Origin of the sequence: Ammoniphilus oxalaticus (assembly GCF_003609605.1) — a bacterium.
GTDB lineage: Bacteria > Bacillota > Bacilli > Aneurinibacillales > RAOX-1 > Ammoniphilus > Ammoniphilus oxalaticus.
In genome coordinates this window covers 115,343-173,013 of record NZ_MCHY01000008.1, presented here as the reverse complement: position 1 = coordinate 173,013, position 57,671 = coordinate 115,343, and the positions used below count along the sequence as shown (strand labels likewise).

Below are 57,671 nucleotides of genomic sequence, written 5' to 3'. Positions count from 1 at the left end.
GATCATTTTGAAATAACCCGGATTCGAATTTATCTGTATTGATTTGGAAAAAAGTTTGAATCACTTTTTGTTCTTGTGGCGGTCCTTCAAACAATGTCAAAACTTCCCCATCCGTTAAACCGAAATAGCCATGTTCCTTGCACATAGGCGCCAAATCATGTTCTAACTTCTTAAATACATAACGATTGTCTTGTTTGGAAACGAGTTCCCAATCACTATATTCCTTAAACAATTGATCAGATGAAGAAACCGTTTTGGTTACCTTTTCCTCTTCCTCTACACCGCAAACGTACGTTTTTTGCAATGTAACCATTACTTGCTCTTGAGCAAGCGCGGGTTTAGCCCATTTCGCTTGTTCGTTCACTTTTGTACTGCTATTCAAGTTCAGTGTGTCCATCATCAGCCATGCCGATCCCACAAGTATAGCTAGCACGAGAGCGCTAATTAAACCAAGGAAAAAACCATGGGGTTTCAGACTTTTTCTATTATTACGCATAAATACCCCTTCTTCGCTTTTAACTCCATTTATCCCCATTCGAAGAAGGTTTTATACACGTTTATGAAATTTTATAAATCTTAGTCGCCCGACTATTGTACTGGTTAAAATTTAGGAGGTGATGGCGGCGTTTGACGCTTATGTTCCGAAATCCGTCGCAATCGCTCCACAATTTGTAGGTCCTTATCGGGGATTTCTTTCCCGTCTAACCAAGCATCTATCTGCTCATAGGTTGTCCCGAGTTCATCTTCATCGGTTTGATCTTCCCACAAACCGGCGCTCGGTTGTTTATCGATAATCTCTGAAGGAACACCTAACACACGTCCCCATTCATAGACTTCCCTTTTTTTCAAATGGAGCAAGGGCAATAAATCAACCCCGCCGTCGCCATATTTCGTGAAATAACCTGTATAATATTCCGCGGCATTGTCTGTGCCAACGACTAAATAACGATAATGGGCCGCTATCGCGTAAAGCGTTGCCATTCTCATACGGGCTCTTAAGTTCCCGTCATTCACCTTGCTGACTTCCTCGCGATAAGCCTTTTTATATTTTAATTGTTGATCGATCACTTTCAATAATAGGTGATGTGACTGTGTAAGGTCGACTTGAGTATAGTCTAGCCCGAAAGCTTGTACGACTCGCAACGCGTCTTCCCCATCCTTCGGATTTGAATCACATGGCATGATCACTCCTAATGATTGATCAGGAAAGGCTCTTTTGATTAACCCCGCAACAACGGCGCTGTCAATCCCTCCGCTTACACCTACAAGTAGACCAGCAGTAGCGCTTTGTTGGACTTGGTCACGCAACCAATTTACGACTAAATTGATTTTATCCTCTATTTTACTCATTATGAATCGACCTCCCAATCTAAGACTTCACCTTAAGACAAGTGGAATGACTGTCGCTGCTAAGTTTAGAGACAACAGCCATTCTCCCTCATTTTATCATACCACAATCGTTGATTCGCTTTGCTGTTCTTCGTATAAAAAGTGTTGACTGCCTCTAAAAAAGTTCATCCGTTGCGACCATTGTTTTATGATCATCGTCAAATACGCATCAATTTTTTTAGAAACAAAGCGACGCTTCCCCTCATAAAGACCGATCACTTCCCGCATGAAATTATCCGGATAGCGCAGCAATAAATAAACGAGCGCATATTGTTGTTCAGTTAAGGGGACGCTCAATTGATATTGTTCCATCATTCTATAAAAACAATCGAACTGCCATTTCTGTTGATCTAGCGTCCGATCAATCATTTGGATTAAATCAATTAGTGGCGTGTCATACATTGCCGTATCGTAATCAATCAAGAATGTCTTATCACCGATCAAAAAATTATGACTTGCCAAATCGCGATGGGCTACCGCTCTCGATGCGAGCGCTGCTTGGTACTCTTCAACAATCGGAGAACGACGAGCCATATCTAACGCTGCTCGAGCTTCAGCCAGGATATAAGGAGAGATTCGAATAATCCGCTTTTCAAGATTTCCGACCGATCGGCTACTCTGCAATTTTTGCGTCACGAGCAAGAACCGTTCCAATCGATTTTCCCATTTCTCAATAATAGGGGCCGCCTTCGTTTCCAAACTTGGTCCCCCCTCAATCCCCTTCGCATGCCGATGATACTCACCTAAACAATGAACGGTCCGCATCACATCATACACATCATCGTATTTGGCGTCACGCCCCATAATTGGCCGAATCGCAACAAAATAGCTCCCATTGAATGGAACGACCGAACGACCCTCTTTTGTATCGTAATAACGTAATGTTTCTGAAAACCCTTTTTGGAGCAGCTGCCGGGAAAGAGAAACAACCCAATCCGCTTTTTCTTTTGAAGAATAGCTCTTCACATAAAGCAGCCCTTTATTTGTGTCCGCTACAATTGCTTTCCTCTTGTCCCGAATCGCGTACACCTGACGCCCCCAGTGACGTTGAATCATTTGAGTCAACTGAACCTGCATCGTCAACAGCTCCTTTTATTTCTATCGATCAAAAAGGCCGCGCGAACGCAGCCCTCTTGATGTAGAACTTTTAGACTGATGATGACTCATCTTCGCGATCGATTGGCTCCAAATCCGGGCTACCCGACGCATAATCTAGATCGGATTGAAACGGAGCTCCCGCTTCTCTCATGTAATGACCTTCATGATAAAGCGTTGGGTAATAGGGACGCGTAAAAAAGTCTGAATCATACGGACCATGCGCCAAAGATTGCGTTTGGGATGGAAATGGAACACCGCCTCCATATGCGTGTGTCTGCCATGGCGTCAAGTATCCCGCGTCCGAACCGAAAGTTGTTCCGGGATAGGTATGTTCATAATAACCGCTCGGCCCGTATGGCATCGGTGGTTGACAACTGTTACATCCGTATTCATACGGCGGATAGAAGGAGTATGGAGCTTGATAGGACGGTTGAAAACCAGAACCGAACGCGTAGGGCGAATAGGGCGCGTCAGCAGGTTGCATCGTTACACCGCTAGTGTAGGGTCCATATCCTTGCCACGCTTGCGGAGGATATAAATAAGGGTCGAACATCGTCGGAACCCCTTGATATGGATAGCCTACAGTTGGGTTAAATTGACGGGTTCCATCATCTGAACTACTAAAATCGAATGATGACTGCGCCTCAGGCATCAACGGTTGCTCCATGACACTCGGAGTTATCGGTCTTACCGAAGATGATTCTAATGGATCCATTGACTCGAATGACTGCTGAACATTGACCAACTCCACATCTTGCTTCGCTTGTTTGGAAACAGGAACCACTTGCTTTGTCTTTAAACGAATTCCTGCTGTGGGCACCTTTACTTTAGCTCCAGCCGTCAATTTCTCTGGATCCTTCAGATGTTGATTGATTTCACGTAAACGCTCTAAGGGAACATTGTATCTCTTTGCTATTTTAGCTAACGTTTCTCCTCTTTTTACAATATGGATTCTCAACGCTAAGACCCTCCTCTAACATAAGTCCATACATCATATGCAAAGGTGGGCCAATTGCTCATTTTGATTCAAAAAGAATAATTTGAAAACGTTGCGACACAAAAAAGGATTGCTCCATTGCGGAACAATCCTTTGCATTCGTCGTCAGGCGGCCAAGCTTCGACCCGCTACAAGCAACGATTAGGTTTACTGTTGAACGACATCGAATACTTGCTTCCCATCTACTTCCACGATGCTCTTAAATTTTTCAAGTAACGTATTAGTAATCGGTCCAGGACGGCCATCCCCAATCTTTCTGCCATCTACTTCGTTAACAGCAATGACCTCCACCGCTGTTCCTGTTAAAAACACTTCATCGGCAATATAAACATCATGTCGCGTAAATGGTTCCTCTTTCACCGTATAACCCGCTTCAATCGCTAGTTTCATGATAGAATTGCGTGTGATCCCTTCTAGGGCGCCGAGGTAACTTGGCGGTGTATAGATAATATTATCTTTAATGACAAAAATGTTATCGCCCGACCCCTCGCACACATAACCTTGCGCGTTCAACATCAGCGCTTCACTAACTCCCGCCAAGTTTGCTTCAATCTTAACAAGAACGTTGTTCAAATAATTCAGCGACTTGATCTTTGGATTCAAAGCGTCGGGTGTATTTCTTCGGGTCGGCACCGTAATAATTCGAATCCCTGTCTCATAATGGTCCTTAGGAAAAATAGCTAATTCCTCAACGATAATAATCACCGTTGCTTTCGGACATTTCCGTGGATCTAACCCTAAATCCCCGACACCCCTAGAAACGACTAATCGGATATAAGCGTCCTTCATCCCGTTGCGGCGCACCGTTTCCAGCATCACTTCTGTTAATTCCGACTTCGTTAAACCGATCTCCAACAAAATTGAGTTAGCTGAATCATAGAGTCGGTCGATATGTTCTTTACATTTAAATACATTCCCATTATAAACGCGGATGCCTTCAAAGATCCCATCTCCATACAATAATCCATGGTCAAATACAGATATTTTAGCATCTTCTTTTTTAACAAATTCTCCATTTAAGTAGATCCATCTGTCCACGCCTGACACCCCACAACCTTATAAAGATTTTGTCAATTATATCTGAAAAAGAAAAGTCTCCTGAACGAGACTTTTTACACGTTTCATCATTATTAATTATTGTCATTATAGTGTTCACGTAATTTGTTTGTCAATCAACAAATTCAGGAGCCGACCGTGACCTGTTTGACGTAGCACGGATAGGAACCTAAGTTCCTTACTTGGCAACCGAGCGCTTCCATTTCCGCAAAGGCCCCTGGCAATAATATATCGTCCATTTTTTGTTCGATATCAATAATAAAATGATAGTTCCCAAGGCCCGTCTTAGTTGGACGAGATTCGATTCTTGATAAGTTAATTTTCCTCCATGCAAAAGCAGCTAATACTTGATGGAGCGCGCCAGGGAAATCGGACGGCAACGTCACAAGCACGGTCGTTTTCTCGCGATCTGTCGCCTTGCCTTCTAGCTTTTCGGAACTCACTAACAAAAAGCGGGTATAGTTATTCGATTGCTCTTGAATCGACTCGCGTAAAAAATGAACCGGATAGATTTGTTGGGAAAGGCGGTTTCCGATCGCAGCCCAACGTTTATCCGGGTTCTCGCTCACGAGCTGAACGGCCTCCGCCGTGCTTTTCGTATACTCGATTTCCACATTTGGCAGATGTTCTTGCAAGAATAGTCTTGATTGAGCAATCGCTTGCGGATGAGACAGGACCTTTTCGATTTGTTCTAGCTCTATTTGCTGCGCGCCCATTAAATGCTGGGAAATCGGATAGGCTAATTCGCCGCGAATCGGCACATCAATTCGATGAACCAACCAGTCCATCGCTAAATTAACCGTTCCTTCTATTGAATTTTCAATCGGAACGACTGCAAATTCAACGTCGCCACGCGCTAACGATTCCAACACATTCGGAATGCTGGAAAAGGGAATGAAGCTGGCCGATCGATCTTCAAAGAAAAAGCGAGCCGCTTCCTCGGAAAACGTCCCGATCGGACCTAAAAAAGCTACTTTTCTGTCCATCTTGCTCATTCTCCAATCTTTTCTTTCCACTCTACTCGGTCTCAAAAGGGGTGTCAACAACTTCAACCCTGGCGCCTAGACGGTCAGGCAATAGACGCAATACTTTCGATTGGATCTCGTGCTTCAGCAATGTTTCTTGCATAAATTTTCCAAGTTCGTCGTCCTCACCATGCAGCAAGGCAATCACGGTCGGACCGGCTCCGCTCAATGCGGCTCCCAAAGCGCCATACTCATACACACCTTGCAATAGTTCTTCCATACCAGGCACAAGACTCATCCGATAAGGTTGGTGCAACTTATCTTGCATTGCCGAAGCTAACACATGATACTGACCACTCGCTAAGCCAGCCGCTAGCAAACTAGCGCGCCCCACCGAAAATACGGTATCTTGTTTGGAATATTGTTGCGGCAACACATTGCGCGCCTTCTCTGTTGAAAGCTGAAAATCAGGAATAACGGCTAAAGCTTTTAATTGAGGATCTGGGCTAATTTTCAAATACGGAACTCGCTCTTCTTCCATGACGGCGACAACAATTCCGCCGAACAAAGCGGCTCCAACATTATCCGGGTGCCCTTCCAGCTCGGCGGCAATTGACAAGATCTCTTCTTTAGAAAGCGGTTCGCCCGCAAGAAAGTTTGCCGCGACTAATCCGCCGACGATCGCGGTGGCGCTGCTGCCCAAACCGCGCGTTAAAGGAATATCGCTTTTCATTTCGATACGCAACGGCGGAAGCTCTCGAGTAATTTTGTTAAAAATGAGTTCTGCCATTTGGTAAACAAGATTCGTTTGGTCTGTCGGCAATTCATGTAATTGATCACCATGCATAATGACCTCAGGACGATCCGAAACAGTCATTCGGATCGTCGTATATAACTGAAATGCCATTCCTATCGTATCAAAGCCCGGTCCTAGATTAGCTGTACTGGCCGGCACTGTAACTTGAACTGTATTTCTCATGACTGTACCTCTTTCATCCCCGCGCCTCTTGTTCGCATTCGACTAGCCATTATTTATCCTCTAGACCCTCTACGCGGTAGTAACTTTTGATTTCTTTAACAGCTTCAATCGTTGTCAGCTCCGTTAAAATTTGATCCATGCCTTTTTTGGATGCCATGTGTGTGATTAAAATAATCTCGGCTTCCGCATGATCGCGGTTTGGTTGCTGAATAATCTGTTCAATGCTAATATCATAACTCGCTAATCTTGTCGTAATTTCCGCCAACACGCCTGGTTGATCGGACACTAACAAGCGCAGGAAAAATTTCGATTCGATCTGCTCGGGCGTCTTTAAGATCGTTTCACGATAAGGGGCGACCACGCTTTTACCGCTGATACCGAGCTTCATGTTTTTAACAACAGTGACTAAGTCAGATGTTACCGCCGTCGCTGTCGGCAATTCACCCGCTCCAGGGCCGTAAAACATCGTTTCGCCTACCGCTGCGCCATACACATAAACAGCATTAAACACTCCGTTAACAGAAGCCAACGGATGTTTGCGATGTATCATCGTTGGCTGCACACTTACTTCAATACAGCCTTCATCTCGCTGCGCGATCCCGAGTAGCTTGATGACGTATCCTAACTTTTTGCCGTAAGCGATGTCTTCAGCCGTTACGTTCGACATGCCGCGCACATCGACATGATTTAAATCAAAATCAACTTTAAATCCTAGGTTGCTTAAGATCGCCATTTTTCGAGCCGCGTCAAATCCTTCGACATCCGCTGTCGGATCCGCTTCCGCGTAGCCTAGCTCTTGCGCTTCTTTTAACACGTCTTCGTATTGAGCGCCTTCCTGGCTCATCTTCGTCAATATGTAATTCGTCGTTCCATTGACGATTCCAATCATTTTATGAATACGATCGGAGGAAAAGCCATCGACTAACGCTCTTAAAATTGGAATTCCACCAGCTACACTCGCCTCATAGTAAACATCGCATCCTTTTTCAGCCGCTTTCGCTAAAATTTCGGTACCATGCAACGCCATCAAATCCTTATTTGCTGTGATGACATGTTTACCGCGATCTAACGCATCCAAAATATATTGTTTCGTCGGTTCAATTCCGCCAATTAATTCAATCACAATGTCGATTTCTGGATCTTCGATAATATCTGCGGCAGATAACGTAAATAAGTCCGCGTCAAGTTCGATGCTTCTCTTTTTCTGTAAATCACTCACAAGCACTTTCGCTATTTTAATTTCTACTGAAGTCTGTTTAAGAAGATCGTCCTGATGCATTTCCAAAATACGCGCAACCCCTGTACCTACTGTACCGAGTCCTAATAATCCAACTTTTACTTGTTTTTTTTCCATGATGCATTCCCCTTTACCTAATTAAAATCCTTGTTAACCTCTTCCAACAATCACTGCTTTCGTCACACCATCTAAATTTCCAAGTTTTTCGATAAATTCGGCTGTCGTAAGATTCATAAAAGCTGTATCGATTGACATAGAAACATGGGCCATCCCTTGGACAGGGATTGTTTGATTGATTGTTAACACATTTCCGCCCTGGCGAGCCACAAAACTTAGAAATTTAGAAAGAACTCCCGATCGATGCTCTAATGTTGCCGCAATCGTAACGATCACTTCCCGCGACATCGCATTGAATAAAAAAACGCCATCTTTGTATTTGTAATAAGCGCTTCTGCTCAAGCCGACTTTCTCTACCGCCTCATTCACGGTCAAGGCTTCCCCAGAATCAAGCAGCTTTTTAGCGTCGACTGTTTTTAAAATCGCTTCTGGCAATATTTCATCACGGACTAAGTAATATTTCTCCTCGCGTTTCATCCTAAGTCCTCCAGCAGAAAACATTTGTTTTCGTATAGTGGACATTATAGTGCATTATATCCTCTTTGACAATAGAAAAAAGTCGATGAGGCTCTTTCCTTCCCTCAATCGACTTTTAGCCTATTCCACAAATTCAAATTCAAATTCTCCAATTCGCACGATATCGCCGTTTTCGGCCCCAAGTTCACGCAATCGTCGGTCAACGCCCATATTGCGCATCGTTCGCGTAAATCGTTGCACAGAGTCATGAGAATTTAAATTAGTCATTTTCATCATGCGCTCGATATGAACCCCTTCGACCACATACAATTCATTTTCCCTGCGGATTTCAAATTTATCAGGTTCTTTTTCCGCCTTATAAACAACTCGTTCCGCGGACTCTTGCTCCAATTCCTCAACGAGTGGGGCGACAGGAATCGTTTCCAGTAAGTCAGCTGCTGCGTATAACAGTTGTTGAATTCCCTGTTGTGTAGCCGCGGAAACAGGATAAATCGGAACTTCTTCTCCAACAAATTTACGGAATGCGATTAAGTTCTCTTCCGCTTCTGGGAGATCCATTTTATTTGCGGCAACAATTTGTTTACGTTCCTCTAGCTTTTGATTATAAAGTGTTAACTCCTGATTGATCTGTTGGTAATCTTCGATTGGATCGCGGCCTTCGCTTCCAGCCATATCGAGCACGTGGATAATGACGCGCGTTCGCTCTACGTGACGCAAAAATTGGTGACCCAACCCAATTCCTTCATGCGCCCCTTCTATCAATCCAGGTAAATCAGCCATTACAAAACTCCGTCCATCCCCTACATCAACAACGCCTAAATTAGGCGTTAACGTTGTAAAATGATAATTGCCGATCTTCGGTCTCGCCGCGGACACAACGGAAAGAAGCGTTGATTTTCCAACACTCGGATAACCAACAAGACCAATATCAGCCAACACTTTAAGGTCGAGACGAATATTTCTTTCTTCACCTGGCTCGCCATTTTCGGAAATTTCGGGCGCCGGGTTGACTGGGTTCGCAAAACGGATATTTCCTCTTCCGCCGCGTCCGCCTTTGGCGACAACGAGACGTTGCCCATGAGAAACCAGATCGCCTATCAAATCCCCTGTATCGTCGTCATAAATGGCTGTGCCGGGCGGAACTCTTACGACCATATCCTCAGCGCCTGCCCCATGTTGACTTTTACTGCGACCGTTTTCCCCTTTGGGCGCTTTGAAATGGCGCTGATACCTGAAATCGACAAGTGTTCGCAACCCTTCATCGACCACAAACACAACATCTGCGCCGCGTCCACCGTCCCCGCCTGCGGGACCTCCTTGCGGCACATGCGCTTCGCGACGGAAAGCAACCATGCCATTCCCGCCGTCCCCGCCTTTGACATAGATTCTTGCTGTATCAACAAACATTTATCCTTTCACCTCTGCTTCTATGGATAGAGGTACATAAAACTCCATAATCGATTCGCGCTTATTATGTAATCCTTCCACAAATAGCCCTTCTTCATCCCCCAATTGTTGCGCCAAAGAGCGCAAACTTTGCAAACAAGCCTGTTCATTCAAGAAACCTTCATATTCTGCTGAGATATACAACTTTTGATCCAACGACTTGATAACGACAACCAAGGTATTCGGTTGTCCCTGATTGAAAAGGCCGTGCTGTTGGTAACTCTCAACGACCCCAATCACAAGCTGTGAGATCTGCTGTTGATTTTCTTCTGGAAGGCGGGCTAAATTTACAATTTCGGGTACCTCTACTTCTAATTTTAATTCGGGATGCAGGGCATTGTATGTTAACAAGTACGCCACCAGCGGGCTGATTCCCAAAGATGAAATTCGACTATCATTGTTGGCGTTTTCTGTCACGCGCATGATATATTCTTCGCACAAATCATACCGCTGCAGCTTTAAATAACCGAGCACTACTTGAAAATGATTCAATAAATCATGCCTTAAAAGACTTAGCGTTGTCAAAAATTTCTGTTGTTCTTCCTGGATTGAATTATCTATAGACCGTTTACTTTCCAAAATTAAAGCTTCCTCCTTACACGGAGATACAAATTACGTATCTCTCTCCAGCTTTTCCAACGTATCTATCTTTTCAAATGTGGAAAGATTGGAAGAACGTGGATGCTTCACTAGTATAACACAAAAAACCCGACATCAGTCGGGTTTCTTTTACTAGATTTTTACGCTTCTTGCGCAACTGTTTCGATCACAACTTGCTTACGGTCGCGACCCAAACGCTTAAAGCGAACAACGCCATCAGAAAGCGCGAATAACGTGTCATCCGCTCCTCTTCCAACGTTAAGTCCAGGATAAATTTTTGTGCCGCGTTGACGCACAAGGATGTTACCAGCCGTTACAAATTGTCCGTCTCCGCGTTTAACGCCAAGACGCTTTGCAATACTGTCACGTCCGTTTCTAGTAGAACCTACTCCTTTTTTAGATGCAAAGAATTGAAGATTCATTTTTAACATGAGGTCCACCTCCTGGTATTATTCTGATCATTAATACTGACAAATTGTCCATATTCAAAAGCTACCGACTGCAGGGAGGCGATCATTCCATCAAGTAATAGCTGAACCCTTTGATGGGTTTCCACATCTTCAAAATGCGGCACCAAACATCTAAGATAGCCATCCTTGCCTTGTTCCACACCAAGCTCAACATCAAGCAAACTGTGAATGGCGTTAATCGCCCCAAATGAAATGCCAGATACAGCAGCGCAGACAATGTCTTGTCCCCGCTCCGCATACCCAGCATGTCCTACAATCGTGAATGATTCAACGTCCCCCGCATCGGTACGCCGCACTTGCGCTTTAATCATTTCATTTAAGCGTTGATCGCTTCGATGACAACCTTAGTGAATGGTTGACGATGACCTTGCTTTTTGTGGTAGTTCTTTCTGCGCTTATATTTATAAACGACAATCTTAGTCCCGCGACCGTGCTTTTCAACCTTAGCTGTTACAGACGCGCCATCTACAGTAGGACTTCCTACTGATACGTTACCGTCCTTGTTAACCATTAACACACGATCAAAAGTTACTGTATCTCCCTCAGTTTGAGGAAGCTTCTCAATATATAGTTCAGCGCCTTGCTCAACTTTATATTGCTTTCCGCCAGTTTCGATAATTGCGTACATTCACTGCACCTCCCTATTCATATACTCAGACTCGCCAAACACAGGCGCGAAATAAATCGACTTATGATTACCTGAGCTGCGCGGTTGTAGCATGTATGACAGAGAGTCAAACATGATATCAACAAAAGAAAGATTATCATACTAACAAGCTCCGTGTCAAGTCCACACATTCCCATCTACTCGATGCTATTCAGCTTGAATCGACGCGGCCCGCTTTTGGGCATCTGAGAAACTTCCCGTAAACAAGATCCGATAATCCTGTTCAGATTGTTGCAGGTTCGTTTTCAAAATTAGTTTTGCCCCCGTTCGCTGCTCCATTTCCTTTACCTTGAAATTTCTATCCTCAAAAAACGCAATTAAGCTTGGGTTCACTTCAATTAAGAGAGCCTCCACACCCATACCCGAGACATACTCTTTAATTTCTCGCTCTAATTTTGCGGCGATCGTCATTTCAGAGCGCGTTTTTCCCGTACCTTCACATGCCGAACACGTTTTCATTACAATTTCATCGACCGTTTGCCTCACTTTTTTCCTCGTCATTTCAAGCAATCCGAGCTGTGTAAACCCATACACATGAATCCGCGTCCGTTCCTGTTTGGCCCGCTCCTTCATCTCTTGTAAAATACGAGAGCGATGTTGTTCGTTGCGCATATCGATAAAATCTACGAGGATAATTCCTCCAATATCTCGAACCCTCAATTGTCGGAAAATTTCATCGATCGCCTCGCGGTTTGTTTGAAAGACGGTCTCCGCTAAATTGACGCGACCTACAAACTTTCCCGTATTGATATCAATCGCTGTGAATGCCTCTGTTTGATCAATCACTAAATAACCGCCGCTTTTTAACCACACTTTTTTGAGCAATACTTTTTCCAATTCATTTTCCACTTCAAAGTGATCAAAAATCGCTGTTGCGCCTTGATATAATTTTAGTTTCTGATTGATTGTTGGAATCACATCGCCTAATTGTTCAAGAAGGTTCCTATATTGTCGCGCGTCATCAATCCAGAACTCTTCAATCTCATCCGTTAGAATATCACGCGCAATCCGTGTCACTAACTCTACATCCCGATGAACAATCTCTGGCGACTTCACCGCCTTCGCCTTTACTTGCGTTCGTTCCCATAATTTTTTTAGAAAAATAAAATCGGCGCGGATCTCCTCTTCACTGGCTTCTTCAGCAACAGTCCGCGCAATAACCCCTTCGGTCCCCTCACAAAGCGCGCTTAATAGCTCTCGCAGACCGTCACGCGCGTGTTCGTTCTTAATTTTTGCGGAGACGCCAATGTATGGATCAGTCGGCATATAAACGAGAAAGCGACCTGGAAAACTAAGCTGGGCCGTCATTTTAGCTCCCTTGCTTCCCAGCGCTTCTTTCGTCACTTGAACGAGTAATTCTTGTCCTTGCCTGACGACTTCTCGAATGCTTGGCGCTTTACCATCTTTTTTTTGTTCCGCGGCGAGACAATCATTCACATGCAGATAGCCATTTTTTTCTTGCCCAATATCAACAAAAGCCGCTTGCATCCCGGGCAACACATCGATTACCCGCGCCTTATAGATCTTTCCAGCAGACCCTTGTCGCGCCGATCGTTCAATGAACAAATCGACCAAATGGTTATTTTCCATCACCGCTACCCGTGTTTCTATGTAGGCGCAATTCGCAATAATCCGTTTCAAAATGCACTCCCTCTTTTACCTTCACTTTACCTTTAGTTTACCCAACTGTAATGATTTCTGAAATAGTTTTATTCGGATTCTTCTCAAAAAAGAACGAGAGGATGCGATCTTCACACAATACCGCAATTCGGTTGGAGCGTAAATCGTTCACATAAAAGCGATGAAAAGCTTCTTTTTTCAATAATTTTACGGCCCCGCTAAGGGAAGTGTCTGGCGTTATCGTCCGCGTGACAATCGGAAGCGTATCCTTTTTTTGCAAATCTCGCTTCATCAATAAAAATCGGATAAATTGATATTGACCTTGTTTCCAAGCCATCCTATTTTCAAAAAGAAGATAGACGCAAATAATAATCAAATTCCACTGAAAGGAAAATAAAAAAGAAACCGCGATTAAGACAACTAAACAGGAGCTAGACCAATAAAGTGAATATTGAGCGGCATAGTAAAAGGAAATAAATTTGCTCAGCATCGCTTGCAACACTTTTCCCCCATCCAACGGCCAGATCGGCAAAAGATTAAACCCAGCGATCAGCGCATTGCCCGTCAGAAAAAATTCACTCCACGCATCTCCCCAAATTCCAAAGCGCCAAAATCCATATCCAATCACGATCATGACGACATTGACAAACGGACCAGCCAAAGCAACAATCACTTCATCCGCTGCTTTCGTTGAACCCCCTTCATCTACTTTTGCCACACCGCCAAACGGAAGCAATTCAATGCTTGTTACACGCCAACCAACGGCTAACGCAGCGAAAACGTGACCGAGTTCATGCATAATCACGATCGCAAATAAGGTGATCAAGGCCATAAATTGCCCCGTCGCAGCGGCAGCGATCGCAATCAACCAAAAGAAAGGGTGAATTTTTAAGCGAATGCCTGCAATCTGAAATCTACTCAAACGTAATCACACTCATTGGATCGATATATTCGTCTTTTGTTTGCATGCTAAAATGCAAGGTAGAACCCGGCTTCATGTCCGCGATTGGTTGGCCCGGTTGTACCCAGTCCTCGGCTGAGACGCGAATTTCATTCAATCCTGTATAGGTCGTCTTTGTTCCGCTTTTATGAAGAATCGTAATTGTATTGATTCCTTCTTCCTCTTGACCCGCAAACAAAACAACCCCTTCGTCAACCGCCTTCACGGTTTCGTCTTCAGCTACGATTTGAATCGCGGTCCGATCGATCGCAAACGTTGACGTCACTTCCCCTTTAAGCGGAGTTAACAGTTCCGCTTGTTTTGCCGTCGGGGTCCAGACGGCTTGTGTTGAAAACGACTGCGGTCGAATCGTAGGGAGTATCGTTGGGTTGATGCCGAATCTATTTTCTACTTCCGCAACAACCCCTTGAAAGTTAAATTCACGAGTCATCACCTCACCAATAAATTGTTTGCCCTGATTTGAAACAGGGGAATCCGTATGGTAGATAATATAGCAAACACTTACAATAAACACGGAAATCATCGTTTTGAGCAGATGGGTAGATTGAGGTTTTTCGGATCCATGTTCATCCTCATCATCCCACGTGTACTCATCACTCCAAAAGTCCCATTCATCATTTGTTGATCGGGTGATGGCGCTTTGTTCAGAGTTTACTGCCGTATTCGGATCAACTTCTCCATAAGCAGAAGTTTCCTGTTTCATTTCTTCACGCAAACGACGCAATCTCGCTTCCCGTCGTCGCCTGATTGATTCCAAGCTCATGTTACCCGCCCTCCCCTAGTCTTGTCCTTGCCTACAATTTATGTACAAGCAAGACAAGTTAGAACAGGGAAAATGAGGATCACGCCCTATGTTACAAACTTTTTCTGAAAAATAAAATAGCGAGACCTATCACTAGATCCCGCTACTTGATTCCAAATAAACTTTTCACTTTTCTAAAAAAACCACCCTGATTCGGCTCCTCTAATCGAAGCAACGCAACCTGATCGCCAAGAATCCTTCTGCCGATATTACGATAAGCTAATCCGGCTCTAGATTCATGGTTCATCACGATCGCTTCCCCTTCTTTAGAAGCTTTAATGACACCAGGGTCATCGGGCACAATGCCTAGGATTTCAATTCCCAATTGCTGAATAACATCATCGACATCCAACATATCGCCTTGTTTCATTGCTCCATAACGAATCCGATTAATGATTAATTTTGGAGGACTTGTCTTCTCCTTTTCCAACAAACCAATCACCCGATCGGCGTCCCGAACCGCTGTTGGTTCAGGCACAGTCACCACAATCGCATGATCCGCTCCGATTACCGCGTTTTTAAATCCCTGCTCAATCCCCGCCGGACAATCAATAATAATATAGTCAAAATCTTGTTTCAATTCCATAATGAGCGCTTCCATTTGTTCAGGTGTAATCGCGTTTTTATCTTTCGTTTGTTTGGCGGGCAATAAAAAAAGATGATCGAATCGTTTGTCTTTGATCAACGCTTGTTGCAGTCTGCACTCGCCCTCAACGGCATCGACTAAATCGTAAATAATTCGGTTCTCTAGGCCCATCATCACATCTAGATTTCGCAGTCCAATATCCCCATCGACTAAGCAGACTCTTTTTCCACTTAACGCTAAAGCTGTTCCAATGTTAACTGAGCTGGTCGTTTTACCGACCCCGCCCTTTCCAGATGAAACTACGATCGCTTCTCCCATTTAAATTCCCCCCATGTTACCTAGAGCCCCTTTATCACGAAAGTAATCAGATCGTAATCGATGCAACTGATTTAATTTATCGATCGACATCTGCCCTTCTTCTAAATAAGCAAATTCCATCTCATAGTTGCCATCCATCCACTCATCAGGAGGTCGACTAATAATGTCAGCGATTCGCAATTGTGTCGGACGCAATTGCGAAGCGGCAATGATTGCTTGCTCATCTCCATTACACCCCGCATGAGCCATTCCACGCAGAGCGCCCATCACAAACAAGCTTCCCGCGCAATAAACGCAACCTCCCGGATTGATATCGCCAAGCAACAGCAAATCCCCCTCGGACCTCAATTCCTGTCCTGAACGAACCGTGCCAATTTCAACCCGCATAATGGACGCCAATTTATCTAGTAAAGCTTGTTCCTTCGTAATTACATCGGATTCAAGTGTCCTCACAACTAAGTTAGGCCTTAAGCCGATGATGTCGCGAAGTTCTTTTTCCTGTTCCACATTTAAATAGCGATTACCGAGCTCAATTGTAATCTCCACAGGGGGGCCCGAAAGGATTTGTTGATGACTATGCTCCACTTTTTCTTTTAATTGAGCATAGAGTTCATCTAACGAACAGACGTCATCCAATTGAAACACGAGTCCGTCTTTCTTCCCCTTGATGGTTACAATATTCTTTATCATTGTCATGCAGCGATCCCCCCACATTCATTTCATTCGCCGCGGGGGATTTATTTTCCTGCTTTAGCCCTCTATATTACTAAATCCTCTCCTCATCCTGCCTGCCATCACTGATTTTTTCTAAAAAACGCGTGATCGGTTGGTACAAAATAAGCGCGACCAACGCATTAAATGCCGCTGTAGGCAAGTGGGTTAACAGATCATAATGTCCGCGCGCTAATCCGAATAAATCGTATAAAAAGAAAGTAATGCTCTCTTGAACATACACGCTCAAAAAAACAGTCAAAATAATTAAAAATATATTAAGCTGAAAATATTGGTAAGCTAGCGCTGAAAGATAGGGAATGAGGGCCAACGAAAAGGCGTAAACCCCAATAACCCCCGTATAGTTGATATCGAACAATAGACCTATCAAGACGCCGAGCAAAAACGCTTTTCTTCTCCCGACAAAAAGCGAAATAAAGACGAGCAACACCAGCGCAAAACGAGGCAGGATATAAAATGAGCCTTCCCAGGCATTCATACTAAATACTTGCACAATCGTTCCTTCCAAAATAAAAGACAAAACCAAGAGGCCGATCAAAATGCCCCACCTCACGATGCGTCTTCTCCCTCGTCAGCGGACGTCGAATTGTCTGGCTGGCGTTCAGGGGTCGGAATTTCGGGTGGCGGAAGAAACGAACGTTCAACGACAAATACCTTTTCTAACTGATTTAAGTTCGCGCTCGGTTTAATAAAGACATCCTTTGTTAAAAACAGGTCATTTGTTTTTACGGAAATCACTTCGCCTAGGATTAATCCGCGCGGGATCGTGCCGCCAAGTCCAGACGTAATAACAAGTTGCTTTGGCGCGACTTTCGCTTGCAACGGTATTTTTCTCATAATTAACAAGTTGTTCTTGGAGTCATACCCTTCTACGACGCCGTACACCGATTCATCCGCTTGCACGACCGCTCCAATGTGGTTTCCATGTTCAATATCAGTGACAAGTTCAACTTGCGCTGAATACTTCGAAACGCTTTGGATCCGCCCAATGTATCCTCCCGGTGTAACGACCGCCATATTGGGTTTAATCCCGTCTTTACTTCCTGTATCTATAATCAACATGTGGTTCCATCGATCAGGGCTTCTCGCCACGACCTCGGCTATTTTCAATTGATAATCAGATAGTTTTGATTCTTTCGCTTCGAGCAACTTCGCATATTGTTTATTTTCTAATTTTACCTCATTTAATTGGGCCGTGAGTTGTGTAAGTTGTTGCAAATTCTGTTTTAATGCTTTATTTTCCTCGTATACGTGGTATATCTCTTGAAAACTCTCAAAAAAGGCCGCCACTGCTGTTGCGGGCTTATAGACTAACCCCTCTACAAAAGCAAAAGAATCTCTGATAACTCGTTCTGGCCAAGTAGGAAAGGGGCGATCCTTCACCGTGATTCCCATCATCGTAACCAAAACAATCAGACTTAATAATAAGGCAAGCAATCGTCGCTTGAAAAAGAAATTCGACACCCGATAACACCCGCTTTTCTATCTTCCCCTTTTAGAACGTGCCGTGATCCCTGATTTAGATTTAAACAGATGAAGATTTTCTAGAGCCCGACCTGTCCCAATTCCAACGCAATCTAACGCGTTTTCGGCAACAAGAACAGGCATGCCTGTCTCCTCACTTAAAAGTTTATCCAAGTTACGAAGCAATGCCCCGCCACCTGTTAGCACAATTCCACGGTCCATAATATCCGCCGCCAATTCAGGCGGGCTTTTCTCTAATGTCACTTTCACAGCGTCAATAATGCTGTTGACCGTTTCTAGCAACGCTTCAGTAATCTCATGAGAAGTAACCTCAATCGTTTTCGGAAGGCCGGAAATAAGATCTCTGCCGCGGATGTCCATCTTTTCATTTTGTTCGGAAGGCATCGCTGAACCAATTTCCATCTTAAGCGTCTCGGACGTTCTTTCCCCGATCATTAAGTTATAACGCTTCTTTATGTATTGAATCACAGCTTCATCCATTTCATCGCCTGCAAGACGAACTGATCGACTGGTCACGATTCCTCCTAAAGAAATAATCGCCACTTCAGTCGTTCCGCCGCCGATGTCGACGATCATACTACCTGTCGGTTCCCAAACCGGCAGATCCGCTCCAATCGCAGCCGCAAACGGTTCCTCAATCGTGTAAGCTTCTCGCGCGCCCGCTTGTTTTGTCGCATCCTCTACCGCTCTTTTTTCAACCGCTGTAATTCCGGAAGGCACACAGACCATCACATTTGGCCTTCTAGAAAGAATCCCTTGATTCTTTTGCGCTTGCCGAATAAAATACCGTATCATTGTTGCTGTCGTTTCAAAATCGGCGATGACCCCGTCCTTCATCGGCCGCACTGCGACGATGTTTCCTGGTGTTCTACCAATCATATTTTTCGCGTCATTTCCAACCGCTTCAATCGAACCTGTATCCGTTCGAATTGCCACGACTGAAGGTTCACGCACCAAAATTCCTTTTCCTTTTACATAAACAAGTGTATTTGCCGTACCGAGGTCAATACCCATATCCCGAGAGAAACCACCAAACATCGCATAAATCTCCTTCCGTCATCTCAACATCTGTAACCGTCTCATCAACATTTTATTATAAATAGTTTTCCGGTCGAATTCAAATACATCCATTTTCTTTTAAACTGTAAAAACGACCATCGCCTATAATCACATGATCAAGCACTGCAATTCCAATAATCTGTCCGGCGTTAATTAAACGTTTCGTCACTTCAATATCTTCCTGACTTGGCGTCGGATCTCCGCTCGGATGGTTATGCAAACAAATAATCGCTGCGCTACTTCTCCGAATCGCTTCTTTAAACACCTCGCGCGGATGCACAACAGATGAATTTAAACTACCAATCGAAACCGTGTGTTGGGCCAACACTTGGTTTTTTGTATTGAGGAACAAACAAACGAATTTTTCCCTTTTCAAATGTCTTAACTCTTCCATCATCAATTTTGCGACATCTTCTGGGGAACGAATCGTCCATCGTTGCTCGGGAGTCGAATTAGCAATTCGCCTGCCCAGCTCAATTCCAGCCAATAGTTGAACAGCTTTAGCGACGCCGATCCCTTTGATTGCAGTAAGCTCTTCAAGAGATACATCAAGAAACTGACGAATTCCTCCCACCTGCCCTAATACACGCTGCGCCAGACTTAACACTGATTCTCCCGCTGTCCCCGTGCGAAGCAAGATCGCAATCAACTCCGCGTTCGATAAGGCGTCTAAACCATACTGAATCATTCTTTCTCTCGGCAATTCACTGGTCGGGACATTCACTAAGCTGTTCGTTTTCATTTTGTATAACCCCTTACATCTATTTATTCCCGATGTTTACGAGTATGTCTCTGATGAACCTGTTTTAAAACATTGACTCCAAACTGCTCCAAGTATTGCGCCAATAAACGAATCGGCATCCCAACGACTGAAAAATAGTCCCCTTCAATTCCATTTACAAAAAGTGAACCGAACCCTTGGATCGCATAAGCGCCCGCCTTATCCCGCGGTTCTCCGGTCAAAATGTAGTCGCGAATCTCTTCTTCTGAAACGGGGCGCATATGCACCTTCGTTTCCACCCAGCCTTGCTGGCATACCCCGTTTTTCGCATTGATCACAGCGAGCCCGCTAAACACAGAATGGGTTTGACCTTGTAGACTCGACAACATTTGAAACGCCTCTTGATCGTCCACTGGCTTTCCTAAAGCTTGTCCTTTGTGAGCAACAACCGTGTCTGATCCAATCACGATTCCCGACTGATAAGAACTTGCCACATCAGCGGCTTTGCGAACAGCCAACATCTCCACAAGATCCGATGGCTCTACCCTACCGACTACCGTTTCATCTGCTCCACTGGGATGGATCGTAAATTCGAGTCCTAAATTTTGTAACATCTCCTGACGCCGCGGGGATGCTGAAGCTAAAATAATTTGCTGTTGCATACGATCACGCGAGCCCCTTTCTATTCCCATTCCTTTGTTCTTCTATCAGTCCATTACCTATTTTTAGCGTGGGTTCAACCTTCTAATTCCTATCATAATTTCAGTGTAGCAAACGAACCTCTTGTCAACAAATTTTGTTTCAAGCTGAAAGGCCTAAATTCTTTAGCTTTCAGCTTGAAAAAGAGCTGACCCTCGTCACGTAGGGTTAGCTCTTTCGTTCATCGCTTCTTTATTGAAACGAAGCAAGCAGCTGTTGTTTACTCATGAAGGCGTCAAGTAAAGCTTGTTCCGCCTGCCAAAGATGACCAACGGCTGGTTGTTTCTCGTATTGCTCGAGGGCTTTAACTCCCTTTGTAAAATCTTCTAATAAGCGGTTGCCGACCGCTTGCTCTGATTCAGGAAGTTTGCTAATCAATTCTCTGCCTGATTGGAGCGCGTTGCGGTGCGTCTCTGTAATCGACTTCATTTGCTCGGCGCTTAGTTGTCCCGCCGAAAGCGCCGCGTTAATCGAGCTGCCGACCGCTCCCACAAAGGCTTGTTCTTGCTCAAACCAACGTGTCCACTCTTCGGGCGAACTTGCTGCCCCCTGTTTCAGGGGGACGGTGAGCGCCTTTGCTTCTCCAGTCATCTCTTTTACAAATACATCCGTATCTTTAAATTGAGCGGCAAGCGCGGCCGCTTGCTCCCGTTGCAAAGCGATCCCGAATAACAAATGGGTCGGTTGATCACCCAAAAACTTGCTTGGCCAACCTTTGCTTTTCATCTCTGCCACGTAGGGAGCCGCGCTTGCTTGATCTTTAAACACACCGCCTTGCACAACATAATACGTTGTCGGCGGCACTTCAATTGAAACTGTTTCGCTCGCTCCGGTCACTGTAATCGACGGTTCTTCGGATGATTTTTCATCTGCTTCCTGCTCATTCGTTTGTTTTTCTTCGTTTGTCGCCGCTTGTTCTTCTCCAGATGAAGGGAGCGCGGCCAAATCGTTCCCATCTTGAATCATTCCTGATTGGAAAAAGGAAAGAACCACATAGCCGAACAACAGACCAACCGCGACCGCTCCTGTTACTGAAGCCATAACGCCTAAGATCCCTTTGGAATCGCGGGGCGTGGACAGGAGTTGTTTGCTTGTCTCACCCGTTGTCGCGACATACTTTGGTCCATACCATAGATCAGGATCCGGTTGCTCCTCATCGGAACGCTCCTTGCCACGCGCCACTTCTTTCATTGACGCTAAGAACCCTTTTTCTTCTTTTGGTTCTGTCTCCTCCAAAACAGGAGCAACCGTTTTTTTATCGATTTTCTTTTTCGGGCGCCGCTCTTTTTTAGCGGGCTTCTTGAAAACGACCTCCTCGGTCTCGGTTGCAGTTTCAATCACCTTTGGCGCCGTTTCTTCCGTCTCTGGTACCTCATCAATTTTCGTAGGTTCGTCAGCTTGTCCTAACTTAATTGTGATTCGAGCTCGATTGTTGTCCATCTATAATCTCTCCTTTTGATAGAGGTTCTTAATCCATATCTATGAAAAGTGAGAGATTAATAGAACAATTGATTTATCCGAACAGCCCATTCAATCTTTTGTAATCGGATCGACTGGAATCTGCTCAGACAGCACTTTTATTGCTTCACGCATCGCCGCCTCTTTTGCCTCTGCCGTTCCTTCTGGATTTGCGCCTTCATATTCATCCTCATCCGTTGTCGTCTGCGGAGTCTCAATCCATGATTTAGGAACAACGATAATCGAGCTCTTCCCACCCGTTTCCAGCTCAAGCGGCGGTAGCTCTGGAATAAATTCAACTGGCTGCTTATAATAGAAGACTTTAAAACTCAATTGAATCACCGGTTTTGAACCAACCGCATCACGGCGCGTATCTAAATACTGATATTCCCATTTTTCAACATGTGTTAAACGATCGTTAGTTCGCAGTAAACCTAGAAAATTCATCAGGCTATGATAGGTTCCTGTCGCCTCTACTTCAAATCTAATCATCCCGAAAGGAATATACTCCTCTAATTCGGGGGCAATCTTCGTTACACCATCTGATTCGTCATCTGTCTTATCATTACCGCCTTCAGCTTGTCCGATAATTCCCTCTAAAAAACGTTCAGGTTCCGTAATGAAGATCCGTTCTCGTTGACGAGGCGGCGCAGCGTCACCTTCTTGCTCTGCTGCTCCCTCTCCATCTTCTTTCATATCTTTCGCCAATTCGCCTAGTTCTTTCAGAAACGTAGTCACAAGATCCTCATGGGTCGGCTTCACTTCATTCACTTCCGCGCTTTCGATGTTAATCCCCGTCACATTTGCGATTTGCTCCAGATCCGCTAAAATGCGGGGCAATTCTCTAGCCGTCGGAACTTTGCGAGCATAACTCAACGCCTCTGCCTCATTGGGCGGGACAGGCATCGTTAGGCGTTCTTTTTCTTGCTCATGTTCGCTTATAAATTGTTTCAACTCATGCGCCTGCGCTTCCATCGCGGCCACTTGTTTAATCTTAAATTCATAAAGCAATAAAAAGGCGCCCAAAATGAAAACGAGTCCAGCAACAAAAATCAATCCCAATGTGAGATAAGAACGCTTCTCAAACGAGCTGCCCTTGAAAGGATTGAGACGGGATAATTCACGTTTAATCATCGCCCCGCGCCCCTTTCGTATACAAAGTGAACTCGACGATTTTCGCTTGCCGCGGGTCCACGTGATAGTCCTCATACACTTCTGATTCTTGAATAATCCGCATATACGAGCTCTCAATCGTGTCTAGGTTTTCAATTTGATCAAGAAAATAGGCGGCATCCGTCAAATTATAAACAGCGGCCGTTCCTAACACGCGATTCCCTTCCCCTTCTAGCTCCAACAAAACCGCATGGTCCGGCAACGCCGTTGAAACCTCCTCTAACACAAATGCCCAACTCGGACCGCGGTTCGCTTCAATTCCTTCTATTAAGGCTTTATATTTACGATACTCCTTCAATTCTTCTTCCCGCTCTAGCACTCCACGGTTATAGGCAATGTCTTGTTCCAATAGACTTTTCTCTTTTTTAAGCGCAATGACCCTTTCCTCAGCGTGGGCCAAAATCTTCTCCTGCTGCAAAATATATTGCGTAATCGAAATAGACATAAGAAGCAAGATAAAACAAATAAGCAACAGCAGCTGTTTAAAGTGTTTAACAACGAATGGTTCTTTCGGAATTAAATTGATTTCCAACTTAGTTCACATCCTTCAGCGCCAGTCCAAATGGAACGACAAAAGAAGGGGATTGCGGGCCAAACTGGTCACGCAACGAAGGGGCGATATATTGCTCCCGAATCCCCTCAACCAGCACTTGCAAGTTCAAACGAATGGACAAATAATCCGCTAGTTCATGCAAGTTCGTAATTTCCCCTACCAAAATAACTTGAGCAATTTGCTGATCACGATTATTTAACGTGTATAAATAAAAGTTGATAATCCGCTCCAACTCTCCACCCATCTCATTGGCAAATGATTGAATCATCGAACGCTGCTCTTGAATCTCTACAAAGTCGCGCGCATCCGTAGTACTATGATCTGAATCATAAAGGAACGCATGCACATCCAACGCAAACGATCTGACCATCTTCAAAACGCGATCATGGACGATGCTCACCTCCGTGCTTTTATCCCCTACATTAATAATCATAAACGTACGGTCCAATGCCCAAGCTTCATTGGCCCGCAACGCTCTAACGACGGACAGTGGGCCCAAGTCCACACTTTTCGGATTCAGATCAAGTTCTCGCAACAGATCGACATAAGAGGTTATGTAGGCTTTTGGGGCGATCACGAGCATCAATTCCAGACGTTCCTCCCCGTCGCCTGTTTCCACATCATTTAAAATTGAAAAGTCAAAAACATATTCATCAAAAGGCGGTTGAATTTGGTTCTCAATTTCTAGCTCAATCGCTTTTCTTAATTCTTTTTTTGGCGCGTTACTTATCTGTAAAGGACGCAGCAATACTTGTTGGCAATCGATCGCCAAATGAATTGACTGGTTTTTCAGTCCTGTCTTCTCTTTCATCAAAAAAAGGATCTCAAAGAAATGGTCCTGATCAACGATCTGTCCCGCCGTGACCACCCCCGCAGGGATCGGCTCACTATAAAACTTCTTAATTTGGACGTCTTCCCCTGTTCGCTCCAGTTCTACCAATTTGATGATCGTATCCTTTATTTCCAAACCTACCGTTCTTTTATTTTTCCAAATTCCCCAGTTTAACATCACGCTAGCTCCCTTTTTAGGAACGAAGGATCCAGTTCAGATAAGCTAAAATGATCTCATTCCCCCAAAAATATGTAACGAAAATACCAGCCGCTAAAAAAGGGCCAAATGGAATCGCTTGTTTTCGTTTAACTACTTTCGCCAGCAACAGGATGACACCGATTAATCCGCCGAACAAGGACGCCAACAAAAAAGAGACAATCACCGGCTGCCAGCCAAGCGCCATCCCAACGACAGCCATTAGTTTGATATCACCGCCGCCCATCCCGCCGCGGCTAACAATCGCAATCAATAACAACAACCCGCCGCCGACCAACATACCGATCAAATACGTAAGCGGCGGTTGCGGATAGTAGAATAGGCGAACCATCATGAAATAAATGAAGAAAAATAAGTTCACTTTATTCGGAATAATTTTATACAATAAATCACTGATTGTAATCGAAGCGAGGAATGCCATTAACGGCAAAGCAATCAGCAACTCCAATCCCCAGCCTACCTTGTAACTAGTATAAACGAGCACGCTAGCGGTGAACATCTCCCCCACAGGGTAAATATAGGAAACCTTCGCCTGACAATAGCGACATCTTCCCTTTAATAGAAAGAAACTAATAACAGGGATCAAGTCTAGTGGACCCAAGCGATGTTCACAATGGACACAATGTGAAGCGGGAAACACGATCGATTCCCCTTTTGGAATACGGATAGCGACAACGTTGAGGAACGATGCGAGGAAAAGGGATAGAAGTGTGATGAAAATGAAGATAAGAGTGTTCATAGAGGCCTCCTTCTAATGGGTGTTAGCTTAATCATGTACGAAAAAAGAAAAGAAGACAAGCCCTATGGGGATTGTCTTCTAAATTATTTAGTTTAATCGATTGGTGTAGACTCACCTATAGTAACAGTTACTTTTCCTTGAACTATCTTTAATCTAAAGAATTTATTTGAATCTTCAGCAGTTGGAATTTGTGCATCATTAGATTTTACATCCAAATAATCCGTTAATTCTATTGATTCTTTGTCAAACTTTACATATCCCAGCCGAGAGGTTTCAGGCTGATTAATCCCCTCTGTCCTCGTGTGACTTGTAAGATCCAGCACCATTCGCTTTGCAGCATCCTCAATAATTGCCTGGGTTTGGGCATCACTATTAACTTTTGCACTATTAAAGTTAGTCATCACACTTGGTGCCGCAATTGCGGCGATGATACCCAAAATGACAACTACAGCGAGTAACTCGATCAAGGTTACCCCTTTTTGATTGTTCCAAAATCTTTTCAACGCCATCCACATAGTCAGTCACCCCCATTTTTCACAAATCAACCGCTATACTCCGTAAACAAAGCCCCTCCTTGAAGGGGGGGTATTTCGAATTATTATTCTTATTATGTCGTAGGCTTTTCATTGGCTGTTTTAAATCCATTAAATACTATTTTACCATTTGCATTAACAGTTATTTTTACTTCTGTAAAATATTGATTATTAGACGACTGCTTCGGCACGTCCTGTAAATAACCACCATCTACTAAATGAACCTTTATTTTAATGGTGCCATCCTCTGGTATCGGATTATCCAAAGCAAACCTTTGCACCGCATCTTTAATTATTGCTTCCGTCTGAGCATCCGAATTCGTTTTGGCACTATCAAAGTTCGTCATAACACTCGGTGCTGCAATTGCCGCAATAATCCCTAAAATCACAACAACCGCGAGTAACTCGATCAAGGTGACCCCTTTTTGATTGTTCCAAAATCTTTTCAACGCTTCCCTCATGTTTCTTTCCCTCCCATTAGTAGGTTTTAAAAACAAAAAAAATCCGCCCTCGCAACATAGAGGCGGGTTCGGTTGCGCTACTCGTTTCCTTCATTCTAAGCGCCCATCTACAGAATGAAAATCATCACGACCCATTTATAATTACCACTCATTTCCTGTGTCTCCATTATATAAAATTAGCCCATTCTCGACAAGAAGAAAATGCTAGAACCTGTTACAATCTTGTTAACAGAGGACGTCTCTCTGTTAATCACGTCATTCCTTCATATAATGCGAACATCGGCAACAACACAGCAAGCACTATAATTCCAACGATGAACGAAACAACAACTAACATGATCGGTTCGATCAACGACCTCATCCGCTCCGCCATTTGGTCCACTTCTTCCTCGTAATAATCCGCTACTTTCCCCATCACTTCATCTAGATTCCCCGTTTGTTCACCGATCGCAATCATTTGCGAGACCATTGGCGGGAAGATTGAATTTTCCCTAAAAGGTTGGGCCAGTGGTTGTCCCTCGCGCAAGTTATCTCGGGCTCGGTTCAATGATTGGGAAATGACTTGATTGCCGACGATGTCGACGAGAATTGCGAGTGTCGGCACAACAGGCACCGCCGCTTGGTAAAGTGTCGAGAATGTGCGACTAAACCGAGCCAGTGAAGATTTTATCAGCAAAGAGCCGACGATCGGCAGCTTCAGTTTAACCCAGTCAATTTGATAGCGCCCTTTTTCGTTTTTTCCATAGAGGAACAAAACAGCCCAAATGAGGACAGGCAAACCGAGCAATAGGAACCAATACAAGCCGACCCATTCACTAACCCCAAGCACAAAACGCGTGATCCAAGGCAACTCGAGTCCCACATTTTGAAATACAGAAACAAACTGGGGCACCACTTTCCACATTAGGAAAAAGCTGACGAGCACAGACAAGATCCCGACAGCAATCGGATAAAACAGCGCCGACTTTATCTTTCCTTTTACATTGTGCTCCTTTTCAAAATAGCCAGCTAGTTTGTCCAGCATGTCATCTAAGCTCCCGCTCGTTTCGCCTGCGCGAGCCATGCTGACAAAGATGACAGGAAACACTTTACGCTGCTGCTGGCAAGCCACTGACAATGATGAGCCAGACCGCACATCCTCCAGCACGATTTCAAGCGCCTTTTTCAACACTTTACTGTCCGTCTGCTGAACGAGAATTTGTAACGCTTCGGCAATCCCGACCCCTGCTCGCAGCAACGTAGCAAATTGACGGCAAAACACGACAAAGTCTCTTTGCTTGACACCTGGCGTTAAAATCTCAATGTCTTTCGTCAAGATCGTTTGCTTCCGTTCATTCAAGTGTGTGATTAGCATACCCTGTTGCTTTAAGTTCCGAAATGCTTCCCGTTTATCGCGGGCTTCGATCTTCCCTTGTATTCTCTTTTGTTGAGCATTGTAGCCCGAATACGTAAACTCTAGCATACGGCGCTCCTCCTTCCCTCATTAACCCAATTAATCAAATCGTCCGAGCAAACTTGGACAAATTTCATAAGCGGCTGCCGAGTTAATCATTCCTTGATTAACGAGTCGCGTAAGCGATTGTTCCATCGTCACCATTCCAAGTTGTGAGCCCGTCTCCATCATCGATTTAATCTGGTGCGCTTTTTCTTGCCTGATCAAATTTGCAATCGCGGTTGAATTGACCATCACCTCAAAAGCTGCGGTTCTACCACTTCCATCAAGTAGCGGAATCAACCGTTGAGCCAACACGCCAAGTAAATTACTCGATAATTGTAAACGGACTTGCTGTTGTTGACCTGTCGGAAAGGCATCAATGATTCGATCGATCGTCTGCGGCGCGTTCGTAGTATGAAGTGTCGCCAACACTAAGTGACCTGTTTCCGCAGCGCTGATTGCCGTGCTGATCGTTTCCAAGTCGCGCATTTCACCTACGAGAATAACATCAGGATCTTGACGCAATGCAGAGCGTAGACCGCTAGCAAATGAAGCTGTATCACTCCCGACCTCTCGTTGATCCACAAGGCCTGTTTTGTGTCGATGCAGATACTCAATTGGATCTTCCAACGTGATGATATGTTTAGCGTAGGTTCGATTAATATGGTCCACCATCGCCGCTAAAGTGGTTGATTTTCCGCTGCCCGTTGGCCCCGTAACTAAAAACAGCCCTTGTTGTCGTTCACAAATCTGACGAACTAAAGAGGGCAAACCAAGTCTGTCCATATCCGGTATTTCATGTGGAATCGTTCGAATCGCTAAACTTAAACTGCCGCGTTGCTTATAAATGTTGACACGAAAACGAGAAATCCCTGGCAAACCGAAAGAAAAGTCAATTTCTCCGTTCGCTTCTAATTGGCGCGTCTGTTCATCTGTCAATAATTGTTGAGCGGCGCGTGTCGTGTCATTTCCTTCACAGATTGTCGTCGACGCTGGAACGAGTTGTCCATGCAACCGAAAAACGGGGGCAGCTCCAGTCGTCATATGTAAATCAGACGCTCCCTTTTGCTTTGCTTTTTTTAATAATTCAATAATATCCATCCTGATCACTCCCACCATCGATTAGTCGATCGTTACTCTGACCACTTCTTCCAACGTCGTCAACCCCTGCGCCACTTTATGCAATCCATCCATAAACATCGGTGTAAAACCATGCTCAACCGCATGCGTTTTGTAATCTGTTTCTGCCTGACCTTGATTAATCAACCGTTTCAACTGATCATCCACAGGTAAAACTTCTTGAATCGCGATGCGGCCTCGGAATCCGCTCGTATGACAGTTCACGCACCCTTTTCCGACTTTTACCTTTTCAACATCCATCCCATATCTGGCAAACAACGCGGAATCTTCCGCTGTTATTTCAACCGATTCTTGGCAATGGGCGCAGATTTGACGCACTAACCGCTGACCGATCACCCCACGCAATGAAGAGGATACTAAAAACGGTTCGATTCCCATATCGACCAAGCGACTGATCGCGCTCGTCGCGTTATTCGTATGTAATGTGCTTAATACTAAATGGCCCGTTAACGCCGCCCGAATCGCCATCTCCGCCGTTTCCTTGTCTCGAATCTCTCCGATCATGACGATGTTTGGATCTTGCCGCAAAATGGAACGCAGTCCGTTGGCAAACGTCAAGCCAGCCGACGGATTGACCTGCACCTGGTTAATGCCCGCCAGTTGGTATTCAACAGGATCCTCGACCGTAATAATGTTAACGTCATCGTTATTCAATTGATTGAGCGCCGAGTAGAGGGTTGTTGTCTTACCGCTCCCCGTCGGCCCTGTAATTAAAATCAACCCGTAAGGAGCTGAAATTAACGTTTCAAAAAGGGCGAGATTGTGTTCCGAAAAAGCCAGTTGTCGAATACTTCGATGAGCGTTTAACATATCCAAAATTCTTAACACCGTTTTTTCGCCGTGAATCGTCGGTAAGGTAGATATTCGGATATCAATTTGCTTGGCGCCGATCATCATTTCAAAACGACCATCTTGCGGCAATCTTCGTTCCGCAATATTGAGGTTTGCCAGAATTTTGAGTCGAGAAGTCATTAATCCTAGCATCGAAATGGGGTATTCCCGCTCCGTTCGTAACATGCCATCCACCCGAAACCGAACTTTCACGCGACTTTCTTGAGGGTCCAAGTGGACATCACTGGCCTCTAAATCGACCGCTTGCGCGATAATTTCATTGATCAGCCGCACAACAGGGGCGTTATCATCGGCCGCTTCATTTTGCAGCGTTTCCTCCGTCATTCCAACGATTGCGTCCATCATCGACTGTTGACCACTATAGTGCTTGTTAATCGCCCGATTCAACTCATCCCGCATTGCAATCACAGGAGATACGGGATACCCCGTGTTTAGCCGAATTTCATCGATCGCATAGTAATCTAGTGGATCCGACATCGCAACTACCATTTTGCCTTCCTGAATACGCAGAGGCAGCACATGATATTTTTTTGCAAGCTGTTCATCAATTAAGTGAATCGTCTGATCATCTAGTCTTTGCCGATGTAACTGCACATGCGGAATCCCTAATTGGAATTCTAGCAGTTCTATCTTTTGTTGCTCGGTAATATAGCCTCTAGTAATCAGCAAATCGCCGAGTTTGATCCCCGACTCCTTTTGCTCTGCTAACGCTTGTTGCAACTGTTGGTCGGTAATCAAACCATATTCGACGAGTAGATCGCCTAATCTTTTTCTTTGGTTCAAGTTTATCACTTCCTTTGTGAGCTAAATTCGACTTGTGTGTCGTCACCAGGGATATCTTTGTAGAAGTCCCCACTTTCTCTTTTGCCAGTTCCCTTGTGTTTTCCGTCAAGATATTCTTTTCTCACTTCGTAGAACCCGTTAAATCTAGAATTTCCTACACCATAGGCAAAAAAGGAGCCGTTCACAAGTACATTGTTAATATTCAAGGTTACACTATTTTCGTTATTTAAATTACCGTTTATAATAAGCATACCTCTAAAATTCCAATTAACATCTTTATTCAGCGTGAGAAGACTATGTTCATGATATTTATTTTGCGGCTTATCAGTATTATAGAGGAGAACATCCTGACCATTTTTAACTTGGGTTACGTAAATTATAAAAACTTTGTCCTTCGCAGTGGAAAAGTTCAAATTTGTCGACGTACTAATGCGATCGTCCAAACTAAGTTTAAACGTAAATTGACTTTTGTCCTTTCGAACCAGCGCCTTGTTCATTGCCTCCTCTAACCCTTTAAACGTCTTAATATCGTTTGTATCTCCATAATCAAATTTAGTAGGTTTAAATTGCTGAATTCTATTTTCCCTTTCGGCATCGCTTAACCTTTTAAAGTTGTTACTGTCTCCCTCTAAAGAGCCAATAGGAAAATTCGATCCGCCTATCGTCTCCAAATCAATCACATATTCCAATTCTTTCTTAACGTAAAAACGTTCACCCTCATCTTTTTCTTCATTCGGATTCAACTCCCCAGCAATAACAGTCATCGTCACCTTATATTTTACATTTGATGTAGGTTTGTATTTAAAAGAATATAAAAGCGTATCACCGTCTGGCAATTCAATATTAGTTACTTTTTCAGACCTTCTCGGATAATTTTCAAAATAATCTTTGGCGTGCTGAATTGGATCGAGTGAGGGGTTTTCCGGCGTTGAATATGCTTCCAAATAAGCAATAAAAGTATCCATCGCTCCATATAAATACTGAGTCACTTTCTTTTCATATTCAGCCTTATTCGTCGCTAATGTTTGCGTACTTACCATTTTTAGTAATACGGGGGAAAAGATACCGAGCGCCATCAACAGCATCAACACATAAACAAGGGCTGACCCACGATCATTAAGTAATTTCTTCATAAAAACACACCCTTTTTTTCCTGGTGATTGCTATAATTGATTTAATAGAAACGACTCTGTCTAACTCCATTATAAATGAGGTTGCTATTAGATGAACATCAAAAATAATCAAAAAGGCCTAACTTTGATTGAAACATTGGCGGCAACTGCTATTTTAAGTCTCGTTGTCCTCATGTTTGCTAACCTCTCTGGATATACACTGCTCGCTGATCAAAAAGACGATCAACAATATAGGGCTTTGCAACTAGCTGAAAAGACGATTAATGAAATACGAAAGGAAGCTGCGGAAGAACCACCTTATAGCAGCGAAAAACTTCAGACAGAATTTCTAAATAATTTTAATAAAGAATCAGGCGCCTTTTCGATTCGAGCGACACACACTGATGGAGTGGCTCCCTCTAAACATTCTATATCACTAGCTACCGTGATCTTAGCAAAAAAAGAAACTGGTGGGGGATATATACCTGAAGACATCTTCGTAACCGTAAGCTGGGGTGATCAGGATGAATAATGAAAAAGGACTGACCCTTATTGAAATCATGGCTGCGCTGTTCATTAGTACAATCGTGCTAGGGGTTGCTTTCATGGCCTTTTCCGCAATTAATTTAGATTGGAATACGACCACTCAAAAATATAATGATGATGCTCAGATTCGAACAACACTGAATACGGTGTCGGAAATACTGGCTGATAGTAATCAGGTTTATTATGTGGAAAATGACTATTCAAACGAGCTTAGAATGTGGAATGGGGCGAGCAAAAATTATAAAGTTCTCTATTATGATGCGGGGAAAAGAAATTTAACCTTATGTGAGCGATCCGAAGGTTTTCACGAAGACGACTTGTCGCCATGTATTAGCGGGATCGAACTAATGGAACCTGAAAGCGTGGTTGATAATCCGAAGTATATGACATTGACAGATGAAGCCAATGGTAAAGGAGAAAAAGATGATATAGCCATCCCAAGTGGCTCTGGGATTGAACAAGGTGAGCTCATCATTGCCCACTTCTACTTTTATCGGACAAAATACAATGTTCATGCTCAAGCGGATAAGACGGCAGCTCCGACTGATACAATTCGAGTAAAGCTGCTAAAGGATCGTTTAAACTAAAAATAGGATAAGGTGTTCCCCTTTCACAGTACGATGAATTTTTAACCCAACTCATTTGGGCGCAATCTGTAAAGGTCGAAAGTGCCTTTACAGTTAAACGATCAACCGGCAGCACTATAGAGAGGTCAAAACTCCCTTTACAGCGAAAATAAAAGAGATAACACGAGATATTCGCTCTGTAACGGTCAAATCTCCCTCTGCAGCGTTCATATTCATTCAATCCATGCTGCAAGGGTCAATTATCCCTTTAGAGACCCTTTCGACATCGCTAAACCGCCTGACCAACCAACAAAAACAGGTGAGAAAACTCTCACCTGCTCCCACCTTCTATTCATCATTTTTCTTTCATCATTTCCCTTGTAAATGATCACGCAACCGAATTGCCACTTGCCAAATGTCGCCCGCTCCCATCGTTAACACGATGTCGCCCGCTTGACTAATTTTGCTCAAGTGGTCAAACACGTCGTCTTTGCTCGGCATGTAGACAGCCTGTTCATTCGAGTTTTGCTTGATCAAATCAACTAGCTTTTCCGACGTAACATCCATTCTTGTATCGTTAGCTGGGGAGTAGATGTCCGTTATAATTACTTGATCCGCTCCCGCAAACGCGCGACTAAAATCATCTAACAAGAAAAATGTGCGCGTGTATCGTTGCGGTTGAAACACAGCTATAATCCGACGGTTCGTGGATTTAGCCGCTTGAATTGTCGCTACAATTTCAGTCGGATGATGGGCGTAATCATCCACGATCAAAACATCTCGTTCCTCACCAATCACTTCGAAACGACGCTTTGCTCCTCGAAAAAGCTGGATTACCTCAGCAATGTCGGCAAAAGGAATGCCCGCTTGCAGACAGACGATGATTGTCGCCAACGCATTTTGGATGTTATGCCTTCCTGGCACAGAGAGTTTGATGTCTCCTAAAACTTGATTCCCCTGTCTTACTTTGAATGTGATCGTTCGATCGCCATACACGATGTCTTCCGCGGTAAAGTCGGCCCGTTCATCCAATCCATAAGTGATCACATCACTGCTGATTTGTGGGATGAGCTCGCGAATATATTCATCATCGGCGCAAACAATCGCTTTTCCGTCCTCTTTTATATGGGATAAAAACTGGCAATACGCCTGTTTCAAATTTTCAAAATCACCGTCGTAATTTTCCAAATGGTCAGGACCGATGTTGGTGACGACAGCAAGTTGCGGGTGGTATTTCAAAAAGGAGCCATCGCTTTCATCCGCTTCCGCAACAACATACGGGCTATCGCCCGCCCGCGCATTACTGCCAATATCTAAAATTTCGCCGCCGATAATATAGGTTGGGTCCGCCCCCGCCTTTTCCATCACAAGCGAGATCATAGAGGAGGTTGTCGTTTTTCCGTGCGCGCCCGACACAGCGATTCCTGAGCGCTCATTTAGAATACGAGCTAACATATCTGAACGGTGGATCAGCGGAATATTCCGCTTTTTCGCTTCCCTTAATTCTACATTGTCTTTTGGAATATCAGTGGAATAGACGACGATGTCCGCCCCTGACACATTCTCAGCTTTATGTCCAATATACACTTGGGCCCCGCGTTCAAGCAGCTTATCCGTTAGCTCCTTGCGGGCCATATCAGAGCCGCTAACTTTGTGTCCCATATCGACTAAAACCCTAGCAATCGCGCTCATCCCGTAACCGCCTATTCCGATAAAATGAACATGCTCGGTTGTAGTTGTCACTAGAGTATCACCATCCTTCTCCTGTCAATCAGAGCTTTTAAAGAAACATTTTTAATAACGCAGCGCGTATTTTTGAAATCAAATATAATGATCCTGTCGCAAGGAAGACAGACTGTCCATCGTTCTGTGACCGCAACCAAACATCCAACGCTTCGCGCCAATCCAAAATCGTATGGACTGATAGCTTAGGGTTCGTTACTCGAAACAACGTCTCGATCTCCACGGGATCCGCCGCCCGCGAATGTTCGATATCCGTGATATAAACCTCATCACATAGTGGAGCTAATCGCTCAATCATACCTTTTACATCTTTATCCCGCAAGGCGGAAAAAAGAACTATTATTTTGTTCTGCGCGAATCTTTCTTGCAACGCGTCACGCAACGCTTCAACGCCTCCGATGTTGTGCGCCCCGTCTAAAATGATGTGCGGGTTATTATGTAATATCTCGAGTCTGCCTGGCCAACGCGCATTCGCAAGCCCTTGCTTCAATTGCTCCAATTCGAAATGAACCGCAAAATATTGTCGCAACACTTCCAAGACCATCACCGCTAAAGCAGCATTGTCCGCCTGATGTTTACCGATCATGCCAATCTGTAAATCGCTATAGTTTCGAAACGGTCCCTTAAATTCAAATTTCTCGATTAATTCCGAAAAATCCGTCGTCGTACGCTCAAATGTAAACTCCTCGCCAAGTTGGTACAAGGGAGCTTTTTTTGCGCTGGCGACATTTTGTAATACCGTTAACGCCTTAGGATCGGTCTCAGCGGTAATGACAGGGAAGCCGTTTTTGATGATCCCCGCTTTTTCAGCGGCAATCGCTTCTTTCGTCGAACCGAGAATATCGGTATGATCAAGCCCAATGTTTGTAATCACCGAAACGAGCGGAGTGACAACGTTCGTCGAATCCAATCGTCCCCCTAAGCCTGTTTCCCATAGCACAAAATCCGGATAGCTTTTCGTTGCAAAATATAATAAAGCAAGGATCGTTGTCACTTCAAATTCGGTTGGACTTCCCCATTCAGACTGCTCCAGTTCCTCCACAAGCGGTTTTACCTGCTGAACGAGTTCAACAAACACTTCATCAGAAATGGATTCGCCATTCACTTGAATCCGACTTGTGAATGTATCGATTGCGGGTGAAGTAAACACGCCCACTTGATAGCCAGCCACTTTTAACACACCGTTTAAATATTGTAAGGTCGACCCTTTTCCATTCGTGCCCGCCAAGTGAATGAACTTCAAGCGGCGTTGCGGGTTGCCTAATCGATCCAACATCCAGTTCATCCGTTCCAACCCGGGTTTAATGCCAAACTTTTGCAATTCTTCCATCCAGTTCAAAGCTTGTTCAAATGAACGCATTCCGCTTATCCCTCATCTCTAGCCTCATCTTTTTTCAGTATATGTGTCGCTGCTTAAACCAATGACAGAGGGAGCTCACTCCCACTGTCAGATAAGTTTAAGTCCTATTCAACTAAACCAATTAGCTTTTTAATTCTTCAATCCTTGCTTTCACTCGCGCTAATTTTTCTTCATAGTCGCGCCCTTTGGCGCGCTCTTCTTCAATGACCTTTTCAGGCGCTTTTGCGATAAAGCCTTCGTTATTCAGTTTTTTAGCGACGCGCTCAACTTCCTTTTCCAAGTTTTGAGCTTCTTTATCCAAGCGAGCGATCTCTTTGTCAATGTCGATTAAACCCGCAAGCGGCAAGTAGATTTCCGCCCCAGTTACGACAGCGGATACGACCTTTTCAGGCACATTGGGTTCGAGCGCTAATTCAAACTGTTCTGGATTACAGAAACGGTGAAGATAGTCCACGCCTTGTTGCAGCAATTCTAGTGATTCCTGATTGGTCGGTTTGATAATCAACTCGATCTTTCTGCTCATTGGCACATTCATTTCAGCTCGAATATTTCGAACGCTGCGAATGACGTCCATCAATAAAGACATTTGTTTTAAAGATTCGGGATAATGATGTTGTTTATCTTCTTCAGGCCAAGCTGCAACCGTAATACTCTTTCCGTCATGCGGCAAGTGTTGCCAAATCTCTTCTGTAATGAACGGCATGAACGGATGCAACAGACGCAGCGTCTGGTCTAAGGTGTGACACAACACTGATTGAGTCGTCTTTTTCTTCGCTGTGTCCTCTCCGTATAAATGCAACTTACCCATCTCAATATACCAGTCGCATAGATCATCCCAAATAAAGTTATACAAGGAGCGCCCCGCTTCTCCAAACTCGTATTGGTCAAGCAAACGTGTCACATCTGAAATTGTTTCATTTAGACGCGTTAAAATCCATTTGTCTGTCATTCCTAACGGACCTCTTAAATCGATCTGGTCAACGGTGAAACCTTCTAAATTCATCAAGGCAAAGCGAGATGCGTTCCAAATTTTGTTGGCAAAGTTTCTCGCCCCCTCCACACGCTCCCAACGGAAACGCTGGTCATGACCTGGCGTGTTCCCCGTAGCTAGCATGTATCTCATCGCATCGGCTCCATAACGCTCGATCACATCCATTGGATCAACGCCATTACCTAACGACTTAGACATCTTATTACCGTCTGAATCACGCACAAGTCCGGTGATCAACACATGTTTAAACGGATTTTCGTCCGTAAATTCAAGCCCTGTAAAAATCATGCGCGCCACCCAGAAGAATATAATATCATATCCTGTTATTAATACATCTGTCGGATAAAAATGTTTCAAATCTTCCGTTTGTTCGGGCCAGCCTAATGTAGAGAATGGCCATAAGGCAGAGCTGAACCACGTATCCAACACGTCATTATCTTGTTCTAATTTTTCGCTGCCGCACTTTGGACATTTGTGGATATCGGTTGAAGAAACCGTCATCTCTCCACATTCTTCACAATACCAAGCAGGGATGCGATGGCCCCACCAAAGTTGACGAGAAATACACCAATCGCGAATATTTTCAATCCAATGTAGGTACGTTCGTTCAAATCGATCCGGCACAAATTGAACTTTATCTTCACCTTTTTGTTGTTCGATCGCCGCTTCCGCTAATGGCCCCATCTTGACGAACCATTGCGTGGATAAGTACGGCTCGACAACCGCGCCGCTGCGTTCACTGTGACCGACTTGGTGAACGTGCTCTTCAATCTGGAAGCAGACGCCTTGTTCTTGTAAGTCTTTGACGATTTGTTTGCGGCATTCAAAACGGTCCATTCCTTGATAAGGTCCCGCGTTTTCATTCATTGTTCCGCTTTCATCCATCACCAAAATGCGTTCCAAATCATGTCGGTTGCCAATTTCAAAGTCATTCGGGTCATGGGCTGGCGTAATTTTAACCGCTCCGCTTCCGAACTCTTGATCGACATAATCATCGGCAACGATCGTGATTTCGCGTCCGACAATCGGCAATTTCACCTTTTTGCCAATCAACGACTGATAACGTTCATCGTTCGGATGCACCGCTACTGCCGTATCCCCAAGCATCGTTTCTGGACGCGTTGTCGCCACCTCGATATGACCGCTGCCATCAACTAACGGATAGCGTAGGTGGTAAAGCGCGCCTGTTACTTCTTTATACTCTACTTCGATATCAGATAGGGCCGTCTTTGTTTGCGGGTCCCAATTAATAATATACTTACCTCGATAAATCAGACCTTTCTCATATAACCGAACAAAAACTTCGCGCACGGCGTTCGACAAACCTTCATCTAACGTAAAACGTTCGTGGGAATAATCGAGCGATAGTCCCATTTTGGACCATTGCTGACGAATAATATCGGCGTACTTGTCCTTCCACTCCCATACTTTCTCCACAAACTTTTCTCGTCCAAGATCGTAACGGGATAAGCCCTCTTCCTTTAGCATCCCTTCAACGCGCGCTTGCGTCGCAATCCCCGCATGGTCCATTCCTGGCAACCATAAAGCGTCATAACCTTGCATCCGCTTCATTCGAATCAAAATATCTTGAATCGTATTATTCAGGGCATGTCCAATATGTAAATTCCCTGTCACATTCGGCGGCGGAATGACAATCGTATACGGTGTTTTTTCCGAGTTTCTCTCCGCTTTGAAGAACTCTCCTTCCGACCAATAAGGATACCATTTTTGTTCCGCTGCTTTCGGATCATATTGAGTGGGCATTTCTTTCGTTTCTTTATTCGACACAACGACTTCCTCCTACCTATAATAACTATCCAATCATCACAAACTATTTTTAAAAAACAAAAAACTCCCCCATCCAAAGGACGAAGAAGTTCGCGGTACCACCTTTGTTAATATAGCGTGATCAAAAATAACGCCATACTCACTTAAGCCCGATAACGGACGGGTTCCGTTTCCTCCTACTTCACTTCAGAAGAAAAGCTCACGGGCTACCTTCACCAGCTACCTCCCCAGGAATCTTCCAGCCACGGATTCCATTCTCTAGCGGGTTTCACTGCTTACTCCTCCCATTCAAAGCCTCTTGCTATCAAACTGTTCCTATTTTAACAAATTACTATCATAATAGACAAGAGGAAAGGCTTTTAAACAACACGACCGTCCCGAATTTGAATCGTACGCGAGGCATAGGCGGTCAATTGTTGGTCGTGAGTAACCATCAAGATCGTTTTTCCTAGCTGATTCATCGTTTTAAATACGTCCATCATCACTTTCGCATTCTCGTCATCGAGGGCCCCTGTCGGTTCATCCGCTAAAATGATTTCAGGTTCATTCATAAGCGCCCGCGCCATTGCGACACGGCGTTGTTCCCCGCCGCTCAATTGATAGGGCAGTCGATCTGTTTTATCCGCCAAACCAACTTTTGCAAGCAATTCCGCGCCCCGCGTTAAATCCGCTGAACCCGCGTAACGACCAGACAACGTTTTGGGCAAAACGACATTTTCCACGGCGGTCAATGTCGGGATTAAGCTCGGGAACTGGAAAATAAATCCACACCTCTCAGACCGAATCGCAGTCCGCGCACGATCTGAAAGATCCGTCACATCTTGTCCCGCAAACCACATTTTCCCTTCTGATGGACGATCGAGGAGTCCGACGAGCGCCAGAAAAGTGGATTTTCCGCTTCCTGATGGGCCGACGATTGAAACAAATTCTCCCGTTTTAATTTCCAAATCGATTTCATGCAAAGCCTGAACAGTATGTTCACGACTCAACCGGTAACTTTTCATCACTTGTTTCAAACGAATCATCAAACTATTCCCCCTCTCTAATCGCCTCGTAAGGTTCTAATTTCAATGCGCTTCGGATCGGAATCATGACAGCAAACAGCGAAATGAGGACCGTTAAAGCGGTCACGCTAAGTCCGATGAGGACGCCTGAACCCCACCTTGGGAATAAAAGCGGTAATTGCATCACTTGCATAATAAAAATGCGATTGTCGTACAAAATAGCTCCCGCTGTCAAAGAACCGATACTCGCTCCCATAAAGGCGGCAAGCCCCGCTTCAAACAACAGTAACCGGTAGACAGTAAACCGCGTCGCTCCCATCGCCCGCAACATCCCGATTTCCTTGCGACGTTCGCTAATCAACGCCGTGAACATCGTCATGACTTGCAAAGAAGACATAATCAGGACCATCGCAATCATCACATAACTTAACAATTTAACAGGAAATATTTGTGTTTTAATCGTTTCCTGCAACCCTTTTCCCTGGGCCACATCCACCCCAAGATTCATTCGCTCGATTTTCCCTTGCACAAACGTCTCTAAACCAGGTCTTACTTTTAACAAAATAACTGAAATCTGAGAATCGGGAAATTCAAGTCCTGATCCCTTTTTGCCATTCAGTTCCCGAGCTGCGTCGATCGTCATAAAGATCGTGTGATCCGTGCCCATTCCAGTCGGAAACATGACCCCTTTGACTAAGAAGTCCTTCCCAAACAACGTCACCCACTCATCGACATAGCGATTGTCATAATGATAGATAAAGTTTTTTCCGCCGGCTTCTGAACCGATTAAAATCTCATACATGCCAAGTTCTTTATCCCGGGCCATCCAATGCTTTAATGTAAAGTCGGTCTTGGGATCGAACGCAACAATCGGAAAATCCCCCTCTGTGCGACAGCAAATCGTCGAAACGGTCTCCAGATAGAGTTGCGTTGTGATTTGCTCTACTTCTGGAATTTCACTGATTTGCTCCGCTACTTCATCGGGCATATAAAAAGGTGTCGCTGTCCCCGAAAGAATCAGATCACCCGCTTGCGAACCATAGCCTGCCGGCACAACGAGTAAGTCAGCGCCCATACGGCTTGAACTCGCTTCAACACTGCGTTCCATGGAGTGAATGAAAAAATAACTAGAAAATAAAATAAATGCGGTTAAACCCGCGCTCCCGGCAAGTAGCGCGGTTCTGGATATTTTCCTTCTGAGGTTTCTCCAAGCAATGATCACCTGCTGTTTCAACGTCATTCACCACCGTTCCTCGCTTTTCTCTTGTTTGCCTAAAGGTCTTTTCGATTGAGCGTATAGAGTGTAATTGTAATCGTCCAAACTATCATGATCGTCCATAAAATTGTATGAATAATTTGTACCTTACTTAACATTGGGTACACCCCGCCTCTTTAATAGAAATGGACAAGAGGGGAGCAATTGTCCCCTCTTGGCGCTATTCCAGTGTTTTTAAATACTCAATCATCGAGCCCATTTGATCCTCAGACCAATCCGCCCCTAATGCCGGCATCGTATTACGACCGTTTCTCATTACATTTTCAAATTCTTCTTCCCCGAGTTGACCGATTGTACCGATTAAACTTGGTCCAAGCCCACCGCTTAGGTCTGCTCCATGACAAGCTAAACATGATCCCGCTAAGCCTTTTCCCGCCTCAACGCTCACACCAGCCGCCAGCGTTTCCCGCTCATCTAATGGTGTCGCTCCTAACGCATAAGCTACAGCCCAGATGCCAAGAAAGGTATAAACAAAGACAAGAAACTTTGGAATCCGACCATGTCCTTGCTTCATCCCGTTGACAACATCGACATGTTCTTGCTCCTGCTTAGCTTTATCGTTATGCCGCTGATTGTTTTCCATCTCCTAACCCCCTTATTCGTCATCCAACATCCGATATTTAATCCCTTCCACATCTTCAAACTGACCGCCTTTTTTGGCCGCAACGTACATTAAAATAGCGGATAAAGAAAAAGTAGCCATGATCGTAATTAACAAGATTGTGCTTATTGACATTCCTTTCGCCTCCTCACAATTCTTTATTGAGCTGGCTTCAGGCTCATTAAGTATGCGACTAAATCATTCAGATCAGTTTCGCTTAAATAATCATAGCTAGGCATAATCGAGCCATCCACTACTTTCTGCGGGTCCTTCAGATGCTCCAGATTCCACTCCGCGCTTGTTCTTGCCCCAACCCACATTAAATCTGGCCCGGTTCGGTTTGATCCCCACAAGTGCGGTGAATCGTTCTGATAGTCCGCAGGTACAGTTACAGGTCCAATATTCATTGCCAAGTCGGCTTTAACAGGTCTCACAACTTGCGTGTGACACGTGTTACAACCTTCCCGAATGTAAATCTCTCTGCCCGATGCTTCCGCTGATCCATCTGCGTAGGCTCTCGCCTCTGAGTTTTTATTCGTAGCCATCATTTCATCGTCATAGAACGGTAAAATAATCGTGGCGAACGTTCCCATCATGAACAACACAAGCGCCGCGATAAAAATACCTAACGCACTTTTCTCCATATCCATTTTGGTGAAATCCCTCCCTGTTCTTAAGCTGAGACTAATTCAGATTTATCAACTTCGTAATGTCTCCCCGCTTTTAACGTCATGAAGATATTCCAAGCAAAGAAGAATTGAGCAACGATCATCAGTGTGCCGCCCACAGCTCGAACCGCTACGAACGGTCTCGTCATATTCACCGTTTCCATAAACGGCAGTCCGTCCATCCAGGCAAATCCTTGCATCACACCAGCAATCCACATACTAAACGCGAACACAAGAAACCCGACTACCGAGAGATAGTAATGCCAATTTTGAGCTACCTTGCTATAGATCTCTTTTCCGCTGATTCGCGGCACAGCAAAGTAAATCATAATAAAGCCGATGAACGAAAATGCTCCGAATGGGGCCATATGAGCGTGCCCTGGCACCCAATGCGTATATTTAATAACGGCGCTTACAGACATTAGTGCTTGGAAAGGTCCTTGCAAACAAGCCATTAAGTAAAATATCATTGCGGTCATTAAAAATTTTAAATTGACGTTATCTCGAACTTGATGCCATTGACCTTTCATCGTGCCAATGACGTTCGCCAATACGGTCCAAACCGGAATAATTAATAAGATCGATGGGATAATTCCCGCTTTCTGTAACCAAAAAGGAATTGGGCTGTTAACAAGATGATGCGGGCCATTCCAAACATAGAACGTACCGATCGTCCAGAAACCAATCAATGATAATTTATGACTATAGATTGGCTTCCCTGTTAATTTTGGCAGAAGATAATACATCGTTCCGATTCCAACTGTTGTAAACCAAAGCCCTAATACGTTATGTCCATAAAACCAGTTCATGTTTGCTTGAATCGCTCCTCCAACGAGCGGAGCAGGCACATTACCGACAATCCAAACGCCCGGCAACCAAATCAATGAACCGACAAAATACCAAATACTCACATATAACTGTTGCTCTTTTCGATTCTTAATTGTCATAAAGACATTCACAGCAACGAGAATAGCTAAAACTGCGACAAGGATATCTAACCATAATGGAAGTTCCGCGTATTCAACACCCGTGGAATATCCTGTTGCTAAGATGACTACCCCCGCAGTAATCCCCAAATTCCATAACACACAAGTGAAATTCCCCAGTTTTTCACTCCAAAGCTTTGTGCGTAACAATTTAGGCACGATATAAAACATACAGCCGACGTTTACCATCGAAAGCCAAGCTAATAAGACTCCGTTTGTATGAATCGGACGAACCCGCCCGTAAGTTAAATATTCAGATCCCCCCATAAATTCAGGCCACACTTGTTTAAAAGCGACCACTAGTCCCGCAAGCATGGAAATAAGCAACCATCCAATTGCGGTATACCAGAAATTTTTGGCTGCGCTATGTTCTGCATTACTTAACATAACAATAAAACCTCCCCATTTTTAATGAACCCTACCCCATTTTTCATTTTGCTTTGCTCACTACCCCGAACACATCCCCCCAACCGTTTAATACTATTACAAAGGTGTTAATGTTTAGAATGCTCAGTATTTCACAAACTCTTATTATCTATAATAAGGTAAAATTAGTGTTAATCAATACATTAATTGTGACAAAAATGTGATACTCACTCCATTGGTGAAAAAGCGCAAATAAAAAGGATAGGAAAACGATAAATGGGTCGTTTTTTCCTATCCTAGCCGAAGTCACAGGGCTTCTTTCTATTGATTGAAAGCACCCATAGGTGTTCGCCTTCATATAGTAAAAAATATAAGGAGTACGCTGAAAGGACGGGTGATGGTCAATGAAACGTTATAAATACCATCCCACTTATATGAAAATTAAGGCGGGCATCCAACAAATCATTTTGCCATTAGGTATCTTTCAACTCATTCGCACGCTATTTTTTCCCACGTCTTTTGATGTCGTGTTGTTCTTGATTATTTCCTTTATCTATATCGGAATCGAGTTGGATTGGTTTTAAAACACACCAAACAGGGGAGATGCATCATTCGCTCTCCCCTGTTTTCTGATCCGCTAAGCAGACGCGCTTTTTTGTTGATCGATAAACCGACCAAAAAAGGTAGTCAGCTCATCCCAGTGGTTTTGTTTTTGTAAGTCTTCTAACAACTTTTCACCTTTAATTTCACAAAGACCATCATTTTTTAAGTACTCGTCAAAATGAACCCACACATCCCAAGGAATCGCAAACTGAGTAAGAATGTAGATAAGTTCATGTTCTGTCAAGTTTCGTTTACGCATGTAACCATCCAAAAAAGCGATCACAGATTGCAAATTCCAATCGCTTTTTTCATATATTTCACGTATGAGAAAAGCTGAATCTTGATGCATCGCGGACAGCGGACGATTGATTCCGCCATGAATCATCCAACCGCGTTGATCCCATTTAATTTGCTCCAAGTTAAACCAACAAAAAGATAACGGAAAATAGGAAGTGTGTTCTTGCGTCCCTTCCCATAGCTGACGCGCCCTTCTGAAGCGTTGATACAGTAAGGGTAAATTAGCGTAAATCAATTCATCGATCAGTGTTGGTTCCGACTTTTGCTCAATAATCTCCATCACATTTTTAATCAACGTGCTTCCGTTGGTAAAATAGTCTTCATTCAACTTGGCGTGACATTCTGTCGTCACTTTTTGATCGATGCGGTCCAACGCGGAGTGAAAATGCGCAAAAAGCTCGCCCGCCAACTTACACTCGTCTTCGCGTTGGAGATCGATCTGTCTTCCTTGTGGAAAAACAGATAAAGCAAAATAATGACCACGATAATGAACATACTTCTTTTTATTTTGGTTAACTAAAAACCGCTGGGCTCTACGCCCGTCTTGCCTTGTTAATTCCTCGCGCCACATATTGGACCAACGCAATAATTGCGCATTATCCCAGATACTGACTAACCTTTTTCCTCTATTCGTATCAACTACATAACCGTTCTCCGCCGCGTGGGCTTGAATCACTTTTAATCGATAACTTGCAAGCAGTCTTTTTAGTTGATTCAACGTGACTTTCAATGATGGTCACCCCTTTACGGGAATATACAACAACTGACCCGCTGTCACCTGATTACGAGCCGTCCCGTTTGATCGTAAGATGGCATCAACAGTCAACTCATATCTTTCAGCAATTTCATCAATCGTTTCATCTTTTTGAATGATACATATTTTTACTCTTGTAAATTGCTCCGCGTCGTCTTCCATGAAATTCCCAAGGTAAGTTGCGTCACGATCTTTTTCATCTAATTCGGCAGCTTCATCCTTCTCGCGCGACTCATTCACATCAGGAGCCGCTTCCTCTGTTGCGACTGGCGCTCGATTTGCAAAGAAGCTAGAGATGGAGGAAATCGGCTCTTCTTGTTGTTCCGTCTGTCGTTTATTCGTAATCGCGATCCGCACATCTTGCTCGGCTGGTTCTTCTTGAACGGTTTCATCACGCTCTTGCGCCTCATGATCCGCTAGATGGGGAATCGGAATCACATTGTTTTGCGTTGATTCCTCACGTTCCTCAGCTTCATCGTCCCGCGCGTCAACGACCTCTTCCGTTTCTTCTTCGCGAGGCAATTCCGAATCCTGGGAAGCTTGAGTTGATTCCACTTCAAAGTCAGGCTCACGATCCAATCGCTGTTCAGTTGGCTCTACCTCAGCCTCTGGCTCATCGTTCAATTGGATCGGCTCACGCGATTCAGTCGACTCCCTTGAATCGATGCTTTGGATCACCTGCTCGCTCGGCTCATTTGTCTGCGATCTTTCTTCGGGTTCGCTTGTGGCCGATTCAAGTTCCGATTCTCTAAATTCGGATTGCGCAATCGGTTCTGGTAGTTCCGAATCTTTCAGCTCGGGTTGCTTCAAACGTTCTGGGACTTCTATTTGTCCAGACGACTCCTCCTGCTCATGGCTTCGATTTTGGTCTTGATGATCTTGTTTGCTTGAAGCTTGTTCCTCAAAAACTTGAAACGGTTCTAAAGAGGAATCTTTTAAATCAGGAGTGAGCTGTCCCGCTGTATAAATGAATTCATATTGCTCTTGCGGCGCTGGCTTATTTTCCATTGGTTCCTCCTCATCAACTAAACCGCCGATAATCAAACTTGCGGTAACTTCGATTTGATAGGGAGTTTTAATATCATAGTCAAATGAACTTACATACGTATAAATTTCATTTACATTTTTCACTTTTGTCCGCGGTAAGGTAATTTGGATCGGTATTTGATGGTTCAAACGGTCGTTTTTTGCTAAAGGAGAAAACGGACCTCGATCCGTCGCTAACGGCTCAAATAATACGGACTCCTCAAAACTGTCCGGCAAGTCATCTGTCGGTTGTAGTTTACCGGCATCTTGATTGCCCCTATAATTTCCATACACAATGAGACTACCTGTTATTTCAATACTGTCCCCGTATTCCTTACTCTCGATTTGTTGAACTAATTCGAGATCCTCTATCTCTTCAATCGGGATTTGCTCATCCGTTAAATGTAAGACTTCTTTCAAATCAATTTGGTATGTTCCTTGCCCATTTTTATGCATCATGTATAGTCCTCCTTCCCCATATTACCTTCTCCTAAAATATATTGGCCTCCCCGCATGGTTAGAACTAAAAAGCGACTTTCATCTAATCGAAAGGGCAGAAAAAAACAAAAAGGACAAGGGTTTATCCCTCGTCCTTCTTATCTGTTTATAAATTTTTAAGCGCGATTCGATTCGCCTGAATCGTAAATTCAATATCTTCATCGGAGTGTTCCGTTGATAAAAACATCCCTTCAAATTGGGATGGCGGAATCGATACGCCCGCTTCAACCATGTTTCTAAAGTATTTGGCAAATCGGTCCAAATCACTTGCCTTAGCCCCATCATAGTTATGAACGGGTTGATCCGTGAAAAACAGACAGACCATCGAACCGACTCGATTGATCGTAAATGGAATCCCCGCTTCTCGACAGTTCGCGGCAATCCCTTCTTCTAAACGCTTTGCCTTGTGCTCCAGCTCCTCATAAACACCTGGTTTACCTAACTCTTTCAACGTCGTATATCCCGCCGTCATCGCCAACGGATTCCCCGATAGCGTGCCCGCTTGATAAACAGGTCCCGACGGAGCGATTTGCTCCATAATTTCTCTCTTTCCGCCATACGCTCCAACCGGTAGCCCGCCGCCAATCACTTTTCCTAATGTGGTTAGGTCTGGCGTCACGCCGAATCTACCTTGGGCGCAATGGTAATCAACACGGAAACCAGTCATGACTTCATCAAAGATCAATACTGTTCCATGCTGCTCTGTGACCTCCCGCAACCCTTCTAAAAATCCAGGCAGCGGCGGAACAACCCCCATATTCCCAGCAACCGGCTCAACAATGACAGCGGCCAAATCCGAACCATATCGTTCAAAGGCAAGTTTGACACTCTCTAAGTCATTGTATGGCACGGTAATCGTATTACTTGCGACATCGCTTGGAACACCTGGGCTGTCAGGCAAAGCGAGTGTAGCAACGCCAGAACCCGCCTTGATCAACAAACTATCCGCGTGACCATGATAACATCCTTCAAATTTCAAGATTTTATTTCGTTTCGTGTAGCCGCGCGCAAGACGCAAAGCGCTCATCGTCGCCTCTGTACCCGAATTAACCATCCGAACCATTTCAACAGCAGGGAGCAGTTCAGTCACCAATTTGGCCATTTCAGTTTCCAGCTCCGTCGGCGCTCCATAGCTCATTCCTTTTTCCGCGCTTGCCTGGATCGCTTGAACAACAGTCGGATGAGCATGTCCAAGAATGAGCGGTCCCCAGGATAAAACATAGTCTATGTATTCATTGCCGTCGACATCGATCACTCTTGATCCTTTGCCCGATTCAATATAAAGCGGAGACATTCCAACCGAACGGAAAGCGCGCACAGGGCTGTTTACACCTCCCGGCATATACTTTTGCGCTTCCTCAAAGTATGCGCGGGATTTCTCATGATTTTTACTCATAACAATACCCTCCTTTGGTTTCGTTCCATTACTCGAATTATCGTTCCTGCAACCACCTAGCCACATCTTTTGCAAAATACGTCAAAATCAAATCAGCGCCCGCTCGTTTAAAACCGATCAGTAATTCAAGGACGACTTGCTTTTCATCAATCCACCCATTCGCCGCGCCTGCTTTGATCATCGAATACTCACCGCTCACATTGTAAGCAACAAGCGGCAATTCAAAATGATCGCGAATGTCGCGAATGATATCCATATAAGCCATAGCCGGTTTAACCATTAAGAAATCCGCGCCTTCTTCCACATCAGACAGCGATTCACGGATCGCCTCCCTGCGATTGGCTGGGTCCATTTGGTATGTTTTTCGGTCGCCAAACTGTGGAGTAGAATGCGCCGCATCTCGAAACGGACCGTAAAAAGAAGATGCGTATTTGACCGAATAGGACATAATCGGGGTCTGCTCATAACCCGCTTCATCCAATCCTTGGCGAATCGCGGCAACAAAACCATCCATCATATTGGATGGGGCAATAATGTCCGCTCCCGCTTGCGCTTGAGCAATCGCCGTTTTCACCAACAATTCCAGACTCGGATCATTGTCAATAACGCCATCTTTAATTATGCCGCAATGGCCGTGATCTGTATATTGACACAAACAAGTGTCAGCAATTACAACAAGTTCCGGTGCCCACTCCTTAATCTTAGCGATCGCCTGTTGAACAATACCTGTCTCAGCATAAGCTTGAGTTCCTTGTTCATCCTTCTCTTCAGGAACGCCAAACACCATAATAGACTCGATTCCGAGCGCGCTAATTTCTTGTAATTCTTCTTGCAAACGATCCAACGAAAAATGAAAAACGCCTGGCATCGAAGGAATCTCAACCTTTTTGTCCGTTCCTTCCACGATAAAAAGAGGGTAGATAAAATCACTGGCTAGCAGATGCGTCTCACGAACAAGGCTTCGCATAGCCCCGCTCGCGCGCAATCTGCGGTGTCTGTTAAAGCGCATCCTTAATTTACCTCCTGTCCTTCGTAAAGATCGCAAATCACTTCGATCAAACCGTCGATCGTATAGCGTTTGGCAACCGTATCGACTTGCAATCCCTGTTCTTTCGCCGTCGTCTCTGTCACAGGTCCGATACAAGCGATTTTTACATCTTTCAAAAGTTGATCCAGCGGTTCTTCGCTCATCAAATGAAGAAAATTGAGCACCGTTGAGGAACTCGTAAACGTAATCAAATCGACCCGACCCGCTTTCAATTGTTTGAGCACGGTTTCTTTTCCTTTCGATGATAGCGCGTTTTCGTAAGTAATGGCTTCTGTTACATCGACTCCCCAAGAGCGAAGACCGTCTGGCAAATCCGCTTTGGCCATATTCCCCCGCGGTAACAACACCTGCTGACCAGCCGCTAAAATTGGTCTTAACGTTTTGAGCAACCCTGACGCTTGATAATCGTCGGCGACCAGCTCGGTTGTTTTACCATGTTTGGTAATCGCTTCCGCTGTTTTTGGTCCAACCGCTCCAATTTTGGCCTCAATTTCTCGAAAAGAACGACCACTCTCTGCCATTTTTTCCGCAAAAAAGTTTACTCCATTAACACTTGTAAAAACAATCCAATCAAAGCGAGCCAATTCTTGAATTGCCTGTTGTAAGGCGGTCGAATCCGACGCCGGTTTCAATTCAATTAATGGAAATTCAATGACGGTTGACCCAAGTTCTTCAAGCCGCGCGACAAGATCACTCGCCTGACTCCTCGCTCTCGTAACGACCGCCATTCGACCGGCTAACGTTTGTTTATCCTGTTCACGCTCGGTCATTCTTGACTCTCCTCACGCACTTGCTCTAAGATCTCAGCAGCCCCTTGATCAATTAAGGCTTGGCCGAGGGCGGTCCCCAACTGTTCCGGATCGGTTCCTTGCATACGCTCTTTGAGCACAGTCTTTCCGTCTGGAGAGGCAACCAATCCGGTAATCGTTATCTCCTGATTATTTTCCGTTATGGCGTAGGCGCCGATTGGAACTTGGCAACCACCTTCTAATGTTCTCAAGAACGCCCGTTCCGCCTGAACCGAAATCGATGTTTGACGATGATTCAATCGAGCCAACAGATCCAACACCTCTTGATCGCTTTCCCTGCACTCGATTCCTAACGCTCCCTGACCGACTGCGGGCAAACTGATTTCAACAGGAATATATTGGGCAATATCCCCGTCCCACTCTAAGCGCTCTAAGCCTGCCGCCGCTAAAATAATCGCATCATAATCTTCTTCTTCCAATTTCCGTAGACGGGTTCCAACATTTCCGCGAATCCACTTAATTTTTAAATCAGGACGAAAAGCTAAGATTTGGGCCCCTCTTCTCAAACTGCTCGTGCCAACGATCGCCCCGGCAGCTAATTCGTCTAACGTTTTTCCTTCTTTGCTGATCAATACATCGCGAACATCGACCCGCTCAGGAACACAGCCGATCGTTAAGCCTGCTGGCAACGAAGACGGCATATCTTTCATGCTGTGGACGGCCAAGTCAATTTCTTGATCGATCATCGCTTGCTCAATTTCTTTTACAAAGAGTCCCTTCCCGCCTACTTTGGAAAGCGTCACATCTAAGATCCGATCTCCTTTTGTTACGATCTTTTTCATCTCAAATTCATACGGGAGCCCTAATGACTTTAATTGACTGATCACCCATTTTGTTTGGGTGACCGCCAATTCGCTTTGCCTCGTGCCGATGATAATTTTCCTCATGCCTGACAACCCTCCACTTTTAAAAATCAATTCCGTCTTAGTGTTACCTGTCGCCTAAAAAAGTCTATCTTAGCCATTGATGGAAAGATGAAAGCGACCCGGAAATAAAAAAGTTCAGCAATACAAACACAAATGCGAGCACGTTCATCATCGCTAGCTTTTTTCCTTGCCAACCATAATTCACGCGACGATATAAATAAACGCTATATGCCACAACAACCAAAATAGAAAAGAATACCTTCGGATCCAACCAGATTGTCTGTCCCACGATATGAGCCCACAGACCACCCAATATAAGGGATAAAAAAAGTAAGGGGACACCGATCATCGTTAATCGATACGCATATATATCTAACAACCCAAGACTTGGCATCTTCCTTAACAACGGGGTCCACCGCTTTTCTTTTAACAGTTTGACCTGAATCATATACATGACAGAAAGGATAAAGGCAAAGGACAGCGCGGCGTAACTGAGTAACGCCAAACTGATATGAATAAATAACAATTCAGAGATCAACTGCTGCGAAAGTGCCGGTGTTGCTGTCGGATTCGTAAATACCGTAACAGACATGACGCTGAAACCAAGCACATTTGTAAAGAAGATAAGGAGATCCATCCGAAAAAAATGATTGATTACTAACGATAAGGTTACTAAGATCCAAGAATAAAAAAAGAGCGTCTCAAACAAAGTTAAAACGGGAAAATAGTCTTTAGAAATAAACTGAAGGACAAAGAATATGGATTGAAAGACCCATACAATCGCAAGCAACCAGAAGGCCATTTTATTGACCTTCTGGTTGCTTTGTAGAAAATCTGAAAAATACATTAGTACACTTATCGCGTAAAGATAGATGGTAACATCATACATCCAACTTTCAATGTTCACCAACGTAACTCCCTTCTTTAGGAGCGCGCAGCTGCCTCACTAACATAGAAAGTCGGCAAACGCATTTCATTAGACCCTTGTTGAATTTCTTCTTGTTCTATTCTCTTTTGTTCGATCATTTTTTTATGCTCTTGTTCCGCTAATTCATCTTCTAAAGCAAAGATTTTTGTAAACAAATCTAATGCCTCGTCACCTTGCGCCGCCATTTCTTTCATCCGAATCAGCGGATCATGCAACATCTGATTGACAATCACTCTAGAGTACTTACGAATCAAGCGCAACTCTCTTTCTGAGAGATGCGGTAATTTATTTTCCACATTGCGGATCGCTTCTTCATGGAAACGCAGTGATTTTTCACGCAACGCCGTAATCAATGGCACAACACCGAGCGTGTTTAACCACGCCTTAAAAGCAACGATCTCTTCATCGATCATCATTTCAATCTTTGTCGCCTCGCGCGCTCGTTCTTCCATATTTGCCTGAACAATGCCTTCAAGGTCATCAATGTCGTACAAAAACACATTTTCAAGTTCATCCATGGCGGGATCAAGATCCCTCGGCACCGCAATATCAATCATAAATAAGGGACGATGTGTCCTTTGTCTACTAATCGCTTGGATATCTTGTTTTGTGACGACATAGCCTTCCGCCCCAGTTGAGCTAATTACAATGTCCGCTTCAATCAAAGCCGAACTTAACTGCTCAAATGTGCAAGCTTCTCCCCGAAATTGATCCGCCACCGTTTGCGCTCTTTCTAATGTTCGATTTACAACGATAACTTTTTTTACACCGTTCGCGTGAAGATGTTTTCCGGTCAGTTCGCCCATCTTTCCCGCCCCAAGAATCACAACCGTCTTTTTATCAAAATATCCAAAAATCTTCTTGCCGAGTTCAACCGCTGCATAGCTAACCGAAACCGCATTTTTGCCAATGTCCGTTTCGGAATGGGCTCTCCTCGCAACCATGATGGCTTGTTTGAATAAATTATTAAAAACCGTACCTGTCGCTTTCATCTCTTGACTCAGAATAAAGGCGTTGCGAACCTGTCCAAGGATTTGTGTTTCCCCCAAGACCATTGAATCCAACCCGCAGATCACTCTAAACAGATGATCAACGGCATCGTCATTTTCCTTAATATATAGAAAATCTCTAAATTGTTCGCGGTCAATCGAAAACCAATCAGCTAAAAAACCCCTCATATAGTGCCTGCCGGTATGAAGTTGATCGACAACCGCATAAATTTCCGTCCGATTGCAAGTTCCTACGATCACACATTCTTGGACACTTCTTGTTGAACGCAACATCTGAATAGCCTGTTGCTTCTGTTCCTCCTTAAATGCGAATCGTTCGCGAATTTCCACCGGGGCCGTCTTGTAATTCAATCCAATCACGAGGATGTGCACTCAAACCACCCCATTTTTTATTAATCGTATTTTTTAGTTTCCCCTATTCCGATAGAAGCAGACGTAATTAACGTCGTAATTGTAATGTGTAACAATATATTAAAAACTATCTGTATGCATGTTAACTTATTATACCATGTTCTTTTCCAACATGGTTTGACAAATTGTGATAGCTTTGTGTCCAAACATACCGTTTATTCACACAATTAGCTAATTGTTCATACAGATAGATTATAGCCCAGATAAAATTCAGGAGGTTGAAAGAATGAATAATTGGCGGCGAACTGCTGGCTTTCTTTTTTTAAGTTGTATCCTAACGCTGTTAGCAGCTTGCGGCAACGGGTCCTCTCATCTAACAAAAATTCGTTTGTTTGAAGTGACCCATTCTATTTTTTACACCCCGCAATACGTTGCTTTAGAAAAAGGATTTTTTGAAGACGAAGGATTGGATGTGCAACTTACAAACGCCAACGGCGGAGATAAAGCGATGACTGCCTTGCTTAGCGGGAACGCGGAAGTCATTCTGATGGGCGCTGAAGCTACGATCTATGTTAAAAATCAGGATGCGATTGATCTTGCTGTCAACTTCGCCCAGCTGACTCAAACAGATGGATCATTCCTCGTTTCGCGGGAACCGATTGAAAATTTCAGTTGGAATATGTTAAAAGGAAAAACAATGATTGGTCAACGCAAAGGCGGAATGCCGCAAATGGTAAGTGAGTATGTGCAGAAAGAAAACGGTGTGACTCCCTTCCAAGATGTGAAAGTCATTCAAAATATTGATTTCGCCAACTTAGGCACAGCTTTCGCCTCTGGAACAGGTGATTTCGCCCATTTATTCGAGCCTGTCGCATCTAAATTGGAACAAGAAGGAATCGGGCATGTAGTCGCTTCATTTGGAGAAGAAAGCGGTAAGCTACCGTATACTGTATTCATTACAAAACAAAGTTATATCGATCAACATCCTGAAACGGTACAAAAGTTTACAAACGCTGTGTACCGCGCCCAACAATGGGTCGCCGCCCACTCCACGGAAGAGATTGCCGAAGTCATCTCTCCACAATTTCCTGATCTAGATCGCGAAACATTAATCATTGTGCTAGAACGCTTTAAGTCGCAAGATTCTTTTGCAACCGATCCTATTCTACATGTAGAACAATTTGAAAATCTAGCCAAGATTATGGAAGACGCCGGGGAATTGAAGCAAAAAGTCGACTTTGGGCCAATTATCAATACCGATTTCGCGCGCAATGCTGTTCAAGAGTAACAGAACCACGGGGCCTTATAAGCCCCTTTTTTCAATTCAGACCCGATTTTCTTATAAAAAGAGTCCTCCCTGGGTATTCTTAACCTAACAGATAGCATCTCTAGGGGGGGAAACTATGGAAGCTAAAACGAAGCGCGGGCTCTTCTATAGATGGGATCGAAGCGAAGATTCGATCTTAAAACAACACCTAGGTCCGCAGGGTCGGCTGCTTTTAATCGTAAACACGCTGTTTTTACTCGCAGAAGCTTTGTCTGGAACATTCGTCAACGTCTACTTATGGAAAGAAGGCGGCGGATACGCCTTAATTGGTTTATACAATGTGGCCTTTTATTTGGCTATTCAGATCACCTTCATGTTTTCTGGTAAATGGGTCAAAGTCCACAATAAGATGTCTTGTTTAAGAGCGGGCATATCGATCGCCGCCGCTTTTTATTTATTGGTCTTATTTCTGGGAGACAACGCGATTCATTACATTTTGCCGCTTGGATTTATTCAAGGAATCGGCCACGGTTTTTTTTGGCTTTCTTTTAATATTATTCTTTTCGAAATCACAAGTCGGGAAAATCGCGACAAATATAACGGGTTAGCCGGTGTTTTCAGTTCTTTTGTCGGAATGGCCGCTCCATTGGGAGCTGGTTATTTCATTTCAAAAATGACAGGGATGAAAGGATATTATGTTATTTTCTCCGTTTCGCTTGGCGTTTATATTACGGGGGCGATTTTAAGTTCTTTTCTGCATAAACGAAAAGCGGGCGGGAAGTTTTCTGTCAGACAAACATTTTCCATTATTCAAACAAACAAAACTTGGCGACTGCTTTTTTTAGCGATGATTGGACAAGGCATCAATGAATCAGTCTTTACATTTTTAGTCGGCATCTTAGTTTTTGTGGCGACGAACAATGAGTGGAAAGTCGGCATTTATACGTGCATTACGTCTGGTGTCGCTTTCATATCCTTTTACGCGGCTGGTAAGTATTTGTTACCCGAATGGCGAAATAAAGCGCTGTTCTGGGGCTCAATCTTAATGTCGATATCTGTGTTGCCCTTGTTTTATGTAACGAACTATTCAACTTTGTTATGGATGGGGATCGGAATCAGCTTGTTTAGTCCCTTGTTTCTGATCCCAGCTGTTTCGATCGTATTTGATACGATCGGTCAAAACAATAAAACCGCTGAATGGAAAGTAGAAAACATCATCATTCGGGAAACCGGGCTCAATGTGGGACGATTACTGGCGCTCGCTGTATTCATCATACTAATCAGCTGGAACGATCAACCCCTCATGCTCAACAGTATTCTGTTTGCCGTCAGTCTTGCTCAATTGATCACATGGCATTACATGAGGCAGATAAAAATAGAAATATAATTGAATCACCCATCTTCCTATTCTGAATACGATAGAAATAGGAGGTGGGCGATTATGTGGGCTAACCATCTCATTGCCTTTGACCGTGTCAGTAAAACGTTTATGACCAAAAATGGCGAAAATCAAGCCGTCGATGATATTTCCTTGACCGTGGATGAAGGTGAATTCGTTAGCATCCTCGGTCCAAGCGGTTGTGGAAAAAGCACCTTGTTATCGATGTTATCCGGTCTTTTTCAACCAACCAAAGGAAAGGTGTTCGTCAACAACGAGTCTGTTACAAAACCTCGTAAAGATATCGGGTATATGTTACAGCAAGATTACCTGTTAAGCTGGAGAACCATTCGGCAAAACATATTATTAGGTCTTGAAATTCAAAACGCGCTCACAAGTGAGACAGAACGACACGCGTTGCGATTACTTGCCGAAATGGGATTGCTCTCATACAAAGACCATTACCCGCACCAATTATCTGGCGGAATGCGTCAACGCGTCGCGCTCGTGCGCACGTTAGCAACAAATCCACAAATTTTATTGCTAGATGAACCATTTTCAGCTTTAGATTTCCAAACTAAATTGCGTTTAGAAGATCTTGTCGCCGATACATTAAAAAGAAAAAAGAAAACCGCCATTCTAGTGACTCACGATATTTCTGAGGCAGTCGCCATGTCGGACCGAATCTTTGTGTTAAAATCCAGTCCGGGTAAAATCGCAACGACAATCGAAATCCCAGATTCATTACGTGAACCGCTCCCATTCGCTAGCCGGGATGTTCCTGATTTTCAACATTACTTCCAACTCGTTTGGAAGGAGTTGAATACGAAATGAAGGATTGGAATACATGGTTAGAACGCGGCGGCAAATCAAAAGAACACCGCGACTTCTTGAAGAAAGAACGAATATACACGCTCTATGTCGGTTTTACACAACTCGCTATCTTGGTCTTGTTTATCGGAATGTGGGAATGGGCTTCGACCATGAAGTGGATCGATCCGCTTCTATTTAGTAGTCCTTCGAATATTTGGCGTGTCTTTATCGAGATGGTCGCTCGCGGGGACCTTCATCCTCATATCTTAGCGACGGTATGGGAAACGGTTGTCGGCTTCCTCGCTGGCACAGCGATCGGCACCACCATTGCCATTTGTATTTGGTGGTCTCGTTTTTTATCGCGGGTGATAGATCCATTTTTAGTGATTCTCAATGGGATGCCAAAAGTCGCCTTAGGTCCCCTGTTCATCGTTGCCTTCGGCGGTGGATTCACAGCGATCGTGGCCATGGCCGTTGCGACTTCCGTTATTATTACAACGATCGTTGTCTATGGCAGTTTTAAGGAAGTCGATCCTAATTATATTAAGCTCGTGCAAACATTTGGCGGAAGGAAGCGCCAGATATTTAAAAAGATCGTGTTGCCCGCTTCCTTTCCAACGATCATTTCAACTTTGAAAGTCAACGTTGGGCTTGCCTGGGTAGGCGTCATCGTCGGTGAATTTCTCGTTTCGAAACAAGGGTTAGGCTACTTAATCATTTACGGATTCCAAGTATTCAACCTAACGCTTGTCTTTGTGAGTCTCTTCATCATCGCCATCTGCGCCACGATTATGTATCACCTCGTTCAGTATACCGAAAAACATTTATTAAAAAATCGCAATTAAATTAAACAGAAAAAAGAGAAGGTTGTTCCGCTCCAATAAGAACGACCTTCTTTTTATTGTTTTTTTACTTTATCAATCAAATACCGTCATGTATAATAGAAACAGTTTTTTTATTTGAT

At 44.2% G+C, this 57,671-nt stretch carries 59 protein-coding genes, 1 riboswitch and 2 other annotated features (1 of these 62 cut by a window edge); of the genes, 7 read left to right on the top strand and 52 right to left on the bottom strand.

Annotated elements, in window-relative coordinates; all coding sequences use genetic code 11:
• From BEP19_RS07045 to BEP19_RS06875, 35 genes are all read right to left on the bottom strand, one after another.
• Positions 1 to 496, bottom strand: the 5' portion of a protein-coding gene (locus BEP19_RS07045) for a BofC C-terminal domain-containing protein (RefSeq protein ID WP_170145296.1). It extends 125 nt beyond the left edge of the window; 496 of the gene's 621 nt are visible here — the first part of the coding sequence; it begins with the start codon at positions 494 to 496; the stop codon falls past the left edge of the window.
• A 104-nt stretch (positions 497 to 600) separates the two neighbouring features.
• On the bottom strand, positions 601 to 1,341 hold the full coding sequence (gene nadE / locus BEP19_RS07040; RefSeq protein ID WP_120189956.1) for an NAD(+) synthase: 741 nt from the start codon (positions 1,339 to 1,341) through the stop codon (positions 601 to 603).
• Between the two features lie 105 nt (positions 1,342 to 1,446).
• The gene (locus BEP19_RS07035) at positions 1,447 to 2,466 is read right to left on the bottom strand and encodes a phosphotransferase (RefSeq protein ID WP_120189145.1); all 1,020 of its coding nucleotides are present in this window, start codon (positions 2,464 to 2,466) and stop codon (positions 1,447 to 1,449) included.
• 70 nt (positions 2,467 to 2,536) lie between these two features.
• Complete coding sequence (locus BEP19_RS07030) at positions 2,537 to 3,445, bottom strand: LysM peptidoglycan-binding domain-containing protein (RefSeq protein WP_120189144.1); 909 nt, start codon at positions 3,443 to 3,445, stop codon at positions 2,537 to 2,539.
• A gap of 186 nt (positions 3,446 to 3,631) precedes the next feature.
• Positions 3,632 to 4,522, bottom strand: a complete 891-nt coding sequence (gene ilvE, locus BEP19_RS07025) for a branched-chain-amino-acid transaminase (protein ID WP_120189143.1) — start codon at positions 4,520 to 4,522, stop codon at positions 3,632 to 3,634.
• A gap of 143 nt (positions 4,523 to 4,665) precedes the next feature.
• Positions 4,666 to 5,526 carry a prephenate dehydratase gene (pheA, locus tag BEP19_RS07020; RefSeq protein WP_120189142.1) on the bottom strand — a complete coding sequence of 287 codons (861 nt, stop codon included), beginning with the start codon at positions 5,524 to 5,526 and terminating at the stop codon, positions 4,666 to 4,668.
• 31 nt (positions 5,527 to 5,557) lie between these two features.
• A complete protein-coding gene (thrB, locus tag BEP19_RS07015) occupies positions 5,558 to 6,484 on the bottom strand; it encodes a homoserine kinase (protein ID WP_120189141.1) in 927 nt (308 codons plus the stop codon).
• A 49-nt stretch (positions 6,485 to 6,533) separates the two neighbouring features.
• Entirely contained in the window at positions 6,534 to 7,838 is a 1,305-nt protein-coding gene (locus BEP19_RS07010) for a homoserine dehydrogenase (RefSeq protein ID WP_120189140.1), read from the bottom strand.
• A gap of 33 nt (positions 7,839 to 7,871) precedes the next feature.
• A complete protein-coding gene (locus BEP19_RS07005; RefSeq protein WP_120189139.1) occupies positions 7,872 to 8,315 on the bottom strand; it encodes an ACT domain-containing protein in 444 nt (147 codons plus the stop codon).
• A gap of 120 nt (positions 8,316 to 8,435) precedes the next feature.
• A complete protein-coding gene (gene obgE, locus BEP19_RS07000) occupies positions 8,436 to 9,722 on the bottom strand; it encodes a GTPase ObgE (protein ID WP_120189138.1) in 1,287 nt (428 codons plus the stop codon).
• A complete protein-coding gene (locus BEP19_RS06995; protein WP_120189137.1) occupies positions 9,723 to 10,340 on the bottom strand; it encodes a Spo0B domain-containing protein in 618 nt (205 codons plus the stop codon).
• A 161-nt stretch (positions 10,341 to 10,501) separates the two neighbouring features.
• Complete coding sequence (gene rpmA, locus BEP19_RS06990) at positions 10,502 to 10,792, bottom strand: 50S ribosomal protein L27 (protein WP_120189136.1); 291 nt, start codon at positions 10,790 to 10,792, stop codon at positions 10,502 to 10,504.
• Positions 10,786 to 11,142, bottom strand: coding sequence for a ribosomal-processing cysteine protease Prp (locus BEP19_RS06985; protein ID WP_120189135.1), 357 nt, complete (start codon positions 11,140 to 11,142; stop codon positions 10,786 to 10,788). Before BEP19_RS06985 ends, rpmA begins: the two co-directional genes overlap by 7 nt.
• A 5-nt stretch (positions 11,143 to 11,147) precedes the next feature.
• Complete coding sequence (gene rplU / locus BEP19_RS06980) at positions 11,148 to 11,459, bottom strand: 50S ribosomal protein L21 (RefSeq protein ID WP_120189134.1); 312 nt, start codon at positions 11,457 to 11,459, stop codon at positions 11,148 to 11,150.
• 17 nt (positions 11,460 to 11,476) lie between these two features.
• Positions 11,477 to 11,555, bottom strand: a sequence feature (ribosomal protein L21 leader region).
• A gap of 90 nt (positions 11,556 to 11,645) precedes the next feature.
• On the bottom strand, positions 11,646 to 13,139 hold the full coding sequence (locus tag BEP19_RS06975; RefSeq protein ID WP_120189133.1) for an Rne/Rng family ribonuclease: 1,494 nt from the start codon (positions 13,137 to 13,139) through the stop codon (positions 11,646 to 11,648).
• A 37-nt stretch (positions 13,140 to 13,176) separates the two neighbouring features.
• Complete coding sequence (locus BEP19_RS06970; protein WP_120189132.1) at positions 13,177 to 14,040, bottom strand: M50 family metallopeptidase; 864 nt, start codon at positions 14,038 to 14,040, stop codon at positions 13,177 to 13,179.
• On the bottom strand, positions 14,033 to 14,842 hold the full coding sequence (locus BEP19_RS06965) for a M23 family metallopeptidase (RefSeq protein WP_120189131.1): 810 nt from the start codon (positions 14,840 to 14,842) through the stop codon (positions 14,033 to 14,035). The genes BEP19_RS06970 and BEP19_RS06965 overlap by 8 nt, the downstream gene beginning before the upstream one ends.
• A gap of 142 nt (positions 14,843 to 14,984) precedes the next feature.
• The gene (gene minD / locus BEP19_RS06960; RefSeq protein ID WP_120189130.1) at positions 14,985 to 15,785 is read right to left on the bottom strand and encodes a septum site-determining protein MinD; all 801 of its coding nucleotides are present in this window, start codon (positions 15,783 to 15,785) and stop codon (positions 14,985 to 14,987) included.
• Positions 15,786 to 16,481 (bottom strand): septum site-determining protein MinC, encoded by a 696-nt coding sequence (gene minC, locus BEP19_RS06955; RefSeq protein ID WP_120189129.1) that lies wholly within the window; start codon positions 16,479 to 16,481, stop codon positions 15,786 to 15,788.
• A 70-nt stretch (positions 16,482 to 16,551) separates the two neighbouring features.
• Positions 16,552 to 17,070, bottom strand: coding sequence for a rod shape-determining protein MreD (mreD, locus tag BEP19_RS06950; protein WP_170145295.1), 519 nt, complete (start codon positions 17,068 to 17,070; stop codon positions 16,552 to 16,554).
• A complete protein-coding gene (gene mreC / locus BEP19_RS06945) occupies positions 17,067 to 17,981 on the bottom strand; it encodes a rod shape-determining protein MreC (RefSeq protein ID WP_120189127.1) in 915 nt (304 codons plus the stop codon). The genes mreD and mreC overlap by 4 nt, the downstream gene beginning before the upstream one ends.
• An 18-nt stretch (positions 17,982 to 17,999) precedes the next feature.
• Entirely contained in the window at positions 18,000 to 19,040 is a 1,041-nt protein-coding gene (locus BEP19_RS06940) for a rod shape-determining protein (RefSeq protein WP_120189126.1), read from the bottom strand.
• 79 nt (positions 19,041 to 19,119) lie between these two features.
• A complete protein-coding gene (radC, locus tag BEP19_RS06935; protein WP_120189125.1) occupies positions 19,120 to 19,803 on the bottom strand; it encodes a RadC family protein in 684 nt (227 codons plus the stop codon).
• Positions 19,804 to 19,826: 23 nt separating this feature from the next.
• Positions 19,827 to 20,474, bottom strand: a complete 648-nt coding sequence (locus tag BEP19_RS06930; protein ID WP_245983412.1) for a Maf family protein — start codon at positions 20,472 to 20,474, stop codon at positions 19,827 to 19,829.
• A 199-nt stretch (positions 20,475 to 20,673) separates the two neighbouring features.
• Positions 20,674 to 21,921 (bottom strand): hypothetical protein, encoded by a 1,248-nt coding sequence (locus BEP19_RS06925; RefSeq protein ID WP_120189123.1) that lies wholly within the window; start codon positions 21,919 to 21,921, stop codon positions 20,674 to 20,676.
• Positions 21,922 to 22,011: 90 nt separating this feature from the next.
• Positions 22,012 to 23,073 (bottom strand): hypothetical protein, encoded by a 1,062-nt coding sequence (locus tag BEP19_RS06920; protein ID WP_120189122.1) that lies wholly within the window; start codon positions 23,071 to 23,073, stop codon positions 22,012 to 22,014.
• Positions 23,066 to 23,644, bottom strand: coding sequence for a hypothetical protein (locus tag BEP19_RS06915; protein WP_120189121.1), 579 nt, complete (start codon positions 23,642 to 23,644; stop codon positions 23,066 to 23,068). Before BEP19_RS06915 ends, BEP19_RS06920 begins: the two co-directional genes overlap by 8 nt.
• 1 nt (position 23,645) lies before the next feature.
• Positions 23,646 to 24,674, bottom strand: a complete 1,029-nt coding sequence (pilM, locus tag BEP19_RS06910) for a type IV pilus biogenesis protein PilM (RefSeq protein ID WP_120189120.1) — start codon at positions 24,672 to 24,674, stop codon at positions 23,646 to 23,648.
• A gap of 16 nt (positions 24,675 to 24,690) precedes the next feature.
• Positions 24,691 to 25,452: a prepilin peptidase gene (locus tag BEP19_RS06905; RefSeq protein WP_120189119.1), complete on the bottom strand. Its 762-nt coding sequence runs from the start codon at positions 25,450 to 25,452 to the stop codon at positions 24,691 to 24,693.
• Positions 25,453 to 25,544: 92 nt separating this feature from the next.
• Complete coding sequence (locus BEP19_RS06900; RefSeq protein WP_245983411.1) at positions 25,545 to 25,967, bottom strand: type II secretion system protein; 423 nt, start codon at positions 25,965 to 25,967, stop codon at positions 25,545 to 25,547.
• A 92-nt stretch (positions 25,968 to 26,059) separates the two neighbouring features.
• Complete coding sequence (locus tag BEP19_RS06895; RefSeq protein ID WP_120189118.1) at positions 26,060 to 26,446, bottom strand: prepilin-type N-terminal cleavage/methylation domain-containing protein; 387 nt, start codon at positions 26,444 to 26,446, stop codon at positions 26,060 to 26,062.
• A 57-nt stretch (positions 26,447 to 26,503) separates the two neighbouring features.
• A riboswitch (cyclic di-GMP riboswitch) is annotated at positions 26,504 to 26,586 on the bottom strand.
• A gap of 110 nt (positions 26,587 to 26,696) precedes the next feature.
• A complete protein-coding gene (locus tag BEP19_RS06890; protein ID WP_120189117.1) occupies positions 26,697 to 27,908 on the bottom strand; it encodes a type II secretion system F family protein in 1,212 nt (403 codons plus the stop codon).
• A gap of 30 nt (positions 27,909 to 27,938) precedes the next feature.
• Positions 27,939 to 28,982 (bottom strand): type IV pilus twitching motility protein PilT, encoded by a 1,044-nt coding sequence (locus BEP19_RS06885; protein WP_120189116.1) that lies wholly within the window; start codon positions 28,980 to 28,982, stop codon positions 27,939 to 27,941.
• Between the two features lie 21 nt (positions 28,983 to 29,003).
• Positions 29,004 to 30,656, bottom strand: coding sequence for a GspE/PulE family protein (locus BEP19_RS06880; RefSeq protein WP_120189115.1), 1,653 nt, complete (start codon positions 30,654 to 30,656; stop codon positions 29,004 to 29,006).
• Positions 30,657 to 30,661: 5 nt separating this feature from the next.
• A complete protein-coding gene (locus BEP19_RS06875) occupies positions 30,662 to 31,789 on the bottom strand; it encodes a hypothetical protein (RefSeq protein WP_120189114.1) in 1,128 nt (375 codons plus the stop codon).
• 91 nt (positions 31,790 to 31,880) lie between these two features.
• Between BEP19_RS06875 and BEP19_RS06870 the strand changes: the two genes are divergently transcribed.
• Complete coding sequence (locus tag BEP19_RS06870; protein ID WP_120189113.1) at positions 31,881 to 32,300, top strand: type IV pilus modification PilV family protein; 420 nt, start codon at positions 31,881 to 31,883, stop codon at positions 32,298 to 32,300.
• Positions 32,293 to 32,901, top strand: coding sequence for a PulJ/GspJ family protein (locus BEP19_RS06865; protein ID WP_120189112.1), 609 nt, complete (start codon positions 32,293 to 32,295; stop codon positions 32,899 to 32,901). Before BEP19_RS06870 ends, BEP19_RS06865 begins: the two co-directional genes overlap by 8 nt.
• A gap of 348 nt (positions 32,902 to 33,249) precedes the next feature.
• Here the strand turns inward: BEP19_RS06865 and murC are convergent, their stop codons facing one another.
• From murC to BEP19_RS06820, 9 genes are all read right to left on the bottom strand, one after another.
• Entirely contained in the window at positions 33,250 to 34,623 is a 1,374-nt protein-coding gene (murC, locus tag BEP19_RS06860; RefSeq protein ID WP_120189111.1) for a UDP-N-acetylmuramate--L-alanine ligase, read from the bottom strand.
• A 37-nt stretch (positions 34,624 to 34,660) separates the two neighbouring features.
• Positions 34,661 to 35,983, bottom strand: coding sequence for a bifunctional folylpolyglutamate synthase/dihydrofolate synthase (locus BEP19_RS06855; protein ID WP_120189110.1), 1,323 nt, complete (start codon positions 35,981 to 35,983; stop codon positions 34,661 to 34,663).
• Positions 35,984 to 36,104: 121 nt separating this feature from the next.
• A complete protein-coding gene (locus BEP19_RS06850; protein ID WP_120189954.1) occupies positions 36,105 to 38,738 on the bottom strand; it encodes a valine--tRNA ligase in 2,634 nt (877 codons plus the stop codon).
• Positions 38,739 to 38,835: 97 nt separating this feature from the next.
• Positions 38,836 to 39,063: a binding site (T-box leader), on the bottom strand.
• Between the two features lie 58 nt (positions 39,064 to 39,121).
• Positions 39,122 to 39,787: an ABC transporter ATP-binding protein gene (locus tag BEP19_RS06845; protein WP_120189953.1), complete on the bottom strand. Its 666-nt coding sequence runs from the start codon at positions 39,785 to 39,787 to the stop codon at positions 39,122 to 39,124.
• A 4-nt stretch (positions 39,788 to 39,791) separates the two neighbouring features.
• The gene (locus BEP19_RS06840) at positions 39,792 to 41,000 is read right to left on the bottom strand and encodes an ABC transporter permease (RefSeq protein ID WP_170145294.1); all 1,209 of its coding nucleotides are present in this window, start codon (positions 40,998 to 41,000) and stop codon (positions 39,792 to 39,794) included.
• Positions 41,001 to 41,202: 202 nt separating this feature from the next.
• On the bottom strand, positions 41,203 to 41,625 hold the full coding sequence (locus BEP19_RS06835) for a c-type cytochrome (protein WP_120189108.1): 423 nt from the start codon (positions 41,623 to 41,625) through the stop codon (positions 41,203 to 41,205).
• Between the two features lie 12 nt (positions 41,626 to 41,637).
• Positions 41,638 to 41,778 (bottom strand): cbb3-type cytochrome oxidase assembly protein, encoded by a 141-nt coding sequence (locus tag BEP19_RS06830; protein ID WP_120189107.1) that lies wholly within the window; start codon positions 41,776 to 41,778, stop codon positions 41,638 to 41,640.
• Positions 41,779 to 41,801: 23 nt separating this feature from the next.
• A complete protein-coding gene (locus BEP19_RS06825) occupies positions 41,802 to 42,293 on the bottom strand; it encodes a cbb3-type cytochrome c oxidase subunit II (RefSeq protein WP_120189106.1) in 492 nt (163 codons plus the stop codon).
• A gap of 23 nt (positions 42,294 to 42,316) precedes the next feature.
• On the bottom strand, positions 42,317 to 43,684 hold the full coding sequence (locus BEP19_RS06820; protein WP_120189105.1) for a cbb3-type cytochrome c oxidase subunit I: 1,368 nt from the start codon (positions 43,682 to 43,684) through the stop codon (positions 42,317 to 42,319).
• Between the two features lie 383 nt (positions 43,685 to 44,067).
• On the opposite strand from BEP19_RS06820, the gene BEP19_RS06815 reads away from it, so the two are divergent.
• The gene (locus BEP19_RS06815; protein ID WP_120189104.1) at positions 44,068 to 44,247 is read left to right on the top strand and encodes a hypothetical protein; all 180 of its coding nucleotides are present in this window, start codon (positions 44,068 to 44,070) and stop codon (positions 44,245 to 44,247) included.
• Positions 44,248 to 44,300: 53 nt separating this feature from the next.
• Here BEP19_RS06815 and BEP19_RS06810 read toward each other — a convergent pair whose 3' ends face one another.
• The 8 genes from BEP19_RS06810 to hemA all read right to left on the bottom strand — a co-directional run bounded on the left by BEP19_RS06810 (position 44,301) and on the right by hemA (position 53,270).
• Positions 44,301 to 45,293 carry an aminoglycoside phosphotransferase/kinase family protein gene (locus tag BEP19_RS06810; RefSeq protein ID WP_120189103.1) on the bottom strand — a complete coding sequence of 331 codons (993 nt, stop codon included), beginning with the start codon at positions 45,291 to 45,293 and terminating at the stop codon, positions 44,301 to 44,303.
• A 6-nt stretch (positions 45,294 to 45,299) separates the two neighbouring features.
• Positions 45,300 to 46,802 (bottom strand): LysM peptidoglycan-binding domain-containing protein, encoded by a 1,503-nt coding sequence (locus tag BEP19_RS06805; RefSeq protein ID WP_120189102.1) that lies wholly within the window; start codon positions 46,800 to 46,802, stop codon positions 45,300 to 45,302.
• 145 nt (positions 46,803 to 46,947) lie between these two features.
• Positions 46,948 to 48,237: a glutamate-1-semialdehyde 2,1-aminomutase gene (hemL, locus tag BEP19_RS06800; RefSeq protein WP_120189101.1), complete on the bottom strand. Its 1,290-nt coding sequence runs from the start codon at positions 48,235 to 48,237 to the stop codon at positions 46,948 to 46,950.
• A 37-nt stretch (positions 48,238 to 48,274) separates the two neighbouring features.
• A complete protein-coding gene (gene hemB / locus BEP19_RS06795; RefSeq protein ID WP_120189100.1) occupies positions 48,275 to 49,246 on the bottom strand; it encodes a porphobilinogen synthase in 972 nt (323 codons plus the stop codon).
• Positions 49,247 to 49,248: 2 nt separating this feature from the next.
• The gene (locus BEP19_RS06790) at positions 49,249 to 50,055 is read right to left on the bottom strand and encodes a uroporphyrinogen-III synthase (protein ID WP_120189099.1); all 807 of its coding nucleotides are present in this window, start codon (positions 50,053 to 50,055) and stop codon (positions 49,249 to 49,251) included.
• Positions 50,052 to 50,981, bottom strand: a complete 930-nt coding sequence (gene hemC / locus BEP19_RS06785; RefSeq protein ID WP_120189098.1) for a hydroxymethylbilane synthase — start codon at positions 50,979 to 50,981, stop codon at positions 50,052 to 50,054. The genes BEP19_RS06790 and hemC overlap by 4 nt, the downstream gene beginning before the upstream one ends.
• Before the next feature lie 64 nt (positions 50,982 to 51,045).
• On the bottom strand, positions 51,046 to 51,849 hold the full coding sequence (locus tag BEP19_RS06780; RefSeq protein ID WP_120189952.1) for a cytochrome C assembly family protein: 804 nt from the start codon (positions 51,847 to 51,849) through the stop codon (positions 51,046 to 51,048).
• A gap of 35 nt (positions 51,850 to 51,884) precedes the next feature.
• Entirely contained in the window at positions 51,885 to 53,270 is a 1,386-nt protein-coding gene (gene hemA / locus BEP19_RS06775; protein ID WP_120189097.1) for a glutamyl-tRNA reductase, read from the bottom strand.
• A gap of 265 nt (positions 53,271 to 53,535) precedes the next feature.
• On the opposite strand from hemA, the gene BEP19_RS06770 reads away from it, so the two are divergent.
• From BEP19_RS06770 to BEP19_RS06755, 4 genes are all read left to right on the top strand, one after another.
• Entirely contained in the window at positions 53,536 to 54,537 is a 1,002-nt protein-coding gene (locus BEP19_RS06770; protein WP_120189096.1) for an ABC transporter substrate-binding protein, read from the top strand.
• Positions 54,538 to 54,652: 115 nt separating this feature from the next.
• Positions 54,653 to 55,903, top strand: coding sequence for an MFS transporter (locus BEP19_RS06765; RefSeq protein ID WP_120189095.1), 1,251 nt, complete (start codon positions 54,653 to 54,655; stop codon positions 55,901 to 55,903).
• A gap of 54 nt (positions 55,904 to 55,957) precedes the next feature.
• Positions 55,958 to 56,728, top strand: a complete 771-nt coding sequence (locus BEP19_RS06760) for an ABC transporter ATP-binding protein (protein ID WP_120189094.1) — start codon at positions 55,958 to 55,960, stop codon at positions 56,726 to 56,728.
• Complete coding sequence (locus BEP19_RS06755) at positions 56,725 to 57,552, top strand: ABC transporter permease (protein WP_120189093.1); 828 nt, start codon at positions 56,725 to 56,727, stop codon at positions 57,550 to 57,552. Before BEP19_RS06760 ends, BEP19_RS06755 begins: the two co-directional genes overlap by 4 nt.
• Positions 57,553 to 57,671 lie beyond the last annotated feature (119 nt).

Coding starts and splice junctions, on each gene's coding strand:
- BEP19_RS06845 (WP_120189953.1), bottom strand. CDS start 39,787: ATGATTCGTTTGAAACAAGTGATGAAAAGTTACCGGTTGAGTCGTGAA.
- BEP19_RS07035 (WP_120189145.1), bottom strand. CDS start 2,466: ATGCAGGTTCAGTTGACTCAAATGATTCAACGTCACTGGGGGCGTCAG.
- BEP19_RS06895 (WP_120189118.1), bottom strand. CDS start 26,446: ATGAGGGAAGCGTTGAAAAGATTTTGGAACAATCAAAAAGGGGTCACC.
- minC (WP_120189129.1), bottom strand. CDS start 16,481: ATGACAATGATAAAGAATATTGTAACCATCAAGGGGAAGAAAGACGGA.
- BEP19_RS06825 (WP_120189106.1), bottom strand. CDS start 42,293: ATGGATATGGAGAAAAGTGCGTTAGGTATTTTTATCGCGGCGCTTGTG.
- hemL (WP_120189101.1), bottom strand. CDS start 48,237: ATGAGTAAAAATCATGAGAAATCCCGCGCATACTTTGAGGAAGCGCAA.
- BEP19_RS06900 (WP_245983411.1), bottom strand. CDS start 25,967: ATGTGGATGGCGTTGAAAAGATTTTGGAACAATCAAAAAGGGGTAACC.
- BEP19_RS06870 (WP_120189113.1), top strand. CDS start 31,881: ATGAACATCAAAAATAATCAAAAAGGCCTAACTTTGATTGAAACATTG.
- BEP19_RS06965 (WP_120189131.1), bottom strand. CDS start 14,842: ATGAGCTTGGAATCAATCAGGCGACGACGGGAAGCGAGATTGCGTCGT.
- BEP19_RS06850 (WP_120189954.1), bottom strand. CDS start 38,738: ATGCCCACTCAATATGATCCGAAAGCAGCGGAACAAAAATGGTATCCT.
- BEP19_RS06820 (WP_120189105.1), bottom strand. CDS start 43,684: ATGTTAAGTAATGCAGAACATAGCGCAGCCAAAAATTTCTGGTATACC.
- BEP19_RS06780 (WP_120189952.1), bottom strand. CDS start 51,849: ATGTATGATGTTACCATCTATCTTTACGCGATAAGTGTACTAATGTAT.
- BEP19_RS06940 (WP_120189126.1), bottom strand. CDS start 19,040: ATGTTTGGTGGTTTCTCTCGGGATATGGGTATTGACCTCGGTACGGCA.
- pheA (WP_120189142.1), bottom strand. CDS start 5,526: ATGGACAGAAAAGTAGCTTTTTTAGGTCCGATCGGGACGTTTTCCGAG.
- BEP19_RS07005 (WP_120189139.1), bottom strand. CDS start 8,315: ATGAAACGCGAGGAGAAATATTACTTAGTCCGTGATGAAATATTGCCA.
- BEP19_RS06830 (WP_120189107.1), bottom strand. CDS start 41,778: ATGTCAATAAGCACAATCTTGTTAATTACGATCATGGCTACTTTTTCT.
- BEP19_RS06885 (WP_120189116.1), bottom strand. CDS start 28,982: ATGGATATTATTGAATTATTAAAAAAAGCAAAGCAAAAGGGAGCGTCT.
- thrB (WP_120189141.1), bottom strand. CDS start 6,484: ATGAGAAATACAGTTCAAGTTACAGTGCCGGCCAGTACAGCTAATCTA.
- BEP19_RS06890 (WP_120189117.1), bottom strand. CDS start 27,908: ATGCTAGAGTTTACGTATTCGGGCTACAATGCTCAACAAAAGAGAATA.
- rplU (WP_120189134.1), bottom strand. CDS start 11,459: ATGTACGCAATTATCGAAACTGGCGGAAAGCAATATAAAGTTGAGCAA.
- rpmA (WP_120189136.1), bottom strand. CDS start 10,792: ATGTTAAAAATGAATCTTCAATTCTTTGCATCTAAAAAAGGAGTAGGT.
- BEP19_RS06805 (WP_120189102.1), bottom strand. CDS start 46,802: ATGATGCATAAAAATGGGCAAGGAACATACCAAATTGATTTGAAAGAA.
- BEP19_RS06755 (WP_120189093.1), top strand. CDS start 56,725: ATGAAGGATTGGAATACATGGTTAGAACGCGGCGGCAAATCAAAAGAA.
- BEP19_RS07010 (WP_120189140.1), bottom strand. CDS start 7,838: ATGGAAAAAAAACAAGTAAAAGTTGGATTATTAGGACTCGGTACAGTA.
- BEP19_RS06770 (WP_120189096.1), top strand. CDS start 53,536: ATGAATAATTGGCGGCGAACTGCTGGCTTTCTTTTTTTAAGTTGTATC.
- BEP19_RS06760 (WP_120189094.1), top strand. CDS start 55,958: ATGTGGGCTAACCATCTCATTGCCTTTGACCGTGTCAGTAAAACGTTT.
- hemC (WP_120189098.1), bottom strand. CDS start 50,981: ATGAGGAAAATTATCATCGGCACGAGGCAAAGCGAATTGGCGGTCACC.
- BEP19_RS06905 (WP_120189119.1), bottom strand. CDS start 25,452: ATGAACACTCTTATCTTCATTTTCATCACACTTCTATCCCTTTTCCTC.
- hemB (WP_120189100.1), bottom strand. CDS start 49,246: ATGCGCTTTAACAGACACCGCAGATTGCGCGCGAGCGGGGCTATGCGA.
- BEP19_RS06815 (WP_120189104.1), top strand. CDS start 44,068: ATGAAACGTTATAAATACCATCCCACTTATATGAAAATTAAGGCGGGC.
- BEP19_RS06925 (WP_120189123.1), bottom strand. CDS start 21,921: ATGGACAACAATCGAGCTCGAATCACAATTAAGTTAGGACAAGCTGAC.
- BEP19_RS06790 (WP_120189099.1), bottom strand. CDS start 50,055: ATGACCGAGCGTGAACAGGATAAACAAACGTTAGCCGGTCGAATGGCG.
- BEP19_RS06930 (WP_245983412.1), bottom strand. CDS start 20,474: ATGGGAATAGAAAGGGGCTCGCGTGATCGTATGCAACAGCAAATTATT.
- BEP19_RS06765 (WP_120189095.1), top strand. CDS start 54,653: ATGGAAGCTAAAACGAAGCGCGGGCTCTTCTATAGATGGGATCGAAGC.
- BEP19_RS06865 (WP_120189112.1), top strand. CDS start 32,293: ATGAATAATGAAAAAGGACTGACCCTTATTGAAATCATGGCTGCGCTG.
- obgE (WP_120189138.1), bottom strand. CDS start 9,722: ATGTTTGTTGATACAGCAAGAATCTATGTCAAAGGCGGGGACGGCGGG.
- pilM (WP_120189120.1), bottom strand. CDS start 24,674: ATGTTAAACTGGGGAATTTGGAAAAATAAAAGAACGGTAGGTTTGGAA.
- BEP19_RS06855 (WP_120189110.1), bottom strand. CDS start 35,983: ATGCGTTCATTTGAACAAGCTTTGAACTGGATGGAAGAATTGCAAAAG.
- BEP19_RS06875 (WP_120189114.1), bottom strand. CDS start 31,789: ATGAAGAAATTACTTAATGATCGTGGGTCAGCCCTTGTTTATGTGTTG.
- BEP19_RS06985 (WP_120189135.1), bottom strand. CDS start 11,142: ATGATTAAAGCGCAAGTGCGGCGTACCGATGCGGGGGACGTTGAATCA.
- radC (WP_120189125.1), bottom strand. CDS start 19,803: ATGAAAACGAACAGCTTAGTGAATGTCCCGACCAGTGAATTGCCGAGA.
- BEP19_RS06920 (WP_120189122.1), bottom strand. CDS start 23,073: ATGATTAAACGTGAATTATCCCGTCTCAATCCTTTCAAGGGCAGCTCG.
- minD (WP_120189130.1), bottom strand. CDS start 15,785: ATGGGAGAAGCGATCGTAGTTTCATCTGGAAAGGGCGGGGTCGGTAAA.
- BEP19_RS06835 (WP_120189108.1), bottom strand. CDS start 41,625: ATGGAAAACAATCAGCGGCATAACGATAAAGCTAAGCAGGAGCAAGAA.